This is a genomic window from Methylophaga thiooxydans DMS010 (genome assembly GCF_000156355.1).
Lineage (GTDB): Bacteria > Pseudomonadota > Gammaproteobacteria > Nitrosococcales > Methylophagaceae > Methylophaga > Methylophaga thiooxydans.
Genome location: NZ_GG657898.1, coordinates 1 through 53714, shown reverse-complemented (window position 1 = coordinate 53714; position 53714 = coordinate 1). Strand labels below are relative to the sequence as shown.

The window sequence follows — 53714 nt, the reverse complement described above, 5'->3', positions numbered from 1 at the left end:
TTTTCCCCACTTGTCGACACTATAGGAGTGCAAATGCATGAAGTCAAGCATCTAAATCAACAAATTCCTCTTTTTATGACAATGACTTAGCGCCATTTCATGAAAGTGGGAGAAAAGTATTAGAGGGCTTTTACAAGGACTACTTTTTTATCAAAAAAGTGGCATCGGAAGTTAAAGTAAATTCTAGATCAGATGACACTGATAAATTTTCTCATCGTGTCATTGTTCAAAAGTTCACCAATGTCCGTTGCTGGTTTCCGTGCGTATTGATTGGATGTTGTTCGATAGGCGGATATAACACTTACTGACTGACGTTCAGACATTATATCTATAGCGCCGTATCACTGTCTCGAAACTGAGCACAATAAAGGTCTTATGGCGCAAGTGTTTTTGCCTGAATTGCAACCCTCGGAAAAATAGGCATATACTGCACGCAACGAGCAAGATAATTTTTGCTAAGTACAGCCAATGATGGACGTACTAGTGATGCAAGGAGTAGTTTTATGCGCCAACTACTACAGCTCATCTGTTCAGCTCTTGTCCTATCCCCGGGCACTTCCGTTGCCTTGGAATTCAATATGCCTGCGGGCGTCACCCAAACCAGTCAGTCCATATACGGCTTACACATGACGATTTTTTATATCTGTCTTGTGATTGCCATCGTGGTATTTGGCGTGATGTTCTGGTCCATTTTCCATCATCGTAAATCCAAAGGTGCCAAAGCCTCACAATTTCATGGCAGCGTCTTGGTAGAGATCATCTGGACCATCATTCCGATTGTGATTCTTGTCGCGATGGCCGTTCCAGCCACAAAGACTCTCGTCGACATGTATGACACCAGCGAATCCGATATTGATATCCAAGTCACTGGGCATCAGTGGAAGTGGCATTACAAATACATCGGCGAAGATCTTGGATTTTTCAGTATTTTAGCCACATCAAAAGAAGAAATTGAGAATAGAAAAAAGAAAAATCCCAATTATTTACTCGAAGTAGATAATCCTCTGGTCGTACCGATCAATAAGAAAATACGCTTCTTATTCACCTCCAACGATGTGATTCATGCATGGTGGGTACCCGATCTGGCAATTAAGAAAGATGCTGTTCCGGGCTTTATCAATGAATCCTGGACTCGCATCGATAAACCCGGCACCTATCGCGGGCAATGTGCTGAGCTCTGTGGAATGCACCATGCCTTTATGCCTATTGAGGTCAAAGCCGTCAGTGAGGATGATTATGCGCTGTGGCTGGATGAACAAAAAGCCCTCAAACAAGCTGAAGCGGCTTCGACTGAGTTGGAGTGGTCGCAAGAACAGCTAATGACAGCGGGTGCCAAGATTTACGAAAAAAATTGTGCCGTCTGTCATCAGGCTGATGGTTCAGGCATTCCACAAGCATTCCCTGCATTGAATGGGAGCCCTATTGCGCTCGGGCCTAAAGCGGATCATATGGCCATTGTTATTCAGGGTCGTCTAGAAAAAGGCATGCCCGCATTCGGCGAGCAATTATCCGCCGTGGACATTGCCGCCGTTATCACCTACGAACGCAATAGCTGGGATAACAAAACTGGCGATAAGGTGACGCCTGCGGAAGTGCAAGCAGTCATGGAAAAGCAGTGAGGTCTTTATGAGCGAACATATGGATACTGCACATCACGGACCAGCCAAAGGATGGACGCGCTGGATTTTAACCACTAATCACAAAGACATTGGCACACTATATCTGGTCTTTAGCCTGATCATGCTGTTTGTTGGTGGCAGTATGGCGTTTGTGATTCGTGCTGAGTTATTCCAGCCGGGCTTGCAACTAGTCGTGCCGGAGTTTTTCAACCAAATGACGACCATGCACGGTCTTATCATGGTGTTTGGGGCGGTGATGCCAGCTTTTGTCGGGCTTGCCAACTGGCAAGTTCCGTTGATGATAGGTGCTCCGGACATGGCGTTGCCACGGCTTAATAACTGGAGCTTCTGGATCTTGCCGTTTGCGTTTGCCATGCTGTTATCAACCTTGTTCATGGCGGGTGGTGCCCCTGACTTTGGCTGGACATTTTATGCACCGCTCTCAACTACCTATGCACCGCCGAGTGTGACCTTCTTTATTTTTGCCATTCATATGATGGGAATTTCATCCATCATGGGGGCGATTAATATTATCGTCACCATATTCAATATGCGGGCGCCGGGTATGAAGATGATGGATCTTCCCTTGTTTGTCTGGACATGGCTCATTACCGCCTTCTTGTTAATCGCTGTGATGCCGGTATTGGCCGCCGTTGTCACCATGATGTTAATGGACGTGCATTTTGGCACCAGTTTCTTCAATGCCGCCGGTGGTGGTGATCCAGTTTTGTTCCAGCATGTGTTCTGGTTCTTTGCCCATCCCGAGGTGTACATCATGGTACTACCCGCCTTTGGGGTGGTGTCTCAAATTGTGCCGACCTTTTCCCGTAAACCGTTATTCGGTTATCACTCAATGGTCTATGCCACCGCTGCCATTGCGGTGATGTCATTCATTGTTTGGGCACATCATATGTTTACGGTTGGCATGCCACTGACCGGTGAGCTGTTTTTCATGTATACAACAATGTTGATCGCTGTACCGACCGGGGTGAAGGTATTTAACTGGGTCAGTACCATGTTTAAAGGCTCAATGACCTTTGAGACGCCGATGTTATTCGCTATCGCCTTTATCGTGTTATTTACTATTGGCGGTTTGTCAGGATTAATGCTGGCAATAGCGCCTGCTGACTTTCAGTACCACGATACCTATTTTGTGGTGGCACATTTCCATTACGTATTAGTCCCCGGGTCGGTATTTGGCATTATCGCTGGTGTCTACTATTGGCTGCCGAAATGGTGCGGCAAAATGTACAACGAAAAGCTAGGGCAGCTACATTTCTGGCTGTCATTTATTGGTGTCAACCTGACATTCTTTCCAATGCATTTTGTTGGCCTCGCCGGAATGCCCAGACGGATCCCCGATTACGCTTTGCAATTTGCCGATTTTAATATGATAACCAGTCTCGGTGCTTTCTTGTTCGGCACCACACAACTGCTGTTTGTCTACATCATCATAAAAACTGTTCGTAGCGGTAAAGCGGCTGAGCAATTGCCTTGGGATGGCGCTAAAGGGTTGGAGTGGAGCGTTCCCACCCCGGCGCCTTACCACACATTCAGCACACCACCAGTGGTAGGTGAAAAATGAAACGCTGGTTTAACCTCACCACACCTAGCGGTCTTATCTGTGCGGTGTGTGTGATGTTTGCATTCGGTTTTATGCTGGTGCCGTTGTACGACGTCTTTTGTGAGGTAACTGGCCTAAATGGAAAAACCAAAGGGCAATATCAAGGCGACGTTATCTCTTCAAACAGTGAGCGCATGATAACCATACAGTTTGTGGCAAACCGTAATGCCAATTTACCTTGGGACTTTTCACCACAACAAGAAGAAATAGCGCTGAAATTAGGTGAAAGAAAACAAACCAGTTTTGAGATAAAAAACACCTACGACCGAGCGGTCATTGCTCAGGCAATTCCGAGTGTTTCTCCGGCTGTCGCGGCCGATTATTTAAACAAAGTGGAATGTTTTTGTTTTCAAAAGCAACCACTTGAAGCCAGTGAATCTAAACAATTTCCACTGGTCTTTTTCCTCGATCCAGCCTTGCCCGAACACATTACAAAACTGACGCTGTCGTACACATTATTTGATATAAGCGAAACAGCCACTGCTAGCGCGAGATAGCATTTCGCCCATTTAGGGAGGGAGCACGCCATGGTACAGTCACCCCAAGCCTATTACGTTCCGGCACAAAGCTACTGGCCGATTATTGGTGCTATCGGATTATTTGGTACCTTAGGCGGCACAGCGCTATTGCTTTATAGCTTGCAGCAAGAGCAAGCCAGTCTGCTGGCTCAGATCATGCTCTTTTCAGGAATTTTAATTTTAGCCGGCATGCTGATTGGCTGGTTTGCGGCGGTGATAGCCGAAAGTCGCAAGGGACTCTACTCACCGCAATTGGATCTGTCCTTTCGCTACAGCATGTCATGGTTTATTTTTTCCGAGGTCATGTTCTTTTTCGCTTTCTTCGGCGCACTCTTTTATATCCGTGTTTTTGCCGTGCCCTGGCTTGGGGGAGAAGGTGATAAAGGCTTAGCCAATATGCTCTGGCCAGATTTCACCGCTGTCTGGCCATTGCTTGAAGCACCGAATACAGACCAATTCCGCCCGATTAAAGCCATCATCGACCCATGGCATATTCCTTTACTGAATACCATCTTATTGGTAGCGTCCAGCTTCACTTTACTGGCAGCTCATAAATTTCTGAAAAAAGGCAATCGCCCAAAAGTTAAACTCTGGCTGGGTATCACTATCGCCTTGGGTTTGAGCTTTTTGACACTGCAAATTTTTGAGTATTTTGAAGCCTACAATGAGCTGAATCTAACATTAGAGTCAGGCATTTACGGCGCAACATTCTTTTTACTAACCGGATTTCATGGCGCTCACGTCACTATCGGTAGCATTATTCTTATGGTGTTATTGCTGCGTGTGTATCAGGGTCACTTCACGGGTGAAAAGCATTTCGCCTTTGAGGCAGGGGCTTGGTATTGGCACTTTGTCGATGTGGTCTGGATACTGCTTTTTACCACGGTTTATATACTTTAACGAAGAGGAATTAAGTCAGCGCGTCACACGTATTGGAGGCTTTCGTTGAATACAAAGCAGGTTGAATGCAAAGCGTTAAATTGGCACTTTTCAGTGCACCCTGCCTATTTAATCTTTGTTTGTAGTGCCGTCATCGTGTGTCTTTTTTTAGCACACTGGCAATGGCAGCGTGCACAGACAGCACAGCAGCGATATGCATTTTTCCTTAAGCAATCTTCACTACCACCAACACAACTTTCTCCACAGTTGACGGAGTTTCGAGCTGTTCGTTTAAGTGGCGATCTAAAACGGCTATTCTTTTTAGATAATCAAATCCATCACGGCATCGTGGGTTGGCAGGTTATTGCCCAGATTAATACGCACACCTACCCTGTGTTGGTAAATTTAGGTTGGCAGTCGAAACAGGATAAGCCCATCACCCTCGTTGAGTTACCCGATGTACTTGCGGTGAGCGGTTTAACGAAAAAACCCGAGCCGGGTTTCATGTTGGCAAAGGCCGAAGCTGACCCCGAATGGCCCTACATCATGCAGCAGATACAACTGCCTTTATTGAATGCACATTTTCAGTATCAGTTGTTTCCCTATGTTGTTTATGCAAACGATGCGATTGCTAACTTAACGCCAGCTCCCGTCCAGATTGAAAATAAGTTCGCCATGCATCTTGGCTACGCTATTCAATGGTGCTTAATTGCCATCGTTTGCATCGTGGGATTTATTGTCTTCAGCCGAAGGACAACACCTTATGAATAAAAAACAGGCCGTTTTCACCAGTCTCTGGCTGGTTGCTTTGATACCCGTCATCATTGCCTGGTCGATGGCGTTTTTTGGCAAACAATTGCAACTGGACACGAAAAATAATGGTGAATTATTATCCGAAACTCTGGCTGTACCAGCAGCATTAGCGAATCAACTTGATGGCAAATGGGGACTGGTTGTCATGAGTGAGCAATGTCCTCAAAACTGTGAACAACAGCTCTACAGAATGCAACAGTTGCATACATCTCTAGGTCAGGACTATCAACGTCTACAAGCTTTCTGGCTAAGCTCAAAAAACCTTCCCGTTGAACATGCCGATATTGATTTTAATCAGATAAACACGATCGCCAATCCACAACTGCTTGACTGGTTCAACGAACAGCAACTCGACTGGCAGGATCACAGCATCTGGTTAATCGATCCAAACGGCAGATTGGTCATCCGCTTTCCGCCAGCACTTTCAGGTAAAGCCATGCGGGCAGATATCGACTGGTTATTAAAAGTATCTCGGATAGGCTGATGTCATGTTAAGACGGCTTACCTTTATCGCACTCATGATGGCCTTAGTCGTTGTGACGCTGGGCGCTTTAACCCGGTTGCTAGATGCCGGGCTAGGCTGCCCGGACTGGCCGGGATGTTATGGGCAGCTGATTCCACCACAACTTCATCCCGAGACCACTACGGCAATTGATAGCCACAAGGCCTGGATGGAAATGACCCATCGTTACATTGCCGGGTTACTGGGTTTGCTCATTCTTGTCTTAACCTTCTGCGTAGAAAAATCCAATAGCGTAGCAACACACACCCGCTGGCTCTGCCGTGGCGTACTGATGTTAGTTATCGCTCAGGCCTTATTTGGTATGTGGACAGTGACCATGCAGTTACTACCGCAAATCGTCACCTTACACTTACTCGGTGGTATGGCCTTATTGAGCTTATTGTTGTTGTTATTCCTTCAATTAAGCAAAACCACACCGGTTACGGTTGCACCACAAGGACGTAAGTTTTCCATCATCGTTTTACTTTTTTTAATCACGCAAATTACGTTGGGGGGATGGACTAGTAGTCACTATGCCGGACTCGCCTGTCCCGACTTCCCCACCTGTCATGGAAAGTGGCTACCAGCGCTTGATTTACAACAAGCATTTAACCTTTCAGATATACAAACAACTAATTACGAAGGCGGCATCTTATCATCAGATGCACGCGTCACTATTCATGTTGTGCATCGACTATTCGCTTTATTAGTGGTGTTCAGCATAATGCTGTTAGCCGTTCGTTTATGGGGCTACACGCTACTGCGGAAACAGCTGTTAGTCATTCTGAGCTTAACCTTGATACAAGTCAGTCTGGGAATCAGTAATGTGCTGTTATTACTCCCTTTATCACTGGCATTACTGCACAACACAGGCGCAGCCCTTTTATTGCTGAGTCTGATTCATCTTATTTTCCGCCTGCAACCAAAGCCACAATCTCTGTGGCAGCAGCCCCATCACAATCTGGAAATGGACAGGGTGATCTGATGCAAACAACATTGACCTCAATCAATACGCTTAGAGCCAATTGGAAAGATTATCTGGCATTGTGTAAACCCAAAGTCGTGCTCTTAATGTTAATCACGGCCTTGGTAGGCGCCTTTATAGCGACACCGGGCTGGCCAAATATAGGTCAATTATTGATTGCTGTTATAGGCATTGGCGCTTGCGCTGCAAGTGGCGCCACTATTAACAATATGATTGATCACCAACTAGATGCCAAGATGGCGCGAACGCGTCATCGTGCCACCGCTTCCGGCATCGTATCACCCGTTCAGGCATTAGCTTTTGCGCTGGCATTAGCCGTCTCAGGAATGCTGTTGCTGTGGTTTTTGGTTAACCCGTTAACCGCATGGCTAACCTTATTTGCATTGATTGGTTATGCCGTGATTTATACCTTGTTTTTGAAGCGTGCCACACCACAAAACATTACCATTGGTGGACTGGCAGGGGCGATGCCACCGCTGTTGGGATGGACAGCCGTCACCGGCCAAGTTGACCCTAATGCCTTGTTGTTGGTGTTAATTATTTTTGCCTGGACACCACCCCACTTCTGGGCACTGGCACTACATAAAAAAGACGAGTACGCCAAAGCCGACGTACCGATGCTACCCGTCACCCATGGTGACGCTTTCACTCGCATTCAAATAGCGTTATACAGCCTGTTATTGCTTGGTTGTACTTTATTGCCTTTTGTTACTGGAATGAGTGGCTTGATCTACCTTACCGGCATTTTGATACTCAACAGCCGTCAGTTTTATTTGCTGTGGCAATTATTTGATAAAAAAAATACACAGGCACCGTATCGTCTCTTTAAATTTTCTATTTTGTATCTACTTTGGCTATTTTTGCTGATTTTAGTCGATCATGCCGTGTTTAGCTAAGTCCATAAAAGCCATGAAAAATAATGATTTAACTCACTTGTACATCACCCAAAAAGGGCATACAGTGAAATTGAAGCGGTTTTATCCTTTTTGTTAACAACCCATTAACAACGACAGGAGTCTGCCATGTATCATCATCACCATCATCACTTCTGGGGTCTATTCTCTGTTCCTCATGCTGAGTGGGAATCGATTAGCGAAGAAAAAGAAGATCTTGTTCTATTTGGGCTAGCACGTCTGGCGGTTCTCGCAGCAATACCTGCCATTGCATTTCTCATAGGCATCACGCTGATTGGCTGGAGCTTATCCGGTAGTGAATTCCATCAAATACCCGTTGCCAAGGCTGTGCCGATGGCACTTGCTTTTTATGTGCTCATCACCGTTTTTACCTTAATGATGGCCTATTTCACCTTTTCAATGGAAAGAGCATTTGGCACTGAGACAAGCTTCGGCCGCTGCTTAGTATTTGTCAGCTACACAGCAACACCGATGTATATGGCTGGCCTAGTGGGGTTCGTGCCGATTGTTTGGTTAGCGATGCTAGTGTTGATGGCCGCCGTGGGGTACAGCCTGTACCTGCTCTATATCGGCATTCCAATCTATATGAAAATTCCTGACGGAAAAGGTTACGTTGTCTCAACCTCAATTATTTCTGCAGGATTGTGTTTATTGGTGGTGTTCAATGTAGGCACAGTCATTATTTGGAGCGTGGTTTACGCCTAGATAATGCCATTATCCACTCGGCGAAGGGATTCCCGAGTGGAGAGTTGAGTAATGTTGAAAAAAAGAGACGGCAGATAAGCCTAGGACTGGTGCGGTCAATCATTCGTCCGGAACTGTCGTTTAAAGCAAGCAGCTCTCAAAGCGTGTGTAACGTTCTGACGTTCTCTTCGTGCTTGCAGGCAAAAAACTTATGCTAGTATGACCGCCAGTATGAGAAATACAGTAGGCTATCGGTCACTGGCTATTTTATGTTGAAAACAAACCAAGCGTATCGCGACGAAAACGCAGTAAATTTACACGAAAACTACAAACTGCTAAGCGGTTCAGTACAGATATCCTTATTCATCAGTACCTGTCTAGCGGTCATCATGACAGTCATTCTGTACGATCAGATAAATACCCGTAGTCTGTTGCTATGGCTTATCATTCTCTGCTCCGTTAATGTCATCCGACTTATTGTTCATCACTGGTTTAAACGTCATCCTAGCTTCAACCCCGAAGTTATCGTGATACACCTGCGATTCTTTCGATTTGGTGCAGTCATGTCAGGACTAGCCTGGGGCTGGGCTGGGTTTTATTTTGCTCAACAGGTAGAACTGGTTTATCAGCTGTTCATCACTTTCACGCTGGGTGGGTTGGCTACAGGCGCAACCTCCTCCTTGGCTGTTGACAAGTTTGCTGTTGTGGCCTTTATTTTTGCCACGATACTACCCAATGCCTTACATTACTTTCTTTCAAGTGGTGATATACCCATTGCAATGGCTATCATGCTGTTGATTTTTACTGCTTTCATGCTCAATTCAGCAAAAGATCAAGGGAAAAGCCTGCATGAAAATCTCAAGCTCAGAATCCAAGCCAAACGTGATGAAGCTCAGTTCAAAGAAATTCTGAATTTTAGCCCTTCAGCTGCCAGTATTACTAACCTATCTACACTCGATACTTTATTTACCAACAAACGCCACTTAGAGCTTTTTGGTACTGATGCGACGCCTTTTAGTGAAAATAATAATGCTATTTTTTTAGTAGACAAAAGTGAACTTGATGGCATCAGACAGAACTTAGAAACGCAACACAGTATCAGCGACAAACTTCTCAAATTCCAATCGCAAGAATCAGCAAAGAACCTATGGTGTATCGGCTCGTTTGTCCGGGTAAACTATCTCGACAGCCCTGCTGTGCTCTCCTGGTTCTTTGATATCACCGATAGAATCAGGATGGAAGAACAAATAAAGCTATTGGCTTATCATGACTCCTTAACGAACCTCCCCAACCGTCACTTATTCGAAGACCGTCTAAAACTCGCTCTGAAGCACGCTGAAAGGGATAAAGAATTACTAGGAGTCATGTTCATTGATTTGGATGGGTTTAAATCTATTAACGATTCGCACGGTCACGGTGTAGGTGATCAGCTTCTTAAAGCAGTTGCCGACAGAGTCACATCCATCCTGAGACAATCCGATACTTTGTCTCGTATCGGCGGCGATGAGTTCATCGTTTTACTGCCGAAAATCAATGCGGTTGACGATGCGATGAAAGTAGCTGAAAAACTCCTGCTCGCCCTGAGTAAACCGTTTGGTATAAACAGTCACCAACTTCAGATGTCAGCCAGTATCGGCCTTGCGATTTACCCTCAACACGGAGACACTGCCCAGACATTACTGAAAAATGCCGATATCGCGATGTATCAAGTAAAAGATAGTGGTAAAAATAACGTCCGACTTTACAATGGATAGAAAACAGTCAACACACTGACGACAGTAGAAAGTTACGGAGTCATGTGCGCTGAGATGTTCTTTCAAACATTGCTTTTGTAATATCAATTCACTTCCGGCTCTTCAACCAAATTGGAGTTTGAATACATTCCTTTTGGCCAGACCAGATACTGTGTTTGTGCCAGCTCACATACCATAAGCAACTGCCTACATCGCGAAGGCAGCCCTATTGATACATGAACAGAAAATTAGTTAGAGACGACCGATAAGCCGGGTTCTGTCGTGGACAATCATTCATCTGGGACAGACGTCACCATCTGCCTCAAGCAACCTACCCAGGAACAGTACGGGTCGCACATGTCTGTCGAAACAAACGTTCCTCTATTTGGTCTTGCTCCAGGTGGGGTTTACCATGCCACTTCTGTTACCAGAAGCGCGGTGCGCTCTTACCGCACCCTTTCACCCTTACCGTATTCCGAAGAACATGGCGGTATACTCTCTGTTGCACTGGCCGTGGGCTTTCACCCCCCAGGGGTTACCTGGCACCTTACCCTTTGGAGCCCGGACTTTCCTCATCAACGAATAGCTGACGCGATTGTCTGGTCGTCTCTGAGCGCTATTTTACCTAAGCATGATTATTTCTGCTGAAGTTTTAGTGCCAATTGATACGCTTGGTTTTTACTACCGCCAGATATTGCTGCTGCAATAGTCGCCGCTTTTTTCACTGGAAGCTCAGGCAGCAGTAACGCCAGTAGCCGTGACATTTCCTGTTCGTCGACGGACGCTGAGTCTGCTGCGCCTTCTATCAACAACACGCACTCACCTCGTTGCTGATTGTCATCTTGTTTCACCCAATCCAATAACTCGACAAGTGGACGGGTCTCGATGGTTTCGTGCATTTTTGTAAGCTCGCGAGCCAAACACGCTTGTCTAGCTTCACCGAAAGCGGCAACACAATCTGTTAGGGCATCAACTAAACGACGAGGACTTTCGTAAAAAATCAAAGTGTGCGAATCGTCTTTGAGTGTTTCTAGAATTTGACGTCGTGCCGATGCTTTAGCCGGTAAGAAACCTTCGAAGGCAAAGCGATCCGAGGCAAGGCCAGATGCCGACATCGCGGCGATTAAGGCGCAACTGCCGGGTATTGGTACAACTTGAATACCCTGTTGTTTAACCAGCGATACCAAGCGATAGCCCGGATCACTAATTAGCGGCGTTCCGGCGTCACTGATAAGCGCGATGGAGTCGCCATCAAGGAGACGCTGCAATAACATTTCACTACGTTGTTGTTCATTGTGTTCATGTAGCGAAATCGTTTTGGTACTGATTGCGTAATGTTGAAGCAGGTATTTACTATGGCGGGTATCTTCCGCAGCAATCAAAGCGACTTGCTGCAGAGTTTCTACCGCACGAGGAGATAAATCGGATAGATTGCCAATCGGTGTTGCCACAATAAACAATTGTCCTGGTTGTGAAACAGTCACCATTTCTCCTTAATATTTTGTTGCAATTGTGGTCGTAATATACGCGAACAGGTAAGATGATGCTTCCTATGTTTAATACACAGACACCCTATATGAGCTTCAAACGGATCTTGCTGTTACCGGCCATTATTCTTTTTTTTATAACGGCTTGTCAGCCGGTACAGGGACCACATACCCGTCCTCAACCCGCTCAAATTGACACCTTAGCCGCGGAGCAGGAGGGTGACTTTGCTAGAGCGGCAACAGAATATCTGGCGCTTGCCAACACAGCAGAAGGCGAAAAACAGGCCCTGTTATTACTGCGAGCTGCCCGTCTGTTTTGGCAGGTTGAGCAAACCGAAAACAGTCAGCAAGCATTGGTACAACTCAACGATGCGCTACTTTCGCCTCAACATCAATTCGATGCATCCATTTTACGTGCAGAATTAGCCCTCAATGACAATCAGGGAGAAGCGGCGCTGAAAGCGGTCGCTAACATTGATGAAGAAACGCTATCGGCGGGTGACAGCGAACAACTCTATCAGATCAAAATTGATGCCTATGCACTGACCGAAAACTGGTTAGAAAAAGCCAATACGCATCTCAAACTAGATACGTTACTGGCAGAGCAAACTGCACTGGAAACAAATCGTGCCGCATTATGGCAAACACTGTTAAAACTCACACCTCAAGCATTAGATTTATTCAATCCTGGAATCCCGCCGGCAGATGATAGTGGCTGGTTTGCCTTGGCTTACGCTATTAAAGCCTACAAAACTAATCCAGAAGCGCTGGAAGTGGCTTTAGAAGACTGGCGTCGGAGTTACCCCAATCACCCTGCTGATCCTGACTTATATGAAAATGTGGTTACCGCAGGCACACGTTTACCTGAACAGATTGGTGATATCGCAGTTTTACTGCCGGCGTCCGGTCCTTACGCCGATGTCGCACAAGCTATCAAAGAAGGCATTATTTCAGCCCATTACGCCAGTGGTTCTGATGTACGACTACATTTTTTAGACATAACCACTGATGAATTCAGTCGTCAAAGCAATGTCATCGATCGTTACAACGAAGCGGTTTCACGTGGCGCCAGCATTGTTATTGGTCCGCTACAAAAAGCATCGGTGGATGCCTTGAGTACACAGACTGATTTACCGATCCCCGTACTGGCATTAAACAGAATTGATATTCGCCTCAGTCGTCCGAACTTGTTCCAGTTTGGTCTAGCACCAGAAGATGATGCCGTTGCGTCCGCTCATTTTGCTCGCCAGCAGGGTTATCAACGGGCCGTGATTCTATCACCGCAAGGTGATTGGGGTGATCGTGTCTCGACGGCCTTTATGAATGCATGGCGCGAGGTGGGCGGAAGCGTACTGTACCGTGCCTCATATAACGAATCTGATAACGATTTCAGAGATACCTTAATCCCGCTAATGGGACTTGATGCCAGTGAACAACGCTACGCGTCGCTAAAGAGCACCTTGGGGCGCTCCTTGGATTTTGAGCCTCGACGCCGTCAAGATATCGACTTTGTGTTCATGGTCGCCAAACCATTAAAAGCACGTCAGCTGGTGCCACAACTAAAATTTCATCGCTCAGGACAGTTACCTTTAATCGCGACTTCACATACCTACACAGGTCAATCAGACCCACAGCAGGATATTGATCTGAATAACTTATATATTCCTGATATTCCGTGGATGTTTACCCAACACGCAGAGCAAGATCCTGCTTATCAGGCGATACAAGCACAATTTGATGGAAACTTCGGTGGCCTTCTCAGGCTCTATGCAATGGGCGCTGACGCTTACCGACTGATACCGGAACTCAACCGACTGAGTCGCGATCCTGAAAGCATTTATCAGGGAGCGACCGGGTCTTTATCAATTAATGAACAGGGTCAGATTGAACGTGACATGCCATGGGCCCAGTTCAAACAAGGAGAGCTAGAGCTCATTCAATAATCGATGTTTGCCAGGGAGAAAGGCCAACAAATAGAAAAACAGGTGGCGAAACACCTGCAGAAACAGGGAATGCGTCTCATCACACGGAATTATCAGTGCCGAGGTGGTGAAATAGACCTGATTATGCAGGATCGAGAAACACTCGTTTTTATCGAAGTGAGATACCGACAATCTGCTCGTTTCGGTTCAGCTTTAGAAAGCGTGAATAAAACCAAACAGTCACGTATTATTCACACCGCTGAACATTACTTACAGCAAAGTCGTGATGGCTATCAAGCCTGTCGGTTTGATGTCGTCGCAGTAAGTCCAGCTAAAACAGGCTATCAATTTGACTGGGTAAAAAATGCTTTCCAGTCTGCTTACTAAACGACTCACAACGCTGTATCAACATGCTATTACGCTTTAGAATTTGAAGGATTCTACCATGTCTAAAATAAACAAAATTGCCTGCTTATTATTACCTGTATTGCTGCTGCAGGGCTGCGCCACAGCAGTTGTGACAGGTGCCGCTACCGGTGCATCTGTTGCTTATGATCGCCGCACGACGGGCACCGTCATTGACGATCAGGGTATTGAGTTTAAAGCCTCTTACGCTCTCTACAATAATAAAGAAATTTATGATCAGAGCCACATTAATGTCACCAGTTACAACGGCGTGGTATTGCTGACAGGTGAAACCCCAAGTGAATCGCTAAAACAACAAGTGACGGCAGAAGTCAAAAAAATTACCAAAGTTCGTCGTATTCATAACGAGCTAGCCATTGCTGCTCCGAGTGCTTTACCATCACGCAGCAGTGATGCGTGGATCACCTCTAAAATCAAAGCTAAATTGACGACTGATGAACAGGCAGATCCATTCCACGTCAAAGTGGTCACCGAACGTGGCGTGGTTTACTTGATGGGACTTCTCAGCAGAGCTGAAGCTGATCACGCGGTAAGTATTGTGAAAAACTCAGCGGGTGTTCAACGCGTAGTGAAAATTTTTGAATACAACGACTAAGTTAATTCATTACAGCTAAAAAAAGGGCTCCATGCGGAGCCCTTTTTCGTTAAAACGGTTTCACTACGACCAAAATAATCACAGCAATCAAGACTAAAACCGGCAACTCATTAAACCAGCGATAAAAAGTATGGTTACGCTGATTATTGTCCGCCGCGAACTGTTTCAATATGCGTCCACACACACCATGATAGGCAAACAGCAGTATTACCAACGTTAATTTGGCGTGCAACCAATGCATCGTGGCAATTTGATCTAAGGAATAAAAACTCAATAACCAGCCACCAAAGATAAGTGTGAGAATAGCACTGGGCGTCATAATGCCACGATACAGTTTCCGCTCCATCACCTTAAAACGAGCGTTACCTGCTTCGTCCTCACATATCGCGTGGTACACAAACAGCCGCGGCAAGTAAAACATCGCCGAAAACCATGTCACAATAAAAATCAGATGGAACGCTTTAACCCACAGCATTGTCTATTCCTGCCTATCAAAACAGTGATAGTATCAAAGCATGCTACAAAGGAGTGGTAGAAATGACTGAAGAAAGACGTCGATTCAGCCGAATACCGTTTGATGCCATGGCACATATCAACACAGAAGATGGTGATTTATATGTAAATTGTCAGGTTTTAGATGTGTCTTTGAAAGGACTATTAATAGAAAAACCAGGCCAGTGGCAGGCAGAGATGTATCAGCCCTGCCACATCGACTTATTATTACAGCAGGGCGAAATAGTCATCGAAATGAACACGCATGTAGCCCACATTGATGCCGCTACGATTGGTTTTGAATGTGAACATATCGACCTGGATAGCATTACCCACTTAAAACGCTTGGTAGAGCTTAATTTAGGTGATGTCGGCCTTTTACATCGCGAATTGGCGACCTTATTAGAGTCACATTAAATCGCAGCTTCTCGCAACGCTGAAATGACCTCTGATAAATGTTTCACTGCGGTCACTTTCATGCCTTTCAATGGCTTTCTAGGTGCATTAGCCGCCGGCACAATGGCGTGACTAAAGCCATGTTTACTGGCATCACGAATACGTTCTTCGCCTGCCTGCACAGGTCTGATTTCACCGGTTAACCCTACCTCACCAAATAACACCCAGTCACGCGGTAACGCTTTATTTCTCAAACTCGAAATAATCGCCGCCAAAACGGCTAGATCCGCTGTAGGCCGCCACATGAATTGCGATCTCTCGCCACATGAATTGCGATCTGTAGTTTAATCGTCAGTTGGCGAAACTACTCCTCGCTTAACCAAACGTCTCAGCAAAATCCTAGCGACTTGGTCTGGCTTCATACCTCCAAGAGTGGTGAACTCGACCTCTGGCTTATGAGGGTCACCTAGATCACCATAAACCCGAACCACACCACCAACTTCATGGTACTCAGACTCATAGAGCTTCCCTTCGACCTCAACAGAAACAAAACCAGACATAACAAACTCCAAACTAACTATAGGTAATTAATGATCTATTTAAGCTGCTTTATATAAGAAGTAAATGCAGAAGATTCATCATAACTGCCACCTAAACGATCAAGTGGTTTTAAGTTCTCTCTAGTGAGAAACACTCTGGCAAAGAGAATGATTTGTGTGGCTTTACTGACTAAAGAGTCAACCTCTCTAACCCACTTCGCCCATTTCTCTAAATCTTGATAACTGAGCTGATTTATATCGGCATCTCTCAATTGATTGAGATTGCTTTCAAGCTGAATAACCACCAACTCTCTGATGTCGTTCTCATCATACAAAGCCTCTAAGCCAGCAATTTCAGCAACAGGACGTTCAACATAATGAGGCCTTTCAAGGGTTACATTTTGAGCAGCCTCAATAGCTTCAACCTCTTGCACAGTAGCTTTCACGGTAATTATAAGTTGATTACTCCGTGTCTTGATCATGCTAGACAAGGCTTTAGATATGGTAGGAAATTTATTCTGTTTAAACGGGCTAAGTTTAGAATTAGCCCAATTGGCACCTTTTTCCTGAGCCTTTAGTTCCGAAACCTGTTGTTGAACAGAATCAATATCAAACTCTCTTAATGTGGCACGGTTTTCAGATTCAGTAACAAAACGGTCGAAGCGTTTCGATAGAGTGTTGAATTCAACACCGAAGTAACTGGCACCACATAACTGGCCGATGTTAGTGGTATAGCCATCTTCAGTTGAGACAATATAGCCTTTGTTATGAGGCGAATGACAAGTTGATAAACCACAACGAATTTTTTCAGTAAAAGTATAATTACCTAGAATCTCCTTTAATTTATGGTCTGATGGATCGAGGTTTTCCTCAAAACCAGCTAAGTCTTGAATATCTCCCCATGAATCAACACGGATTAAGCCTTTCTCGGTATTTAGTGTAATCATCGCTTAAGAATGTGACTCCATTTGTTAATTATCACCAATTCCATATTAGCAGCTCACGGGATGCTTTTTTATTGTGATTTCCACCTACCGTGTAATTGATATTTAAAGGCTTATTTGAGAGGCCTTTAAAGACCTTTTTAATAGTGTCGTGGTCGTTGATGCTGATGAGCATTTTGCCTTGGATAGTTTGGGCCAGTTCTGCCATGGTTTCGTATTGTTCTAAACCAAAGTCTTGACCGTAACCTGCGGTTTCATAGTACGGTGGATCCAGATAGAACAGTGTGCCTGGTCGATCATATTTCTGAATGCAGCGCTGCCAGTCTAGGTTCTCGACGTTGGTTCTGGCCAGGCGAAGGTGAGCGGCGCTCAGATCCTCCTCGATGCGGAGTAGATTGAGCCGTGGCGGACTGGTAGTGGCGGTGCCATAGCTCTGGCCGTCGACCTTGCCACCGAAGGCAAGCTTTTGCAGATAGTAGAACCTGGCTGCACGCTGGATATCGGTGAGCGTTTCGGGTGTTTTGGCTTTTTCCCATTCAAACAGTTGTCTGCTGGATAAGGCCCACTTGAACTGCCGGACGAATTCTTCAAGGTGGTGCTGAACAACCCGGTAAAGGTTGGTCAGCTCACCATTGATGTCATTAAGCACTTCGACTTTGGATGGTTCCTTTTTGTAAAAGAGCGCTGCGCCACCAGCAAAGACTTCGACGTAGCATTGATGTTCCGGAAACAGGGGCAGGATGTCTTTTGCGAGTCGGGTTTTACCGCCCATCCACGGGATAATTGGTTTGGCCATGTTTTTCCTCTATTGGTCTGGCACTCGCTGGTGCTGGATTAAGAGGCTCAATGGCCTTCAGGTTGTTGAGTGTCTTACATCGCGGACACTTGATTTCGATTTGTACGTATTCAGCTTTAGCCAGTAACCGGCTGCAGCCACCACATCTAACTTCTTTCATGTGAGCCTCTATCTGTTTGTGCTAGGCTGGCCCGGCTGCGTCGACGCGGCGGGATGGCCTTGGTTGGCTCACAGGGTATGTGCCTGTGGGTTGACGGCTCGGCAGTGTTGGCGCACTGCCGAGTCGCTGTCTCTTCCTTTACTTCAGTATTTGGTCTAGCGATTTGTATTGGCCATCTTCAAAATGAAAACGGCCAAAGAAGCGAACCAGACCATAGAACCCAACAGCTTCTATAGCTGCTGGCAATTGTAATGACCAATGCAGCCGCTTGACATCTCGCAGCATGGCTTTAAAAAAGCCTCGGTCAGCTGAGAGACGATCCTTATCACCACCACCACGTTGGTAGTTAAAATCGTGATGACGGCAACTCGCCTCGAAGAACCAGCCAAATAACAGCTTAGCAACTGGTTCGGGTAGCCAGTCAGGGCCACAGCCATTTCCAAAACTGATTTTTTGTTCCGGTGTCAGGTCTGACCAGGATATTTTTGATTGCTTAGGCATTAGCTGTAATCCACAACAATCGCGTCAATATCAGCTTGAATCACATCCGGCTGCTGCTCATCTTCGTGCTGTGTTTGAAGTGCATAGAGCAAGTCTTCATAGTCCTGCTTTTTTCCAATAGCTGGGCCAGCCACACTTTTATAATTGGACGCATTGCTAATGATTCGTCCGACTAGGGTTGCTTTATCAACGCTGGCTCTCTCTGCAACAATGAAGTCAATCAGTGGCGTCGGCGCGGCATTGTCCGACTGCCAAGCTATTGCTTCTGGCTCTTGCGTTGGGAAGCTAGCAATTTCTTCAGCCGTATAAAGACTCGTGACTGGAGCCATGGCTAGTTTGAATTTCTGAACAATCTCAGAATGCTTATTAGCAAGCCGATCATCGATTATTAGTTTTGAATCTATGACAGATTGAATTTCTGACTCATCAATTTCAGTCATGCCAGACTTAATTAAATGATCTTGTGAGCCATCGGATTCAAATGCAAAGACATTATTATTTTCGTCTTTAAAATATTTCATTATCTAAGCTCCCACCAAACATCAAATCCCGAAAGAACTCCAGCTCCGGCTTGATATGTGCTACCGTTCGGAATAATCAAATTAACGTATTGTTCATCAGAATCACCTGCGATAGTGCAGATAACTTCACCGTCAACAAGGAAATTACGAGGCCCACTGCCAGCGCTTAGAACTATCGCCAGTTGAATAGATCTACCAGTAGTGTTTGTATAAGTAACACCCTCTGAACGACTGACAAAAACGTCTTGCCAGACCTGCCCCTCGCCAATAGCCATCGTTTTGATTTTGGCATCAAGCTTGTCGGGGCTGATAATACTCTCAGTCGTATCGGTTCCCGTATTCCATGTCGTCTGATCCTGAATAGGCGTACCGGCAATCGGGTCAATATCAACAAACATCACGGTGGCTGATTTAGCCAGACCGACGACCACCTTTTCGGATGGCGCAGTTGCAGTAATTTCCCCCTCCGTACTGCCAGACAGATAATACTTGTCACCCACCGTCAGGCCGGAGAACAGCGCCGAACGACCAAACGCTTCGACCAGGCTGTTGGTGACATCCGCAAAGCCGACCATCTTCTGTTTGTCGGTACCGTCGGCAATGGCACGGTCATAGCGGCTGTTGGCAGTGTCCCAGTACACGGCATCGCCATCGGCTACTGATGGACCAAAGGTGACATCTTCCAGCCGTACAACGTGGTTGGTGGCTGAGACCAGCTTGACGATGGCTTTCTGCAGCAGGTTTAAATCACCATCATCAGGTGTGAGGCCTGCATTAGTGATGACGTTGCGTAGTGACTCGCCCATTTTGTAGAACCAATGCGCGCCGGGCCATGTCGCTGGTGTACCGGATGTAGGATCACCATTTGTTGGATAACCAACTGACGGTACTGCTGGGGCATCAGGAGGTGATGCTGAAGCATCCGCTTCATAATTACGTGGTTCCATTATTATCCTCCGTAGGAAAAAATGAGTGTGGTGTGATCGGGTTTTAATCTATGGAGTGTGCATTCGAGGCGCTTATTGCCCCATGATGCTAATGGCTCATCGACGCGGCCATTCACTCTCCAATAGCTAATCGTTTCTTCAGGCGCATTGACCTGCCATGCAAACTGCCAAGACTGCCCATAAAGCGGTTTATTGACTCGGTCTGCGACTGTCCAGCGCGAAAACTCGGTGATAGTGACTTGATAGCCAATCGATTCTGCAATGGCTATAAAATACGGGATGCTTTGCCCCCCTTTATTGGTCACTTTGGCGTATAGGCTAGCCAGTCGCTGCTGAAGGGTTTGCACGTCATCTACGCACGGATCGGGCAGCGCGTAAGCGGCTTCCCACTCATTAAGCATTTCATAGGTGGTACGCGGGTCTGCTTCGTCTAACAGGTCATCTTCACGGGCGTGAAGGATGGCAAGCTCTTCAGCGGTTGATTCGAACAAGCCGATAAAGTCAGGATCGTGTTGCAGATCGTCCCAAAGCAGGCCGCGAGGCATTAAGGCCATCAGCATAGTGAGGTATTGCTGGGTTTTTATTGCCATGTGATATCACCTGGCACGAGAATTTGGCCTAGCGTTAGCGTGACGTCTTCTGTCGGGCTAACTAAAACATGATCGGTCTCACCAGCAGCGATACTAATCGCTTCTCGGATATGGCTGACTTTGATAGTGCCTTTGCCATTACCATCTTCTGGAATCGCTTCTCGCGAAAGTAAGTCGGCTATTTCGGATTCAACGGCTGCTTTGACAACCGTGGTATTCGGTGTCAACGCGATAGTTAAATCTAAAGCGACAGGGATGGGGGCAACAACATAGATCCCGGCTGTAACAGGGTGCTGTTCAAAAATATAGTCATACACCGCTTCCACTTCAGTCGCATCAGGGATGATGCTGTCATCGTTATCTCTCACGAAACGAACGGTGACAGTGCCTTCACCCATCTCACCCGGATATTGCCATGCACGGGTAACACCTGGCACTTGTTTTGACCATCTAATGTAGTCATGTGCCGCGCCACCTTGAGCCGGTTGCTGGATGTTTTCGATATGACGTTGACGCCAACTTTCAAGCTGCTCGATGTCGGTACCATTGTTAATACCGTCTGCGTCAACGATGGCTTGGCCATTAATACCGGCAAGGGTATCGACAAAGGTTAAGGCAACGCCAGCGATGGCATTGGCTTCAGCGCCTGGCAAAACGGCTGTGACTGAAATAACGGCTTCACCACCGACAATAGTGACTTCATCATCGACTGTGTATTCAACCGCATCAGCACGTTTTAGAGTTTTACCGGCTTCGATAACAGCGCCATTGGTGCCGGTGACTTCACATTGGCCGATCGCGTATTCGAATGGGTTTCGCTCGGTGCCTTCAATTGATGCGAGACGACCAAAGTGCGCTTCATCGGCGCTATCAGGCAATAACTGCTTCGCTTTATAGGCTTGATAGCCATACATCTCATGCATGCCACCCGCCATGACCGTGGCAAAGATATTAAACGGTGAACGGCGCAGACGTGGCTGACCATCGGTTCTGCTATCAATATTCGCCGTTAAACGGGCATGTAATTCTGCCAATGAAGGACGTTTAAACGCCATTGAAAGCCTCCCAGGCATAATTGAAATTTAAAAGCTGGCCGTCTGCTGTTTCGATGTCGATATCTAAGGCTAACCATTCAGCGCGTGGGTAACTGGCTGTGACTTGCACGGAATCAACCACTTCATCATCAATGAGATGCTGCAAGGCTTCATCGGCATAGTCTTCAGCGGCTTTTCGCACAGGCTCGGTTTGCTTTTCACGTTGTAACAACCAAAGCCGTGAGCCGATCAAGTCACCAGAAACAGACGCCAAGGCATCGCCCCACCAGCCACGTTTATCATTGGTGCCATCGGGGATGACGTCATCTGAGTCGGCTTGTCTGTCAGTGAAAAGCGCCACGATGACGGCTGTTTCCAGTATCGCGACGTAGGTAATTTTTAATGGATCGGTTTCCAGCACAAAGCGTGGACGACCATTTTTATTCACCATTTTGATAACAAAATCCATCATGGTGTCATACTCTGATTAGGGTTACTGGTGGTGCCGCCACTATCGCCATTATGATTGTGGCCGTTATAAGTAGAACGCATGCTCGCCATGGTCAGACCATCGCTATCGACGTGATCGATAATGTCGCCGGTGACGTTCAGTTGGCCTTCGATACGAAAAACCGGCACTTTGGCCGTGATTTGTGTGTTGGCAATCAACTCCATCAGGCCACCCTGCTTGAGGTGAACGAGTTGTCCTTGACTATCGTAGAGTGCAACTTCGCCCGGCTTGAGACTGACTTGACGATAGCGCTTATCATCCATCTTGATGCAAACATAGCCATTGGTTTTACCGCCAATAGCCGCGACGACACCTTTTGCTCCGGGTAGTGGCACGGATGTTATGCCGTAATCTTGAATGCGAGGCACCTCAATCACCTCACCAGATAAGGTTTCGATCTGCACCATTTGAATCGGTGGTGCGTCATTGACTTTAAGCAAGGCACCGACACGTAGCATTTGTTGCAGGCCACGTTTTAATGGTGACAGTAATTTCTGTAAGCGACGCATTACCAGACACCGCCTTCATCGTTTGGCTCTGGCAGGGCTTGTAGTTCAAACGCTTCAGGCAAACCAAGGATCAGCTCAGCGCGCAGCCCTTTATCATCAACTATATAGGTGATGCCTACGATCAATAGGTCACGATTGACATTCAGGTAGTGGTCTTTCACTGCGATAAGGCAATTGGGTTCGATCAATTCATCGTCTAAATACCAGCTCAGCATCGTGTAATTAAATGTCTGAGCTTTCGCTGCAGAAATATTTCTATGCCATGTGGCTCTGGCTTTGCAGCCAGCGGCATCTAAGGCATCTTCAGCTAGAATAATTTTAGGTCGATGACGAGTAACGGCTTTATCTGCCACGGTAGCTGACACCGATACCGTATCTATCCAGGCACTGCTGGTTTGGCCTTTAACCGTGTAGTGACTAAAGCGTTCGCGTGATGAGCGTTTACGACTACCGGCTTTAATGTTGACACCGGTTTCTAAACTGCCTTTCAGGCGTCGGGTTCCGGAACGTGTGATTTTTAGGCCACCCAAACCATCAGACACTAGCAGTACTGCTCTGATTTTAGCGACGGTATCGAGCACTTCAAAGGTGCTTTCACCTTCATCTGATTTCATTGTGGCAAACGGTTTGCTGGTATCAACCGTTGAGGACACCGGAATACCGTATGGCTCACAGAGTACTGACGCACCCTCTAATTGGTTACGACCAGCCCACTGAAACGATGGCGCGCTACAATCAACCAGGTCACCGGTTGCATCACGCCCTGCTACTTGAATGCCATTAGTGCTGTCATCATAGCTATGATCAACTTCATCAATATAGCCAGTGATGACCGTGTGATCATCAATCGTCACCTTGCAGGAATCGCCATCGTTAATAGGGCGTGGCGCGCTGTTTTCAGACCATTTATCAGTCAGCTTGAGATTAAACTCATTCGCAATTTGAACAATTGAACGATTGATCCGAACCTCTTCCCAGCCATACCAGTCCAGACCATTCACTTTCAAGGCGACATCATGCATCCAACACCTCCAAAGTCTGACCACCGGGTACAAATCCGGGGTGACCGATGTTATTGCGAGAGACGATATCGGTTGCACGATCAGCGTCTTGGTAGAGCTGATGCGCAATCACTAATGAGGGCAATGTCGCTTGTGGTGTATAGCGACGAACTTGCTTGAGGTTGGCGGCACGTTCTGTCAGGTCTTGAACCATGGAAGCCCGTAAATCTTGCAGTGCGATATAGGTCTCATCGTCTGCCGCTTGCATTTGCTCATCTAATACCTCAGACAGTTCATCACGTGCGGCAATCGCATCTTGAGCCGAGTCATAATCACGGGTACTAGCCACTCTGGCCGCTTCAATTTGTGATGATTGTTGTACCAGGTTAATGATTGCCTGCTGATTTGAGGCTTGCTGAACACGACTTGGCGTGGTGGTTGGCACGGCGGCTGATTCGCTACCAAAGCTGAACAGTTTACGAAACTGAGTCATGGCAGAAAGACTGCCGACACTGCCAATCACCTGCCCCGCTAAGGCATCGGGCAAACCAACAAAATCGGCAATGGTGGCATCGATAACACCTAATCCGGAAAAGCGTGACTCGATATCGGATAAGACGGTTTTCGCCTGTTCTTTCACCCAACCTGGAAAGCCGGTAACGCTGTATGCCGATGTAAATTGTTGCTTCACTACAGCTTGTGCGTTTTTGGCCGCTGCATTGACGCGTTGTTGCGTGTCAACTTTTGATGTTGGCTTGGCGCGTGACTCAGCTTTGTAAAAAGTCAGAGTAAATCGGGCAATACCACCTTCTTTATTGGTTTCACGCAAACTGCTGGGGCCAGCCTGCACACGGACACGTCCGAGGTAACGATGAACTAAGGTGCCAGAGCCTTTTTTGTTTAAAGCCTCAATCAGTTTGTCACGCTGCTGCCTGTAATCTTCACCCACTACAAAAGCAGGAAAGGAGTACACAGCATCTTTGCCGCCTAAGTCTTCGGCATAGGCATCATCTTTAAAGGGATAATCATGCAACTGGACACGGCGACCAAATTCGAGCGTATGGTCATCAACATAAAACTCAACGCCACGGAATGAGGATTGTTGAAGTTGCTCGCGCCATGTCAATACTTGTTCGGCCATTACAGATTCCCCACTGTAGGGCCAGTATCGACATTAATATCCATGTCATCGCTTTGGATATTTTTGACCTGGACACGCTTATCGGTGACTTCAATTTGCAGTTGGCTGCGTTTTTCCGCACTTAATGCGGCCTGAGCATTATCATTACCAAACAAAGCCAAGGCTTTAGCAATCGAACGGCCTAATGCGTCAGCAAACTCAGTGCCTTCTAATGCATTATCATAAATAACCTTACCGGCTCCGTAACCTGCCAAACCAGCAGCGCCAACTGCTAAACCAGCAGTACCCATCGCTCCGGCACCCATCGCTGCTATTGTTTTCATATTTGGCGCTGCTCTAAGCATTTGCCTACGATTAGGTTTTTTTACTTTTGGTTTCTTTTTTGGATCCATACCCGTTGGATCCATGCCGCCGCGCATATTGACAACATAAACAGGCGTTACCCCATCCATCCCGCCTAGTGCACCACCCATGGCGGATTTAGCTTTGCTGCCTTTAACAAAGTCGGAGATACCCTTGCCACCTTTATAGAGTTTCCTCGCTAGGATAGCTGTGCCACCGACTGCAACCAGACCTGCTGCACCTTTGATGAGCATATCCAGTGTTTCTTTATCAATGTCATTGATCGTGTCCGCCAATGATTGAATGTAGGTAGTCAGGTTTGAGTCAGCAAATTGTTGCCAGGCAGTGTAGAGGTTTCGCATAGCGCCTGCGGCATCATTTGCTGCTCTGGTCGAGTCTTCTAATGTGGTGGTGCCATCAGCGTGGACATTCATGAATTTATCTAAGCTTTCCAGCCCACCAGTGCGCTGGAACTCGGCAGTGGAAGAATTGAATGCACGCATGGCTTCTGCATCAAACACGGTGCTTAACAGTGTTTTTTTGCCTTGTGTTTTTTTGATAATGTCGACCATGATTTCATTGATTGGTCGCAACACTTCTTCGCCACGACTTAAAGCTTCAGCATCAAATATTTTGATGCCGCCGCTTTTGAGCATGTCTATTTTCTTAGCATCACTCAGTGTCCGCATTAAGGCTTCAAAAGCCGTCGCTGCCATCTCTGATGAGCCGGTACCCTGACGGATAACCTGCAATGCCGCACCCATCTCACGAATAGCAGGAATACCTTGCCGCCCCATCGAGGTGTAAGCGGTGACAACACGAGGGCCTAATGCCGCAATATTTTGCAAGGTGAACGCGCCTTCTTTACCTTGCACATTGAGTGTGTCGAGTGCCGTAAGCACGTCTTTTTCCAAGACGATGCCCATTTTCTGGAACTCACCTAGCACTTCACCAATCGATGTGCCTTCTGCACCGGTTGCCTGGATGGCTAAACCAATGTTGCGGATATTGGCTTCAGCAAAGTCCAGGTCACCGGTTTTCTCGACAATAGATTCAATCGCGCTGGTGATTTGACTTGGGTCAACTCTGATGTCGGGTGATTGTGCCGTTTCATAGATTTTCTTTTTCAGTTCATCGATTGCTTCAGCACCGATATTGGCTTGAATGCCTAGCCGAGTGAAGCGACGCTCAAGCGAGACTAAAAACTTGGCTGTTCCGGCACCAGCGGCACCGGTCAATAGTGCGGTGTAACGATTGCCTAACTTATCAAGCCCGTTACCAAAGCTGCTGACACTTCTACGCAACACGCCCATTTGACGTTGGCCTGTTTTGCTAAAGCGTTTCCAACGGTCTTCATTAACACGCATCTGGCGGCCGAAGTTACCTCCGGCGTTGATGTTGATGCTGGTTGTTAAGTCGTTTTGGCTCATCGTTTCATTAGCTGCGTATAAAAGAGTCTTAAAGGTCTATTTAATGTGTAGTTAAGAGGCGTCTGGCTGTACTGGCTGAACTTAATCGTCTGCCAGTTCAGGTTCTCCGCCAGACGCATCATGCTTCCCCCGCTGCATGACAGACTCCAGCACTGCCTGGTCTAATCGTTCTGCATGAAACTGAAGCAGCTCAAAATCTTCACGGTGAAATTTACGCAGGTCATCAATATCAACAATGCCGTCATAATCACCAATAGATTCAATCTGCTTCGCCAAGGTATGAAGCCCCATCAATGTCGGACTGACAGCAAACACATAGCCATCATCTGATGCCGTGACACGTTCAGACGCTAGCCCCGCATCAATGATGTCTCCAGGGGTTAACTCTCGCAGCAAGACTGTAGTGTGGGTTTTATCGCCCATTTTGACGCCGTGTTCGAGTGAAATTGTTATCGTGGCCATGCGTTTATACCTTCTCCGCCATATCGCCTGACATCTCGACATCCGCACTGGTCATGCCATGCTCAATCACATTCACAGTGAAGGCGTTACGCATTAAATAACGTTGGCCGGTATCAGTGATAAACGTGACGGTTTTGTTTTTCCACTTATTCACCTCTGTCACGTCAACCGTTGACGTGAGCAGGATTTTAAACTTCAGGTTCGGTGGTGAATCTGATTCGGTGAAATAGGTTTTGCCACCATGGCTCGACGGTTCTCTTGAAACACCACCCGGATCTAACGTGGCTTCGTTTTCTGACTCAATAACACCGCCGTCAATTCTGACTTTTACTTTTCCTGTGACTTGTTCGCTCATTGCTTACTCCTAAATTTAACGACGATATTCAGTGTGCACAGCCGTGACACGTAGGTTATTGATGAGTTTTGGTGAGTCATACATATCCAGACGGTCTGGATCGTCATCATGAATTTCAGCGATGATTGTGGCTTTATAACCTTCATAATCCTGGCACCAGCCGCGATCCATAAAGACGGTATACAAGGCTAAAAACTCATCTTCCATGGCATTAGGCGTCACCACCGCCTGACCGGCTGGAATATCAAAATCATCATCCGCCAGCTTGTGACGCGGGAATTTTTGAGACACCATTGCCCGTTGCTCAAAGCGGATGCGTTCTAATGTTTCTGCCGTGTTGATGTTGAGATAACTGTCATCAGCAAAGCCGGACGCATTGGTTTGATACATACTGATTTGACGTTCAATTCGTACCAATCCACCACGATCAACACTGTAAGTAGCAATACCATCGAACAGCAGCTGATTACGCTCGGTACCATCCCAACGCAGTTCTTTTTTCGGTGGCTTAATACCAGGCAATGCCAGCGTTCTTAGCTGACGTGCCGGGTCAATTTGCAAGGAAGCGGCAGCGACAACACAATTGACGCCAGCCCATAGATAAGGCGGAGTCGGTGAGTCATTGGTACCCATGCAGGTGACGTGTGGGCCATTTCGTCCACTGCCAAAAGTCCCGGTTTCTGAGTGGGTGCCTTTAAACGCAGTAAATGCCCGAAAGCCGATGGCACGCATTGGCCCCCAGCGACTTTCTGCTTCGGCTTCTAGCACCACTAAGTTGGCTGTATCGGTATAAGGCACTGCAAGCCAGTTGTACCATTCATCACCAATAGCAGTGAACACATCAGTAAGATCAGGATTACCGGTACCGCCAGACATGGCCACAAAGGTGAGGCCGACACCATCAGGCAAGGCTTCATCGTAGAAATTGAGTCGCATATCAATATCGTTGCCGGTTTCACCTTTCCACTTACAAGTGATATCGACCTCAGTCGACTCTGCACCATTAACTTCGGCTGTTACCGGTAAGGTCGTCTCTGCCGTAATGGCTGCAACGATAGCGCTGGCAATATCTTCATCCGTGTCAGCAGCGTCAACACCAATGAGTAAGCGATAGCCTGCGATGTAAAGAAAGACTGTGCCTCCTCGCGTGGCCGGGCCAGTAACGGTGATTGACCCGGTTGCTTGTTCACCGCCTGATGCATCATCTAAAGCCAAGAACCACTTTTCAGTAAACTGATCGGCATTGATTTGTGCCTTGCCCATTTCAGCCAACATAGAGCCTCGACCAAAATACGCTTCCAATTCTTCAGGGCTATTGGCACGAACTGCTTGCCCCGCTGGAATCGTGCCGGTTGACAGTCGCTGACCGATAACCAGCATTTTAAAATCAATATTGGCATTACCTGCCAACCGATTACTGAACTCAATGGCTGTAAACGGTAGACGTAATTTTTCAGGAATCGTATCAAAAGAAATAGCCATGCTTATGCATCCTTATCAGTTGAATCTGTGGGTTTGGCAGCAACGGCTTTTTTGGCATCCGTTTTAGCCTTGGCCAACGCTTTTTTAATGTCGGCGTCACTGGTTAGCTCAATCGCATCACCGTCTTTTATCCGCTTCAGGTAATACACTTCACGTGGCACGTATTCACCGTGCTGATTTAACAGACCGCCGCGTAGCTTTCGCACATTGACAGCCTGCTTGGCGGGTTTGATAAAAATTCGGTCTGGCATGGTTTATTGCTCCAATGTTATGTGGTCAATAGCGTCGGGTTCGTCGTCGCCGTCGACCAATGAATGTTCAGCATGAAAGGTGACAAAATCAGCCAACGTTGATGGGTCAAAGTCATTAGGAAATGGCATATTTGGCAACTCAAAAGTGACGGCATACATCGTGGCTTTGAAGCTTTGCTCCAGCTGCATTGAAAACAGATTCCTGACATTCTTCAGCGCCAGTGAACCGACCCCTGCAATCGTCGATTCATGCAGCTTAGGAATCAGTGCCGCTAAAATGTCATAAGCACCAATGGTGGTTGTGTCACCTCGACGCCGGGCGCTGTGGTTACCAACGTGACGGGTGATGACATACACATCAAAACGGCCATTGAGGCTACCGCGTGAGTTGCCTTGACCACCGAGAAACGTGGTGTAAACGCCCGGCGTTCTGTTTGAGGCAACCAACTGTTTCAGTACTGCCAAGTTCAACGCGCTGGGTAACACTTCAGCAGCGCTTAATGTATTGCCAAATAACGCCTGTGCTTTTTCAATGATGTGATCTTCAACGGTGCTAATGCTGTTCATATAAAGCTCTTATCTTTACGGTTAAAGACATTGCCACCGGTGTTGATTTTCACTGTGTTTTGGCTGAGAGGTTTGGCACCTTCTGTACTGATACCAATGCTCAATTCGCCACGGGCGATGCTTTTGAGTGACTTGACTGCTTCGTTGTACCGGTCTTTTACTTCATCGGGCGCTAGATTTTCGTACAAGTAATAGCGTGTAATTTCGCAAGCAATACGCACCAATGACCTTGGCAGCGGGTCAATCGGCAGGCTGTAACGGCCACCCAGATAACCATCAATCATGCTGTCTGAGTCGGCAATGGCTAAATTAATGACGTCCGTGTCCAGCTGACCCGTGTTTTGCTTATCCGTAAGCTGGATCAGTTCATCCTCTCCATATCGGGTGACCAGGTCTTGTTGTGTGCAGTAAGGCATCGTTGAGATATCCGCTTATAGCTCGACAACGCTGAACATCGGATCGGCTTCCAGGATGGCGACCTCTTCTTCGCTCAGCTCGACATCATCACTGCCTGACCAGGCACGACCTAAACGACGAAACCCATCCCGCATCACGGTCACACGGTAGTGTGGTAAAGCGTTCTGTTTGGTGCTTGGTTTAGAATCAGGGTCACTGTCGGTTGTAGTGGTTGTTGTGGTTGTGCTGTTTTTGTCTGAGTCACCGCCACCCCCATTATCATCAGCTTCTGAATTCGTTTTAGACTGAGCCTGCTTTTCGTCCTGAATGACTTTCCAGGCTTCATCACGCTCTTTGGCTGTAATGCTGTCCAGACCATCAAACTTTTTCAGTTCTTCGACGGTAGGCTTTTTGTCGAATGCCTTCTCACGTAGCAGTTGTAGTAAGTTTTCCATCATGCGTTCCTTATCTTGGTTATCAGGGCGGAAAACCGCCCTGATAAAGTTGTCTTAAAGGCTGATTAACTACGCGCCGCCGGTGGAACCGACAGACAGTTGCCAGAAGCCATACACGCCAGTCGCTCGCGCTTCGGCACCAAACTTGTATTCACGCTTATTGAATACATCATCGTTTTCCATATCCGTCTGGCTGACGAAGACAGGCTTCTTACGCATCTGGATAATGAAAGGCTTCACAGCGTTGCGGGTGTGGTGGAGGAACCAGACAGTATCAGACGTTAACCCCGGATTGACTTCAATTTTGGCTGTGCCTTTGTAGGGGTTCGGGCTGTCATCGTCGAGCTTGTCGGCTTCGACCAATTTACGTGCGACAGCTTCCAAAGCCGGTGGCACTTCGAGCAAGTCGGGTACCAGACGCAATGGCATGCCTTCGTCATCGGTGAACTTCATCATTGCAGTACGTGCCGCACCGTAAGACGCCGCTGCAGCCGCTGATGTTGCCGCGCTCAATGCCACTGTCAGTTTGTTCGATACCGAATCTTCATTCACTTCATGATCGGTGTCATAGAAGTACTGACCATCAAGACCTTCATTAATAAAGGCGTTGTTTTTCAGATCGTCCAAGATGATGTCGTGCAGTTCACCCGCTGAGTCACCCGCCATATTGGCTTGGGTGTTGTAGATACCCAAGGTGTCATCTTCGATATCGTTACGATCAACCGCGATGGTCGTTTCCCAATCTTCATTGGTGGCAGTGTATTTACCGGCTTTCAAGGCTTTGACATGCTTTTCACCCACCCATTTACGCATTTTCGGGAAACGTTCTAACCAGGCGTAGTCTTCGGTCTTGGTGCTAGACATGACCTCCATCGCAGTCAGTTGCCAGTTACTGGTTCGGGCTTTGAGTGCGTTATGGAAGACGGTTTTCAGGCCAATAAAAATATCTTGAATAGCCTGTTTGTTAATGATGATGCCGCCAAACGCCAGCATTGGCATTGCATCACCCATCATGGCCGTATTCAATGAGGCAGGGCCGGTCATTAGGCTGGCTGGCAATGACCAGTCAGCCGCCATCGCGGAGGTCATCATTACGAGAGCGCCGACGATGGCCATCGGCAAGAGAATCAGTTTTTTCATGGTGTCATCCTTATTAATTAGCTAAACCAGTGAAGTCTTAGTCGAATTTGACCCAGACGCCGTCAACATCAACGTCGACAATCTTGCCTGCAGCACTACGGGAGCCGGTGTCGTCAGTGTTAGCCACTGTCTGGTCATCGACGATGTAAGCGGTGGCTTCGATATCGGTGCGGTCAATCGAGCCATCGTTTGCAAACAAGAACGTGCCTTTGCGTACATCAATGGCTTTATCACCGGCAGAGCCAGCACCGTTATCAACGTGCTGGTCTGCACGGCCTACGGCTTTCAAACCGGTTGCCGTTGAACCAGCCTCAGCATTGCCAGATGAATCAAGCACAACAATAGAGCCAGCAAAGATGACACTTGATGCCGCCACTGGATGGTTGTGAACTTCACCTAACCGTTGCGGGGTATTACGGTCTTTGGTTAATGCGGCCATTACTTATCTCCTTTGAGTGATTTGGCGTATTCGGCTGGCTCGACACCCAATTGCGTACAAACCGCCAACTGCGCATCAGACAGAACGGGGTTGCCGTCGTCATCGACTTGCTGTGTGGTGGTTTGTTTACCTGTCAGGGCGGCAATGGGGGCGGCTGATTTAAGGTAGGACTTCAGCACATCAACCGGCTGGTCTTTAGCCCACAGCTCCATGGCGGGAGTGAGCTTGCCATCTGCTTTGGCTGCGGCAATCATGGCGTCCTTGTCATTGCCATCCAGGCGCGCTGTCAGAGCAGCAATTTCTTCGCCTTGCTCTTTAATAACAGCCATAGCGGTGTCGGGGGTAGCCGCAGTGGCAGCAGCAACAGCTTCATCAGCGCTATCGGCTTTTTTCTTTAGCTCACCGAGAGCATTGCTAACCGCTGTCAGCGCAGCAAGCCCTGAAGTGTCTTTCAGCTCCAATGTGGTTGCCATGTTGGTAACCTGCTTATTCATAGCAGTCAGAGCTGCAGTCACCGCTGATTCATCGGCATCAGCTGCAAGGCCAAATAATTGGCGTAACAGCTTTAAAGTCTCCTCGTTCATAGAAGCGTCCTCTTGTTTTGGTTGCGGGAGAAGGGAAGCCGCTGCCAATACATCATCCATTCCATCAATGGCTGGGTTATTGGTTAACGCGACATGAAGTAAATCCAAGACATGACCTGTTTTGGGGTCATAGGTGAAAACGGGTGAAATATATTTATATTCTTTGTTGGTGATGAAGCCGTTGGCTTTTGGTGTCCATTCAGGACTAGACAACATGAGACCTTTATCAGGCACCCAACTCAACGCGGCAGGCTTACCCCAACCGGCAGCGGGTGCAGGCTGACCATTTTTAGCAGCCAACAAAGTTTGGTGTTCGTAATCGAAAACGATGTCGTTCTTGCGTGATTGAACGCGATTAATAAGTGCAGCTGCAGAAACATCATCAAGATACCAAGGGCCACTCCCTGCCATCGCACCGCGAGGGGCATCGAACTTGCCAGCAGGAAATAACTGGACGGCACCATCAGTGCCGACCAGTAGTGAGCAGATTGCAAGCGCTACGTTATGCATAGCGACCTTGAGGGAATGATGTCATGGCGAGTCTCCTGTTCGTCGTTTATTTCAAGAACAGGTGCCACTCTACGAATGCGGGGCAAAAAAAATGCCCTGAAACAGTTCAGGGCATTAAATATTTGTTGTTATTGAAGATACCGTCTACGCATAAAAACGGCAACAATCAGAAGTTAAGATGCAACCGCTTGACCTATGCAATTAGCTTCAGCATCCAGCATTGTCCATTTACTACGTACACTTTTTGACGTGACAGCATTATCAATCTTGCGATTTTTTAGAATTAGGAGCAATGCCGTCATATATAGTACCGCCCTTAAAAAGAGTGAACCTCTGACAATGTGATAAAAGACAGTAAGGTGCATTTCTTTTTGGGCTTTTAATATCAGTTTCTTTTGATGCTCTGACTCTGTTTTTAAGAAAGCATCCTCCCAACGCTCTTGATAACGTTTTAACTGAGGACTATTTTTAATATCATTCCGGCCCAAAAATAACGTCAGGATAAAATGCATCGCACTTAACTGATGGGTGTATCTAATCACCCCATTCAAAGTCGTGCGTGTAATGCAATACAATTCATTATCAAAATCAATTTCTCCCGCTTCAGCGGCATTGAATAATTGATCACGTATATCAAAAAGGCGCTGACGAGTAGAGTCGTTCAAATAGCTTCTATACTCAACAAACCAGGCGTACCAAATCCCAATAAATAACGCGATCAGTAATATTGAATCATTCAATTGTGAATCCATCACACATCCTCCGGTCTTGTTTCGCCTCTTGGCGTTAAGTCACTAGATGTTCTCTTACTGTCCACTTCTTTTTCATACATCTCTTTATATGGTTGATAGCGTTCAACCACATTTTTTCTATGTCTTGACTGACCTCTACCATATAAAATCCCGAACACACCAAAGAGACCACCGAGCAAGCCAACTAGATAACTACTCTCTTCAGCTGACTTTTCATCCTTGTTAATTTCAGCGTGGATTTTCGCGTTAATGCCAATATCAGCTTTTGTTGTTTTACCAGCCCATGAAATTGCAACTGGCGATAAAAGATATAGCCCTAAAACCAATGCTGACCCAGCAATAAACCACCTTATAGTTTTTGACCACTCAGCAGCTCGCATTGTTGCGATACTTCCCCGAAGCGATGCATTTTCAACGAGTAAGTCTGTTCTTGATTGATATTTGTCTGCCATCAGGCACAAAAAAACCCGACACCAATCAAACCATCAGCATCAGGGTTACTCCCTATTAGTAGTTATCCATAATAAGGCATATTGTCACAGTTTTACATATCCAAGCAATAGCAACACTATTAAAGACCGCTTAACCCCGTTTAAATTCCCGCACAATCGTTTAATACTTTTATATTCCAATACTGACCGCACATCAACAGTTAAAACAGCTTAGAACGGCACACAGAGATTCAACGTAGTGCATCTTGAAAGTGTTCGTAAAGGGTATCAATTATCATTTGTTCATCGTCTTCTGACACACCCAAGTAGGGCCTGGCGGGAATACCTCGGTCTTCATCACCGAACTGATGGGTCGCGCCCTGGATAAGGTTGGTACCCATTTCCATACTCTGGCTGCTGGTGTTATAGGCTAGCGTGTCACGCATGAATCCTTCTAGCACCAGCACCTTGTCGGCGTTTTTCTTTTTACGTGCCTGATATTTCGGATCGAGTGGCTCCCATGGGTTACTTTCAGGATCGACTTGCTGATCCCATCGATCATGGGTGCTGTTAAGTAAACCTTCACCGATATCGATAAAGGCGGGTTCCAAGTCTTCACCGGCATCGACCAGGGCGCGTAGCCGGGCGGCGATGGCTTTATCCGGGAAGCTATAGTCGATACTGATTGATGCGCCTGCCATTATTCACCTATACTATGTTTATCGGTTGCGATGCTGGCGCGTACGCCCATAGCATCAAAAACCCGCCAACCTGGTGCGTCAGGAAAAGTGGCCCCATCATTCTTCATCCCCATACACCAGATACCCCTTACGCTGACTGTTCAGGTAATTACGGCGTGATGTCGGGATAAACGTCCAGCTTTCCAGTAACCCCTTTCTCACATTGGCCACCGCGACCAGGTACCGGCCTTTACCGATATCGTAGGCTTTGACAATGCGAGAGCGCAGCACCACTTTGCCAGTGCCGTTGTGTTGCTGGAACGATAACCAGACTTCATAAGGATTGGTCAGCAAGTCGTCCAGTAACGGCAGGAACTCAGCACGGGCGGGATCAATATGTTCTGATAATGCCTTGCTGTTGAGCAGAAACGGTAAGCCTCCGGGGGTGTAGAGTTTCTCTTCACCCACTTGTTTTTGCAGCTGCTCATATACTTCTGCTTTTTTATTTAAGCGTGATCCCAACTTCACCGGCGACTTGGTGAAAGGTATCTGTTGTTCTCTGCCAGCTTCAGCCCAGCCTTGTGGTGTGAGCGTTGTCCACTGAGTGCGTGTTTTTGTGTATTGCGCCATCACATCATCAGCCAGCTGCTCACCAAAAGCGGCTCTGCCTGGATTATAGGCGAAGCCCGGATCAACACCTTTGGGTACGCTTACGGTACGAGGCGACGGGCCTCGGACACCGACCACTTTATCTTCCAGTTCTACTGCAGGAGCGTTATCCGGGCCAGTTTTACCGAGCTTATCCATATCGCGTTTGCTGAGTGTTCTGACCCGACACTTGCAACCCCAGCCGTTCTGGGGGTAATGGGTCTGCCAGAATGGGTCGTCGGCATCAAGGATTAATCCGTCCCAGGCTACATGCTCTGGCCGTGGATGCTCGACAGCATCATTGTGTATGTACTGCCAGAATGGTCGAGTGTGTTTGACTTGCTGCATCTGGGCATATCGACCAGCGTTATGGCTTTGATACAGATTGGTCTCGTAGATAACCCGGCTGCGCCAGTTGCGACCACCGTTATAGCCCCAGCCGTGCTTGCTGACTATCTGATCAAAGTCTTTGCGAAAGTCCTTCAGGCTCATGCCTTCAGTAATCACTTTGTCCATTGATGAACGAAAATCGTTAAGCAGGTCTTCTTTCATCGCCCCGGCAATGACAAAGGCACGGGCATGCTGGCCCTCATAGATATCTGTCCAGGATGCCGTCGGCAGGTTCAGCTTGTCACGAAACGCATCAACCGCTTTATTGAAAGGCATGGAGCCGTAATTGATGTTCATTTAGCCAGCTTCATGCAATTTTTGCTTCAGCAGATAACCTTCCAGTTGCCAGATTTTATTTTTGGCATTCTCATAGGCTATCTTCTCACCTATTTCAGCGTCGAAGTTTTCTGGACTAGCGCAAGCTGATTCACCTGTTACAGTAAAGCCATTTTGTAAAGTTAAGCAGCAGACAGTTAATTGGCTTCCTTCAAATACGTGATACTGCTCTGACTTGATTACAGCCTGAAGCATATCTGGAGTTAACCTTGGAGCGTTAAGTTCTTTCTTTTGAATTTCATTTTCTATTTCAGTCATTTTCAGACACCTCATAACGCCCAGCCAGCTCAGCGGTGGCCAGCGCCATTTGAATCACGTCAGCAAGTTCTTCCGGGTCAAGAAAACCGAATGCTTCGACCAGGCGATCCTGAAAGTCTTCTAGCGTGCCACCGTTATCATCCACTTCCTCTAATAAGGATTTAATACGGTTATAAAGGTCGTCTAACGGTGACTGTGCTTGTGTTGCCAGTTGATTCACAACACCATCTAACTCTGTTTCATTATCACCGGCTTTGGCTGCAGCGGTAGCGGCGGCATTCGGGCGTGCAGCATCATTTTGTTCAGGGGTGTTAGTTGGAACCGGTTCATAGCCTTCACCATAGATCTCCGTCAGTTTTTCTTGGTTAAGCCGGTAGCCCATATCGAACAAAAGCTTATCGCGTTCGGCGCGTTCGTTAAGTTCTTCACCTTCCTCAGAGATGAACTTGATACGTGGGCCACGGCGTGGATCGGCACCGGGAATATTGAGTGCAACCATTGGCCAAAGTAGGTCACGGTTTAAGGTGCCAGCAATTTGCCGCACGTCACTGACCAGCAGATCATGACGCACTTCATTATGGATATCACCCAGGTTAGAACCCAGACCGGTATTTTGTGCCGTACTGGTTAAGGTGCCACCGAGAATCGCTTTAGACTGAACCGACTCGCACCAGTTGATCATAAACTGGTATGGGTCGCTGGCTCCCTTGGCGGCCTCTTTAAAATCGACATCCATACCATCGGGCATGATGCCTGCAGCACTGTGGCCGATACCAATGACGGCGCGAAGCAAGGTATTTTTTTCTTCATCACTGGCACCGCTGGGGTAAGTGCCGAGTCGCATTGGTATGCCATAGACTTCCAGAAACTCGGCCAGATCCCGAATGCTGTAGTTTTTAAACAGGTATGGCCATGCGAGGATACGATGCAAACCGCCACGGGCAATGCTGCCAGACTTGGCTTTATGAACATGCGTTACCCAGCCAAACGGCCACAATTCATCACCTCTGCCACCACTGTTACGCAGCAGAATCTTTTTGCGATCATTTTCATCGATGGTAAATAGGCGTGCTGATTGATGCTCTAGCGTTGGTAACAGCGTTTTACCCAGCTTATGCCAACCGAGTTCCAGCATCGAATAGCCTTTGCCAATCGCATCACCGATATCGAAAAGGTGATCTTCGAAGTCTTCCATGTCAAGCAGCCACTCTTTGACCTCTTCGGCAAGCGCTTCTTCTTTTTTATCGGCATTACGCGGTGCGACCACATCCCAATCGACACCCATCAACGCCCGTTTTCGCTTACTCATTTCCGCAAAGACATGGGCATCTTTTTCTTCCATATCTTCAAACAGGTCGGCCTGTTCGACCAGATTGCCTTGTTCAGCTGCTTGCAGAATGCTGGCTAACTTGCGTGGTGTTAAACCACCTGAAGGATGGTTCTCAAACTCTTTACTGATAAAGCCGAGCTTGGATGTTTGCTCTTCACTCAGTGCTTCTCGCACCTGTACTGGCTTACCAGCGGCATCTACGATTTGACTTGTTCTTACTTGTTCCATTGTTACCATCCACCGCCTTTTTGCATCAGGCTGCTGTAGTCGTTGTCGGGGTTGTCGCGTTCGGTTTTGCTGGGGGCTGCTGTCCACTCAATCGGTGAAGCCAAATCAAAGCTGGCAGCATGCGCCATGACCAAACTAATCGCTGCGTCACCGTGTCGGCTTTTGGCAGCATCGGTTTTACCATCGGGCAATTTCGGTACACCTTTAATCACTTGCAGCGCACCGATATCGTCTGCGACATCGGCATCACGCGGGATAAGAATGGTGTCGTCCTCAAACGCAGCTTTGAACTTGGGCATATTATCCAGGTACCAGCTTTGGCTAAGCATCACTTCTTCGACCACATTGACGCCATAGCGGTACTTGGCTTGCTCTGCCAGATACTGACCATTACCACGGGCATCCAGCTTGGCCGCACTGAATCGAGGCAAACGATCACAGATATAAAACAGCACCTGCTCTTGCTGCTTGAACGGCACGTTGTGCAGTTCAACCATAAATGGCACTACGCGCCTGAGCTGCTGACTGATGGTCATCGGTGTCAGCACGGTTAAGTCACCGGAGCGACCAAAATCTTCGCCTAAAACGTGGCGTAAATTGGGATTTAACTGGTCTAAAAGCGGCTTTAAATTAACCTCACACCAGGCCAGCATTTCTGCCTGGCGAAGATGCTCTGGCCACAGGTTGAACTCGGCGGTACCGGAATAGCGCAGCACCGGCACATCATGCATGCGGGACTCACGTAGGGCGCGGCTGATATAGGTGCCACCGCCTTGTTTGGGGACGCAGTCATATTCTTCTTCGGCATCTTCGGTACTGGCAGTATTTTTACGAAGCCCAGCTTTCCATTCGTCTTCGCCTTCTTGTGTCCATTGAATTTTCTGAATTTGGCAGATGCGTTTATAGAGACCCATTTCACACGCATCATCCAGTGTGATTCGATGAACGCTGTAATCTTTTTTTCCAGATCGACTGTCTTCGATGAGTTCATTGAACAGGTTTTCTACGCCATTATGCGTAGAGATGATTCGAATTTTGCTGCCCCACATCGTCAGAGCTAACGCAGCTTTTAAAAGCTCATCAAGTGCATCATGGAATGCCGCCTCATCAATGCAGACATTACCCTGACGACCACGCATATTGCTGGGTCGTGAGCTGAGTGCCTGAATCTTAAAGCCGCTGGCAAAGCGAATAGTGAAGGTGAGAATATCTTTGTCTTCATCTTCAAAGATTTCCTCTTCAATGGCTGAGGCAGCCTTATTGAATGACTTAGCCCACATCGAACAAGCATCAATAAACTCTACGGCCATCTCTTTATTAGAACCAACGTAGTAGCAGTTGGTACCGCCCGCAGCCTTTGACGATGAGGCGGCTAATACTTGATCGGCTGCTTCAGCCCAAGTTAAACCTGTACGTCGTGACTTTTCAGCAAGCTTAAGAATACTGTCATCTGCCATCCAGTTCTTTTGATATGGCAGCAGGACATCATTCGGATCGTAATCTTTGTATATGGCTAAAGCAGCGCCCATCGCTTAACCCAGCCCCAGTATTTCTGTCTTGATTGAATCAATTGCTTTTTGGCTCATGCCTTGGCTGACCATAGACTTTTCAGCTGTCGCTGCAGCTTCGTTAGCGGCTTCGGCTCTGATGGCTTTCTCTCGCTCTTCATTCATATTGGCCGCTGACTCCAGTCGCTGAACAGCGAGTGCCAATTGAGCCAGCATTTTTGGCTCTACAGGGGTATCACCTTCAGCCATATGCATTGCTGAATCAAACGCCATCGTGCGGATGATTTCATTGACTAACTTACCAACCTGGCCTTGCGGTGCAGCGCCCAGCTTGCCGATCCACATGCTGGCCAGTTCGCGTGATTGCTGTAGTTTGGCTCCGACATCTTTCATCTTGACGGCATATCGATTGACCGCAGACTTGCTGACGCGATCATCAGTGCCGAGCTGTTCAAGGATGGCATTGATTTGTGCTGTGGCATCCAGTTGTGAGACTCGCGGATCTCGCAACAGGGTTTGCAGCTGCTCCAGAATATCGGCTGGCAATTGCTCAATGGATGAGGCGCGAGCCATTATTCAGTCGTCTCTACGCTGATGGTGATGGGTGAATAAGAATGTGACATCCCAACACCAAAGAAATAACCAGCGGCAATGATGTAGCAAAAAATAACCACACTCTTTAACACTTCTTTGCCGAAGCTCTTTATATCTTGCTGTAACAGCCAGTTCTTTAATTTTCTAATCATGGTCGCGCTCTCCCAATACCATCAATTCGGCTCCGCCCCAGCGCAACATCGACGCCACGCTGAGTCACCTTGGCAATCAACAATTCACCAACCGTTGTAATCGCCAGCAGACCTTGCTCTTCCAGCCAGCGCAATTCGGTACGAACACGATCAGCAGACACATCATGACCAACACTGGCCAAAATCATTTGCAAGATGTTTTCGTTATGCGAGTAGCCAGGGTCTTGCTCCAATGCCTGCAATAAGGCAAGACGAATAGATTCTGTGAGTATTTGATTAAAGCTCACCGCTTATCTCCTCGTAACAGATAGTCATTGATTAGCGTTAGCTGGGTTGTCATGGCTTTCAAAGAGCCAGTCATTTCGCTGATGTTTTCACTCATTCCATTCATGCGATTGTAGATATTGCTAAGGTCGGTATGCGTTGGTGCACCATTCATTCGCTCTTCAACGATATCCATTCGGCTAACTACTTTAACTATCTGCTGGCTCACTTCTTTAATCTCTGTTTTATTCACGCGATGGCGATTGATTAGCCAGGTGTAAACCCAATTACCTGCAAACAAAAAAGCCAGAAACACATCAAACCAAAACCTGTATGCGGTGTAATCTAATTCCATTTATCGCTCCCGCTTAGCCTTAATGTTTTGACAGTCCACACAGCGCACCGCGTCTGGTCTTGCTTCCAGTCTTTTATTTGGAATCGGCTCACCACAATCCAAGCAATAGCGAATACCGTTTTCTTCATCAGGTTGTTCTGTTTCTCTGCTACTTCGAAGCACCGTCTGAATCGCGATATCCCTGTCTTTTTGTTCGCGCTCCTGGGCGCGGTCGAACACGTCCACCATGCTTATTTACTTTCCTTGTTACGGCTTAAAAGAGTAGATAGATTCTGAAATACGCCCGGAGGTGGCGTTTGTCCGGCTGACACTTGTTTATCATCAGAACGCTTTTTCACTGAGACACCCAGCACAGCAAGCGCGATTGCCCACATACCAGATAGGTTGACCATGGCATTGATAACAGCAGGAGCGTCATTCGGTGAAATAACGATCACAATGCCCAAAGCAGACATTTGTACAAACCATGTCACGGCAATGGTGTAACCGAAGAAAGGTCTCCAGCGACGGACGAATGAATCGCCAGAGGTGTACTCGGTTCGCATGGTGGCGTTGATGGTGGCCAACTGCTTGTTCTCGGCTTCTAGTTCGGCGAGAACGATAACGTTCATTTCTTTTTGCAGTTTTAGTTGAAGCTCTGGATCATGCTTTATTTTGGCTAAGGCTTCATCAGCGTTACCTGCGCCCGTTACTGCATTGGCTGCTTTAACAACCTTATCAGCGACGTTACCAGCCCTATCCCCCATTAAAAGCCGGGTTAGCCCCGGCACGAATTGCGCTAATCCTAAAGCAATGCTAATCGGCTCCATGAGTCACCTCTGTATTGATAAATTGCTGCAACACAAACAGACGGCGCATCCAGCCCATAATGAAGCGTTCTTGTGATGGGTTTTCAACGGCGAGGTCATGATAGAAGTCAGCCCGATAGGCAAGGCTGAGAGTGAGCTTGTTAGTAAGGTAGTCTTCGTTATTAGCGAAACGTCTGATAGCGCCAAGCGTTTCATCACCGATCACACCATCTACTTCCACGCGATAAGCGCATTGAAGGAATTTGATTGCTGTTTTGGGCCGGTGGTTTACTACCGAGTCAAACAAGAAACAACCAATGACTGGTGGCAAATCGCCACAGCCATAGGCTTGCCAGTAGTCACGGAAATAGAGTGCAATGGCATCATCTAATGTCAGCAGTCTGATATTAAGATGGGGGTATTGACGCTTGCTGATGCCGTAGTTGGTTTCGCCACCGGCATCGTTTGGATCATCCACATAGCCGCCTTCAATCTTCAAGACATGATTGACTGCTTTGAGGAAAAGTTCTGGGTAGGTTTTGTTTGTGTCCATGGGTTGCATGATGCTTTCTGGCACAAACAAAAACGCCCTGAATGAGTTCAGGGCGCTGGGGTGTTACTACAATTTAGTTAAGCAGGTTTTAGAAGTCTGGGCAATCTTGAGTTATTTTTTTCAGACTGGCTGGAAGTTATAACCAAGCTGGAAATTTACCTATAAGATTCATTGGACTTGGTCTTTCAGCTGACACCGTTGAACCCAACCGTTTGACATTGCATCCATATCTACTTTTTCAAAACTCTGCCCGGAACGGGCTGCAAATCTCTCAGCTGCCATTCGGTAGCTATTATTTACCCAGTTACTACGCGACTCATACTGCTCATCATTCAATGTACTGGGGCTGCCATAAATGCGATTCGCTGCCAAACTCACCATACCCTGAGCAGTGAAAGCATCACACCATGGCTGGAAGAGTGAGTCATCGGCTGCAAAAACTGATGAAGAAAGTAGTAGCGCATAGATACAAAAAGCGAGTTTTTTCATTTTTAAGTTCCTTTTATCAACAACCGATACAACCGCTACAACTTAGCAGATAGGTTGTTCGCGTTGTAGTGGTTGTTAAACCAAACTATAGGTGTAAGCACCTTTTATTTTCTCAGATTGCCAGTGAATACGGTCAAAGCGATCTAGTCTATCACGGGCGGTTTTATCATCTTTTTTGTGACCGCAGGCGTCCAGTAGCTTGGTTTTATTCAAACTACCTTGCTCCTTCAGCACGGTTTTTACCTTGTCGATAAACGCTCTTTCTTCATCGTTGAGTGTGACTTCGTCGAGATCCAGTTCGGTTAAAAACAGATCTGCCACTTCTATTCTTAGTGCGATATTGGCAATGGCAGCACGTTCTTTTTTAACTTCGAGCAGCCAGCGAATTTCACCTTCGGGCGAGTCCGCTTTGATAAGACGGTACATATTATCGACGCTGTTACGTAGGTTGTTTGATCCTTGATAGTTGCTGCCGTTCTTGGTGGAGTGATGCAACACAATAATGGTGGCACCGGCGTCACGTATCTTTTTCAGCTTGTTGCCGATCCGCATGGCTGTCAGGTCATTATTGATATCACCAAAGTCTCTGAGACTGTCCAGCATCAGCAGCATGTTTTTAAACGCGTTGCCATAGGCTCTGTTTTCAAGCTCATCCAGCAGTTCGAGTGGCTCACCATTGAACTTACTGCGGTGCGAGTAGGTTAGATTCGGGCAGGCTTCGATCAGTTTATGTTCGATGCCACGCTCTTTCAGCACACTGATGGGGTTATCGACATCGATGTACAGCACATTCATCGCGCCTTGCTCACTACCACTGTTGTGTTCAGTGGCATATTTTGCCAGCCCGAAAAGCAACCAGCTTTTACCCATGCCGCCATCGGCATAGATCATAGTGATTTGTTTTTTAGGCAAAAAATTAGGGTATAAAAACTCAACACTATCGTTGAAGTCATCAGTTGTGAGTGGATTGATAAAATCGAACATTAAAAGAGATCCTGTTGTTTGTCATTTTCAAGTTGACGCTGTTTAGCCTGGCGTTTGTAGACAGCGCGTTCAGTAATTTTTTGTGTCCGGGCGACTTCTGCTTTGGTAAAGCCTTGATCAAGCAGACGGCTTGTCTCTGCCAGATCCACTTGGTATAGCCTTGCTTGAAGCTTGGGGATGGCGATTTTCTCATTACGGAAGGTATGCACGAACTGTTTGTATTGATCTGGACTAAGCACTTGCTTTAGGTCACCTTGCCCCGGCACTCGAATAGTGACACCACCGAACTGTTTCACCAGACGCAACAGTCCATCAAGACCGATCACATCGGCTATCTCTCTGGCTACAGGTGGTAAATAATCAGGTAAATTCACTGGCTCGGTACCTTGCTTATGGCAGCGCTACTTGAGTGGCACGTTCAAACGCGACTTTGTCATTAAGGTGATCGACGATGGCATTGAGTAGCGGCACATTACGACGCCACTTGCTGGCATTCGCACGGCCTGCTACCAGCTTCTCGACATAGCTTTCGCTCAGGTTCATGGCATCCAGTAGGTACTCAACGGTTTGCAGCAGGCTGCGTTTTTTCTGTTCCTGATATAACGCGGCAATGATCGCTTCAAACTGCTGACGCTTGTGCACCCACTCCAGACGTTCAATACCAGGACGGCCTGTTGTTGCATGGCCTTTACCACCGGTGACGTGCCAGGCTATGGTTTCAGCGTATTCCCAACTGAGTTGCATATCGGTCAGTAAGGCTTCAATTTTTGCCATATACGGGCTGCGATTGAATGGCTTTCTGCCTGCGCGTTTAGGTGGTTTAATCGCTTTGGCATCACGTAGCAAATTGACTAAATGTTTCAATTCTTTGTCCGTCATCTTGCTGCACGAACGTTCACCGGTATGGTCTCCTTGCCATGTGCGACGAGCTTCTTCGTCCTTAAACAAGCGGCTAGCGCCGATATGAACAAGCTGGATTAGCTTTTGTCTTGAACTCATAGCTGCCCCACGATTTGTAGATAACGGCCAACAAACATTAAAAACGCTGTGCTGGGAGACACTGGTTCAATGGCTTTTTTTAATGGCTCAATATCTTTAATTAACGGCCATTCATCATCGTGTGGTGCCATCAAGTCACGCTGCTCTGTGGCTAACAAGACCAAGTCTGCGTGCTTCACTTCTGCAGGCATCTCAGCGTCTAACCCAAAACGGCCTAACACGGCTTTTTCAACACGCTTCTCTATTTCACGATAATCGGGCAAGAGGTTTTTCAGTGGTCTGGCCACATCACCAACAAACGCCTCTGCGGCATCATGCAGCAGTCCGTGCAAAGCCATTTCAGGCGGTACAATTTCAGACACATAAACCGAATGTTGGGCTACGCTGTAGAACTTATTAGTGTGGCCAGCGAAGCGGCAAATGTTTGATAGGCCATGAGCGGCAACGTAAATGTCGAACTCAGACTCTTCAGGACACATAAAGTTAAAGTATTCACCACTGATAGTGAGTATGTCTGGTCGCATCTCGCTTGCTTCTTTCATGTTCATTATTTGGATTCCTCTAACGATCCCCAGCTCCATGCAATGGAGTTATGGCCACAATGTTTACAGCGGAGGATATGAATGTTTTCCGGTGTAACCTCTTTTGCTGTTTTGTACTTGTGACCAGATATATACCGACCACGACTAAGCGACCGCCAGATGCAACGTGCAAAACAGATTGGGTTCCTTAATTCATCCATATCATCTCCCGGATTTTTCACTGCCTTAACCCCAACGAAGGGGCTAAGTAATCCGTCTCGTGGATCAGTCGGCGTTGCCCGGCGGGGAGAAAGGTTATAAAACCCACCGTCTCAGCTGCAGTCTGTTAGTTTTTTGCTGGCACCACCTGTCTGCTGACGCGCCGTTGGTTAAGCGGATTTAGGCTGAATATCGATGACGCGATACTTCAACTGTCGTTGAACCCCATCACGGGGACTGGTGACGGTTGGTCGCTCACCAACTTTTATGTCTGATACAAACGTGCCACTCCAGATACCAGCCTGAAATGGTCTTGAATCAACAACGACGCCATCTTCATCGATGTCCCACTCCAGAAAGTCCTGGCCCCTGTCTTCGAATACAATCATTTCCATAGAAGACCTCACAGAGCAGCCATATCGAGAGCCAGATTCTGAAACTTGCTCTCGGTGGTCGGGCGGTAATAGAAACGCACATAGGCGCTGGAGCCAGTGATTTGCATCGAATCTTTCAGCGCCTCCATGGCTTGCTTCCATTTGTGATCGTCAATCTCCAGCCGCAGCAGTCCGAGGATTCGGGCAGCACTAAGCTGGCCTTCAGTGTTGGTTTTGAAGGCGTGATCGACCAGGGCTTTGATATTGTCGTTGCTGCCTTCTGACCATTCTTGAATGCATTCATCAATCAGGGATTTAGCTGCTTCAGCACGCTCATCGAAGTGCAACAGCTCGGCCATTTGAATGCGAATCTGGCGTTTACCGTCATAGCTGGTGAGGCTGATATTGCCTTTTTTGCCACCGAGCTTGGCATCGTATTTTTCTGCAACAAGCTCGACGAAGGCATAAACGTCATTCATCGCCTGAGCTTTGAAGGCGACCATCTGCTCTCGCAGCAACTCGGCCTTACCAAACAGTTCTTCGATAAGATCATCACGATCCAGATCGATTTGTTTGATTTTGCTAATGGGTACAAGGTGACCTTGTGCGTTCACCTTGTGTTGCTCTGTATTGATAGCTGTATTCATGGGTTACTCCTGTTTAAGCCACAACTTTCCACTGCACCTGGCAGCCGCTGACTTCTGTGGCGTAGGTTTCGAGACGACGTAGGCCGGTTTTAATGCGGGTTTTTGTGCCGCCCTTAAGTCCACCTGGACTGTCGTTGTAGCCGACGATGGTGATGGTCGGCTTTCTGGCTTCACCGATGTTGATATCGGTAATGGTGAGGCCACGTCGTGCTAGTTCTGCTAAGCAGTGGCGAACGTCTTCTACTTTTTTGCTGATGATGTCGTTACCCAAATTCTTGTTCATGATTAGGCTCCAATTTTGCTGTGTTCACAGCCGCCACGGCAGGCTCTATAAAGTTGAATGCGTGTCGGGTTTGTTGCTGCATACGGGCGGCTTTGGTATTCAATGCATTGGTCGCTGGGGATAGCACCAACCACCGGGCATTGCACACTGCCGGACATAAACTTGCCTTCAATGAGTGCTTGCAGTCGGTCAGTTCTGCCGGGGTATTTACTCTTGATGACCTGGTTAATCACGGTTGGTGAAGGAAAGCCATCATTCTGTCTGAGAACAGCGGCCACCTTGGCTTGTGATGTTTTCTCACATTCGGTTTTGAGTACTTGTTTCCAGTCGCTCATTTGTTGTCATCCTTTTCTTTCTGAATGCGGTTATAAATTTCTTCACGATGAACAGAGACATCTTTTGGGGCTTCAACCCCGATCCGGACTTGATTACCTTTGGTACCAAGCACATTCACGACAACGTCATCACCGATAATCAGGGCTTCGCCCACACGTCTTGTTAAAATCAGCATTACTCACCTTCCTTTAATGAAATGGGTAACTTGCCAAGCAGTGACAAACTAATCTTCACGCCTAAATGAACGCCTTTGAGCACCTCCGGATCGGTTATTTCAATCTCTTCACCGATTTTGATAGAGGCACCTTTTTGATCCACTATCAGCTGCAATTCATCAACTCGTTTCTGGTGCCATGCCATTAATTGTTGAATTACGTCTACTGTCGCTTCATCCATTACTCACCATCCTTTGGCCATACGACCTTGTTTAAATTGGGATCAAAGACTTGTTTAATGCGTTGAATCATCGGCGGCTTTGGACCGGTATTCATCGCGGGTAATAGTTTGTATCGCGCCAGACCACCACCATGGTTGGCTGGGATTATCTCTTTGAGATAATTCGCCTTAGCCAGAAAGGTGATGTAATCCTTGGCAGTGTTCGGTTCGATAGGTGTTTCTTCCGTAGAGGCTGATGCCACCAAATCACGCCAACTGAAATCACTCAGAATTCGCATGGTTCGCCACATCTGTTCACGGCTCTCGCCACCAGTGACGTGGTCACCTTTGCGGTTGACGCGAGGTGCATTCACACCGACATCACGAGTCAGCCTCCAGACAATGGCACCGCCCATGCGCTTGGTGGTGCGTTCCAGATAGCCAGCACCTTCCAGCCCTATCACGTAGGTTCTGGCTGTTCGGCGATTCACTTCATTCAGCTGTTTGTGATCACTGGTGTGTGCTTCCAGGTCAAGTAAAGAAAACACTTTCAATTCACGTATGGCTTGCCAGCAGGCATCTCTACCTGACAGCTTGCCGTTTGCTCTTGTGATATGAACAGGCTGTGTCATTTAACCTTCCTCCTGGGTGCGTCGCCGGTATAGAGGGGACGGTTACCCCAGAGTTTGACGTCGATTTGGTCGGTACCAGCTGAGTAGGCGGCTTGCTGAACTTGGTTGAGATTGACGCAGATTCGACGGGCGACGCCCATGCTTTCACGCTGGATGCGTTCGAGCAGGTCATCAGCAATGGTGATGTCCGGGCAGTAAAGTTGGGACAGTTGTCGTGTGTCTTCCAGATCGGCAGGTTGAGCGCCTTGCCAAGCCAGCATTCGATTGTGGAACCGTTCCCACTTGAGCAGCTTGGTCGGGAGCTTCTCTTCACCGATCAGCAGGATGGCAGCGTTTGATCCTTCATAAATGTCACGCACTACTTCGACGGCTTTCTTTTCGACGATGTGATCCATCTCATCGATGATGAGCGGCAGACCACTCAGCGCCAGCTGCTGACTGATTTGCTCGACCATGTCATAGTTGGTCTTATCTGGCTGGATGCCCATTTCTTTGAGAATGGAAAGGAGCAGCGCTTTTTTTGTCCAGGTGCTTTTGCATTCAACGTAGTAAGCGCGGTATTTATTCGCTGCATAAGCTGCAGCAAACGATTTACCCCAGCCACTCGGGCCAAAGAAAGTGACCATACCTGGTAGATGTGCTGGGCGATTCATCGCTTGTTCCAGCAATCGTGTACAGAGCATGACGTTTTTCAGTGGTGCCGTGGTGACAGAGGCTTCGACTCTGTCTCCCAAGTTGACCACGTTTTGATTTGTTGTCATTATTTACCTCATCACGTTTTACTTACCCGCCTGCCAGCGGGTTTGTTTTTTTATGCCTCGACAGTTTCGTCGAAGCTCTCAAAGTCAGCGCTGAACTCGCTCATAAAGCGGAACTCATCGCCTTTCTGGTACATCGCCCAGAATTTCTGATCAGCTGCTGAGAGTTGACTCCCTTCTCGCAACCGACGGTCTAAATTGACCCAACGCTTGTAGCGCGCTCTGGGGTCATCATTTCTTATGATTTGTGCTGCAGGCTCTTGTGGCTGTTGGAACTCGGCTTGGAATGTAGCCAGATCCTGTTTTTGTTCGTCAGTTAGTTGTGGCTGCGGTATGTGTCGGCCTAGTTCTGGCGCTGGGCGAAGTGGTCTGACCACTTTCGGGTTGGCGACTTCAGGCTGTGGCTGCAAAGGCAGGCGACTTGCCACTTCCATTGCATCCATCGCGACTTCGGCTTTCGCTGCCAGCTTGGTGGCCTTGATAAAGCGAGTGCGATGCTTGTTGAAGCTTCGAGCCGCTTCAGTATCACCAAACCCAGTAGCTTCAATACATTGCGCCTCACCGATATAGCGATTATCTAAGGTGTAGGCATAGACGATTTCATGCAGCGCTTGAGGGTCAAAACGAACGGTAATCTTCTGGCCTGCAAAGTCGAGCAACGCTGGCGCGTGGTAGCGGTTTTTGCCTTGTCCTGTGGCTGATCCGGCATCAAGATTAAATGATCCATCTTTCTGCACTTTGATGGCTTCAGCCATCAGCAGCCACATGCGACGTTGTTCTTGGTTAGCTGTTTTGATAACGGCGGTTTGATAGCTTTCGGTGAAAGCTTGATCAAAACTTTTTGTGCCGTTGCAGATTTCAGTGCGTCGAGCCGGTTTGGCATTCCAAGCAATGATTTCTTGTTCCAGTACTGCTAGGAACGTTTCAATGGGTACCGCTTTTTTGGCGTAGTTTTCTGGCTTGGCCATTGGGTTTGGGCCGGTATAGGCACCTTCAAACTTAGGATGCTTGTCCAGATATTCACCAAGACCACCAACACCAAAGGCACGTTCGACAGGTTTAGCCTGACCGTGTCCTTTGCCGCCAATCACTGATGTCCAGTGCACTTTGATACCGAGCGTAGGGAATAGGCCGAGTGGATCATCTTCTTTTACGGTGAAGCGATAGCGGTTTTTAACGCCACCGGTCATCCATTTATTGGCTGCAGCGCGGGTGTTATCAATAGTGACGTGTTCGGGTATGCCGAACTGATCCACAACATCGCCAAAACTGGCTCGGATTGAGTCGGTGTTTTCTGATTCATCGACGCGGTAAGCCAGTATTTTGCGGCTGTAGACGTCCTGCCAGAACCACGTTTTCATGCGCGTTACATCGCCATTTGGCAATAGAACAAACACGTTGTGTTGGTAGCCATCACCATTGATCCACTCAAGCGCATGTAGCTCTTGGACTGTTCGCTGTTGGGCAGGAAACAGTTTGATCAAACCGGCTTCACCTTCACGTAGATAAACGCGGGTTGCCAGCGGTATGGCTTTGATGCGACGTTCCAGTGTTTTTTTGCTGGGGATTTTCCAGCCTTGTTCGGCTGCAGTACGTTGTAGTCGGTAGTAACAGGCTTCGAACTCTGGCTGCTCCAGGCGAAGGTAATCGGCTTTGTAAAATTCCCAAGCCTCAGTATCCATATCTGCTGTGACCGTTCGGCCAACAAAGCCGGGTACCAGCGCGGCTAACCAGTCTTGACGAGCATAGAATTTCACCCCTTTCTTGCTCTTGGTACCGTGATACCAGCCTTGCATGGTGCGTTCACTAATGTCGTTTTGATCAGCCACCAGTAAGAAGGCATTCTTAAGTGTGGCGCCACCGTTTTCTGTCAGAGCCATGACCTGCAAAAGCAGGTTGAGTTTGTTCTGAGCTGCGTCCTTTTGTTTTTGTGGCTTGTTGTCATAGTGCTGCCATAATGCTTGAGGATCGTAGCTAAATTCAGTGCTTTCCGAGCTGCTCTTAACTGGGGTCGGCAGGTGTTGTTTTATCAACGCGGCCTGAGTTTCTACTGGCAGGCTGGAAAGGTGGTATTCATTTGCTGATCCACCTCTTACTTTTACTTGCCTTGTATTCCAGCCTTGTTTTGAGGCCTGCTGATTAACGCCACGCTTGTACTTTGGAAGACCTGGTTTGTTTGCTAATTCAGTTGCTGTGAACCATTCCCTGTTTTGTTCAGTCATCTTCACCGCCCTCAAAATCTAGACCTGGCTGACTCTGAGAGATAACATTTTCTCTGTGGTATGCCACGCCAGCTAACAGTCGAGTGAGCGCTGAAGTAAGGATATCTACCGACTCACCCTCACGATAAAACTTGATTAGCAAACTCATTGCATCTGCAGAAAGCTGCTGTAGTTCGGCTAAACCTAGTTCATCCACTTTTTTCCCTGTGGGGATTTGAATCATCAGCTTGTTACTTCGGTAACCCAGATATTGGGTGACATAATCCATCTCACAGATATGCTCATATGCCGGGATAAAACTGACTGGCATATCACCAGTAGAGAGCCATTTGTATAAGCGGTCTTCACTGACAGCCATCAGTTCAGCGATAGCTGGAACAGTTAGCCTTTTGAACTGTCTGGCGTACTCTTTATTAAGCCGCAGCGCGTCTTTTATATTGTTCGGCTGGATGCGTTTCCAAGCCACCTTACTTTTTGGAATTCTCATCACAACACCACTTCCAAATTTATTGATTGTTGCGGCAGTACTGCACGGGATAGGCTGGTTCTGCGTTTTAACCAAACAGGAGATAACAAAGTGAAAACAACCAGACCAGCACCCGTCAGTGCCGCGTATTTACACGGGCAGAATGATGGATTCATCATCATTTCATCGACCATGCTTTTATCCGAGCTATCAGCTTTTTTAAAAGCATTGAAAGTTGACAAATCGGACATACGTGAACCGGACAATTCAGAGGAACTTCCACAACTCGCTGAGACTGTTGCTTGGCAAGTTGTTGAAAACGTATTGCCGCCTTCATCCGCGACGCTTTGTAAGCAGATTGGCGATCTGGATCACCAAACCCAGGAGAAACTGGCATTCCGTCTTTATCAACTAAAAAGTTTGATTGCGACGTTGAAGCGCACTCATCCAGCCGATACTTACCTTGTGCCGCCGAACTGGAATCGCCGTTGGTTTGAACTGCTTTGTGGGCGCGTGCTTTTTGCGGATGTAAGTGCTCTTGATGCGGATAGTTATCAACCATGATTAGGCGCTCTCAGCAAGACCGGCTTCTGCCAGACGCGCTTTTGCTTGATCAATTTTGGCTTGGCGATCAGTTTTTACATCAGACTGATAGCGGGGAATATCCGGAAAAACTGCTGCAATATCTTTCTCGATTAGCACGGATATTGATCGTGCAACTCTTAAACTTTCCGCTCGTCTTGCACAAACATTCATTACATGCTGATGAGTGCAACCAATTACTTCACCAGCGACTAACCAAGAAAGACCTTTGGCTTTCAATGCTTGATGTATTTGCTTGTAGTTCATTGTTACAATCCGTAATTAAATATATAAGCGTTTACATAAATGCAAACAAAACATAACACCTGCAAAAATTATGTACACATAAAATAACATTGTCAAGGGCTTGTAATGGAATCATTAGTTTACATTGGCGGCAGAATACTAGAGGAGCGTAAGCGTCTACGCTTAACCCAGCAGGATGTTGCTGACTTTGTTGGAATCACAAGGCAGTCACAAGCCAAATATGAAAAAGGTGAACGTAGCCCTGATGCTATTTATTTAGAAAAAATATTAGGGCTTGGGTTTAATTCGTATTACGTGCTGACGGGGAACGAAACCTTTCCAACTCGATCCCACTTAGATGTTGATGATAATTCATCATCAACACATAGAAATTCAAACGAATCAGAAACTTATGAAAAGCGGGATCGAAAATCTAAAGTGGGGCAAGTCGATCCCACTTCCAACGAAGAAGTGGGATCGAGCATCAAAGACTATTCAGCAGGAACTGGTAGCATTATGGAAACATTCGCCCACATCCCACTGTTTGATGTAAAAGCATCAGCTGGCAACGGTTATGTCATTCACGAGGAAGAGGAAACTGATGCACTTATATTCAAAAAAGAATGGATATATAACGAGCTACACAGCAGCCCAGCTAATTTATATCTGATTTATGTAGAAGGTGAGAGCATGGAGCCTGCATTGCGTCCAGGCGACGTTATACTCGTTGATCACACTGACAACGTTGCTAAACGTGACGGCATCTATGTAATCAGAATGGGTGAGTCATTACTAGTTAAACGGCTACAGCGCCTACCAAGTCAGCGGTTAAAGGTTACCAGTGATAATCCAGCTTATGAGCCTTTTGAGATATCACTGGATTTTGATTTGCAGAACGAGCTTTCGATTATTGGGCGAGTTGTTTGGAGTGGTCGTCGTCACTAATGAGCTTGATCGCAATTCATGTGTCTAAATGTTTACTATATTTAAAATGATCGCGATCCATAATTAATTATTAAATAAGCTTTAAATGTTACTCAAACCCTCATTATTAAAAGCTTCTTCCCATTTAAAACCATTAAATCCCGTTATATCCCGTCTTACTTAATCCATCTGTC

General features: G+C 47.2%; 73 protein-coding genes and 1 other RNA gene. 16 read left to right on the top strand and 58 right to left on the bottom strand.

Annotation, left to right across the window (positions count from 1 at the left end; translation table 11 throughout):
* The first annotated feature begins 503 nt into the window (after positions 1-503).
* The 10 genes from coxB (at position 504) to MDMS009_RS08715 (ending at position 10292) form a co-directional block, all read left to right on the top strand.
* Entirely contained in the window at positions 504-1619 is a 1116-nt protein-coding gene (gene coxB, locus MDMS009_RS08760) for a cytochrome c oxidase subunit II (protein ID WP_043888108.1), read from the top strand.
* Positions 1620-1626: 7 nt separating this feature from the next.
* Complete coding sequence (ctaD, locus tag MDMS009_RS08755; RefSeq protein ID WP_008291185.1) at positions 1627-3204, top strand: cytochrome c oxidase subunit I; 1578 nt, start codon at positions 1627-1629, stop codon at positions 3202-3204.
* Positions 3201-3740, top strand: a complete 540-nt coding sequence (locus tag MDMS009_RS08750; RefSeq protein ID WP_008291199.1) for a cytochrome c oxidase assembly protein — start codon at positions 3201-3203, stop codon at positions 3738-3740. The genes ctaD and MDMS009_RS08750 overlap by 4 nt, the downstream gene beginning before the upstream one ends.
* A gap of 30 nt (positions 3741-3770) precedes the next feature.
* Positions 3771-4661 (top strand): cytochrome c oxidase subunit 3, encoded by an 891-nt coding sequence (locus MDMS009_RS08745; RefSeq protein WP_008291200.1) that lies wholly within the window; start codon positions 3771-3773, stop codon positions 4659-4661.
* A 45-nt stretch (positions 4662-4706) separates the two neighbouring features.
* On the top strand, positions 4707-5411 hold the full coding sequence (locus MDMS009_RS08740; RefSeq protein ID WP_008291188.1) for an SURF1 family protein: 705 nt from the start codon (positions 4707-4709) through the stop codon (positions 5409-5411).
* Positions 5404-5937, top strand: a complete 534-nt coding sequence (locus tag MDMS009_RS08735; RefSeq protein WP_008291177.1) for a hypothetical protein — start codon at positions 5404-5406, stop codon at positions 5935-5937. The genes MDMS009_RS08740 and MDMS009_RS08735 overlap by 8 nt, the downstream gene beginning before the upstream one ends.
* Before the next feature lie 4 nt (positions 5938-5941).
* Positions 5942-6940 (top strand): COX15/CtaA family protein, encoded by a 999-nt coding sequence (locus MDMS009_RS08730; RefSeq protein WP_043888107.1) that lies wholly within the window; start codon positions 5942-5944, stop codon positions 6938-6940.
* Complete coding sequence (cyoE, locus tag MDMS009_RS08725) at positions 6940-7836, top strand: heme o synthase (RefSeq protein WP_008291193.1); 897 nt, start codon at positions 6940-6942, stop codon at positions 7834-7836. The genes MDMS009_RS08730 and cyoE overlap by 1 nt, the downstream gene beginning before the upstream one ends.
* A gap of 126 nt (positions 7837-7962) precedes the next feature.
* Positions 7963-8559 (top strand): Yip1 family protein, encoded by a 597-nt coding sequence (locus MDMS009_RS08720; RefSeq protein ID WP_008291207.1) that lies wholly within the window; start codon positions 7963-7965, stop codon positions 8557-8559.
* Between the two features lie 248 nt (positions 8560-8807).
* Positions 8808-10292, top strand: a complete 1485-nt coding sequence (locus tag MDMS009_RS08715) for a GGDEF domain-containing protein (protein WP_008291191.1) — start codon at positions 8808-8810, stop codon at positions 10290-10292.
* Between the two features lie 229 nt (positions 10293-10521).
* On the opposite strand, the gene rnpB is transcribed toward MDMS009_RS08715, so the two are convergent.
* Positions 10522-10882, bottom strand: an RNA gene (rnpB, locus tag MDMS009_RS15845) — RNase P RNA component class A.
* Positions 10883-10906: 24 nt separating this feature from the next.
* Complete coding sequence (gene rsmI, locus MDMS009_RS08710; protein ID WP_008291190.1) at positions 10907-11758, bottom strand: 16S rRNA (cytidine(1402)-2'-O)-methyltransferase; 852 nt, start codon at positions 11756-11758, stop codon at positions 10907-10909.
* A gap of 65 nt (positions 11759-11823) precedes the next feature.
* Between rsmI and MDMS009_RS08705 the strand changes: the two genes are divergently transcribed.
* From MDMS009_RS08705 to MDMS009_RS08695, 3 genes are read left to right on the top strand one after another with little or no spacing between them, the layout of a single operon-like run.
* Complete coding sequence (locus tag MDMS009_RS08705; RefSeq protein WP_237700501.1) at positions 11824-13701, top strand: penicillin-binding protein activator; 1878 nt, start codon at positions 11824-11826, stop codon at positions 13699-13701.
* A gap of 3 nt (positions 13702-13704) precedes the next feature.
* A complete protein-coding gene (locus tag MDMS009_RS16265; protein WP_008291202.1) occupies positions 13705-14067 on the top strand; it encodes a YraN family protein in 363 nt (120 codons plus the stop codon).
* A gap of 58 nt (positions 14068-14125) precedes the next feature.
* The gene (locus MDMS009_RS08695) at positions 14126-14701 is read left to right on the top strand and encodes a BON domain-containing protein (protein WP_008291186.1); all 576 of its coding nucleotides are present in this window, start codon (positions 14126-14128) and stop codon (positions 14699-14701) included.
* A gap of 49 nt (positions 14702-14750) precedes the next feature.
* On the opposite strand, the gene hemJ is transcribed toward MDMS009_RS08695, so the two are convergent.
* Positions 14751-15176, bottom strand: coding sequence for a protoporphyrinogen oxidase HemJ (hemJ, locus tag MDMS009_RS08690; RefSeq protein WP_008291178.1), 426 nt, complete (start codon positions 15174-15176; stop codon positions 14751-14753).
* Between the two features lie 62 nt (positions 15177-15238).
* On the opposite strand from hemJ, the gene MDMS009_RS08685 reads away from it, so the two are divergent.
* Positions 15239-15610, top strand: coding sequence for a PilZ domain-containing protein (locus tag MDMS009_RS08685; RefSeq protein ID WP_008291201.1), 372 nt, complete (start codon positions 15239-15241; stop codon positions 15608-15610).
* On the opposite strand, the gene MDMS009_RS08680 is transcribed toward MDMS009_RS08685, so the two are convergent.
* The 54 genes from MDMS009_RS08680 to MDMS009_RS08425 form a co-directional block, all read right to left on the bottom strand.
* Complete coding sequence (locus MDMS009_RS08680; protein WP_008291184.1) at positions 15607-15894, bottom strand: magnesium chelatase domain-containing protein; 288 nt, start codon at positions 15892-15894, stop codon at positions 15607-15609. The two genes, MDMS009_RS08685 and MDMS009_RS08680, sit on opposite strands and share 4 nt — an antisense overlap.
* Before the next feature lie 39 nt (positions 15895-15933).
* On the bottom strand, positions 15934-16149 hold the full coding sequence (locus MDMS009_RS08675; protein WP_008290137.1) for a hypothetical protein: 216 nt from the start codon (positions 16147-16149) through the stop codon (positions 15934-15936).
* Positions 16150-16184: 35 nt separating this feature from the next.
* Positions 16185-17075, bottom strand: a complete 891-nt coding sequence (locus tag MDMS009_RS08670; RefSeq protein ID WP_008290170.1) for a hypothetical protein — start codon at positions 17073-17075, stop codon at positions 16185-16187.
* 31 nt (positions 17076-17106) lie between these two features.
* A complete protein-coding gene (locus MDMS009_RS08665; RefSeq protein ID WP_008290345.1) occupies positions 17107-17868 on the bottom strand; it encodes a DNA adenine methylase in 762 nt (253 codons plus the stop codon).
* Entirely contained in the window at positions 17834-18028 is a 195-nt protein-coding gene (locus tag MDMS009_RS16730) for a Com family DNA-binding transcriptional regulator (protein WP_081443579.1), read from the bottom strand. The genes MDMS009_RS08665 and MDMS009_RS16730 overlap by 35 nt, the downstream gene beginning before the upstream one ends.
* A gap of 138 nt (positions 18029-18166) precedes the next feature.
* Positions 18167-18529: a hypothetical protein gene (locus tag MDMS009_RS08660; RefSeq protein ID WP_008290144.1), complete on the bottom strand. Its 363-nt coding sequence runs from the start codon at positions 18527-18529 to the stop codon at positions 18167-18169.
* A complete protein-coding gene (locus tag MDMS009_RS08655; RefSeq protein WP_008290664.1) occupies positions 18529-19050 on the bottom strand; it encodes a hypothetical protein in 522 nt (173 codons plus the stop codon). The genes MDMS009_RS08660 and MDMS009_RS08655 overlap by 1 nt, the downstream gene beginning before the upstream one ends.
* Positions 19050-19997 (bottom strand): hypothetical protein, encoded by a 948-nt coding sequence (locus tag MDMS009_RS15840; RefSeq protein ID WP_008290149.1) that lies wholly within the window; start codon positions 19995-19997, stop codon positions 19050-19052. Before MDMS009_RS15840 ends, MDMS009_RS08655 begins: the two co-directional genes overlap by 1 nt.
* A gap of 2 nt (positions 19998-19999) precedes the next feature.
* The gene (locus MDMS009_RS08645) at positions 20000-20587 is read right to left on the bottom strand and encodes a YmfQ family protein (RefSeq protein ID WP_008290129.1); all 588 of its coding nucleotides are present in this window, start codon (positions 20585-20587) and stop codon (positions 20000-20002) included.
* Positions 20578-21642: a baseplate J/gp47 family protein gene (locus MDMS009_RS08640; RefSeq protein ID WP_008290140.1), complete on the bottom strand. Its 1065-nt coding sequence runs from the start codon at positions 21640-21642 to the stop codon at positions 20578-20580. Before MDMS009_RS08640 ends, MDMS009_RS08645 begins: the two co-directional genes overlap by 10 nt.
* A complete protein-coding gene (locus MDMS009_RS08635; RefSeq protein ID WP_008290120.1) occupies positions 21632-22093 on the bottom strand; it encodes a phage GP46 family protein in 462 nt (153 codons plus the stop codon). The genes MDMS009_RS08640 and MDMS009_RS08635 overlap by 11 nt, the downstream gene beginning before the upstream one ends.
* Positions 22090-22641 carry a phage baseplate assembly protein V gene (locus tag MDMS009_RS08630; RefSeq protein WP_008290167.1) on the bottom strand — a complete coding sequence of 184 codons (552 nt, stop codon included), beginning with the start codon at positions 22639-22641 and terminating at the stop codon, positions 22090-22092. Before MDMS009_RS08630 ends, MDMS009_RS08635 begins: the two co-directional genes overlap by 4 nt.
* A complete protein-coding gene (locus MDMS009_RS08625; RefSeq protein WP_008290121.1) occupies positions 22641-23663 on the bottom strand; it encodes a phage baseplate assembly protein in 1023 nt (340 codons plus the stop codon). Before MDMS009_RS08625 ends, MDMS009_RS08630 begins: the two co-directional genes overlap by 1 nt.
* Positions 23656-24783 carry a DNA circularization protein gene (locus tag MDMS009_RS08620; RefSeq protein WP_008290153.1) on the bottom strand — a complete coding sequence of 376 codons (1128 nt, stop codon included), beginning with the start codon at positions 24781-24783 and terminating at the stop codon, positions 23656-23658. The genes MDMS009_RS08625 and MDMS009_RS08620 overlap by 8 nt, the downstream gene beginning before the upstream one ends.
* On the bottom strand, positions 24783-26555 hold the full coding sequence (locus MDMS009_RS08615; RefSeq protein ID WP_008290161.1) for a phage tail tape measure protein: 1773 nt from the start codon (positions 26553-26555) through the stop codon (positions 24783-24785). The genes MDMS009_RS08620 and MDMS009_RS08615 overlap by 1 nt, the downstream gene beginning before the upstream one ends.
* Positions 26556-26636: 81 nt before the next feature.
* Positions 26637-27017 carry a phage tail assembly protein gene (locus MDMS009_RS08610; protein WP_043887794.1) on the bottom strand — a complete coding sequence of 127 codons (381 nt, stop codon included), beginning with the start codon at positions 27015-27017 and terminating at the stop codon, positions 26637-26639.
* Between the two features lie 4 nt (positions 27018-27021).
* Positions 27022-27372: a phage tail tube protein gene (locus tag MDMS009_RS08605; RefSeq protein ID WP_008290154.1), complete on the bottom strand. Its 351-nt coding sequence runs from the start codon at positions 27370-27372 to the stop codon at positions 27022-27024.
* Between the two features lie 15 nt (positions 27373-27387).
* Complete coding sequence (locus MDMS009_RS08600) at positions 27388-28854, bottom strand: phage tail sheath subtilisin-like domain-containing protein (protein ID WP_008290164.1); 1467 nt, start codon at positions 28852-28854, stop codon at positions 27388-27390.
* Between the two features lie 2 nt (positions 28855-28856).
* Positions 28857-29105 carry a DUF2635 domain-containing protein gene (locus tag MDMS009_RS08595; RefSeq protein WP_008290139.1) on the bottom strand — a complete coding sequence of 83 codons (249 nt, stop codon included), beginning with the start codon at positions 29103-29105 and terminating at the stop codon, positions 28857-28859.
* Positions 29106-29108: 3 nt separating this feature from the next.
* Positions 29109-29672: a phage protein Gp37 gene (locus tag MDMS009_RS08590; RefSeq protein WP_008290165.1), complete on the bottom strand. Its 564-nt coding sequence runs from the start codon at positions 29670-29672 to the stop codon at positions 29109-29111.
* On the bottom strand, positions 29669-30088 hold the full coding sequence (locus MDMS009_RS08585) for a gp436 family protein (protein WP_008290132.1): 420 nt from the start codon (positions 30086-30088) through the stop codon (positions 29669-29671). The genes MDMS009_RS08590 and MDMS009_RS08585 overlap by 4 nt, the downstream gene beginning before the upstream one ends.
* Before the next feature lie 15 nt (positions 30089-30103).
* Complete coding sequence (locus MDMS009_RS08580; RefSeq protein WP_008290141.1) at positions 30104-30526, bottom strand: hypothetical protein; 423 nt, start codon at positions 30524-30526, stop codon at positions 30104-30106.
* Between the two features lie 66 nt (positions 30527-30592).
* On the bottom strand, positions 30593-31663 hold the full coding sequence (locus tag MDMS009_RS08575) for a Mu-like prophage major head subunit gpT family protein (RefSeq protein WP_008290173.1): 1071 nt from the start codon (positions 31661-31663) through the stop codon (positions 30593-30595).
* Positions 31664-31700: 37 nt separating this feature from the next.
* Positions 31701-32102 (bottom strand): hypothetical protein, encoded by a 402-nt coding sequence (locus tag MDMS009_RS08570; protein WP_008290156.1) that lies wholly within the window; start codon positions 32100-32102, stop codon positions 31701-31703.
* A complete protein-coding gene (locus MDMS009_RS08565) occupies positions 32102-33196 on the bottom strand; it encodes a phage protease (RefSeq protein ID WP_008290138.1) in 1095 nt (364 codons plus the stop codon). The genes MDMS009_RS08570 and MDMS009_RS08565 overlap by 1 nt, the downstream gene beginning before the upstream one ends.
* 173 nt (positions 33197-33369) lie before the next feature.
* Positions 33370-33948 (bottom strand): hypothetical protein, encoded by a 579-nt coding sequence (locus MDMS009_RS08560; RefSeq protein WP_008290118.1) that lies wholly within the window; start codon positions 33946-33948, stop codon positions 33370-33372.
* Entirely contained in the window at positions 33948-34400 is a 453-nt protein-coding gene (locus tag MDMS009_RS08555; protein ID WP_154646946.1) for a hypothetical protein, read from the bottom strand. The genes MDMS009_RS08560 and MDMS009_RS08555 overlap by 1 nt, the downstream gene beginning before the upstream one ends.
* 230 nt (positions 34401-34630) lie before the next feature.
* Complete coding sequence (locus MDMS009_RS08550; RefSeq protein ID WP_008290150.1) at positions 34631-35080, bottom strand: phage virion morphogenesis protein; 450 nt, start codon at positions 35078-35080, stop codon at positions 34631-34633.
* Positions 35081-35176: 96 nt separating this feature from the next.
* Positions 35177-36394, bottom strand: a complete 1218-nt coding sequence (locus tag MDMS009_RS08545; protein WP_008290145.1) for a PBECR2 nuclease fold domain-containing protein — start codon at positions 36392-36394, stop codon at positions 35177-35179.
* On the bottom strand, positions 36395-36691 hold the full coding sequence (locus MDMS009_RS08540; RefSeq protein ID WP_008290712.1) for a Gp49 family protein: 297 nt from the start codon (positions 36689-36691) through the stop codon (positions 36395-36397).
* Positions 36684-38249, bottom strand: a complete 1566-nt coding sequence (locus tag MDMS009_RS08535) for a DUF935 domain-containing protein (protein WP_008290130.1) — start codon at positions 38247-38249, stop codon at positions 36684-36686. The genes MDMS009_RS08540 and MDMS009_RS08535 overlap by 8 nt, the downstream gene beginning before the upstream one ends.
* A gap of 2 nt (positions 38250-38251) precedes the next feature.
* Positions 38252-39778, bottom strand: a complete 1527-nt coding sequence (locus MDMS009_RS08530) for a terminase large subunit domain-containing protein (RefSeq protein WP_008290169.1) — start codon at positions 39776-39778, stop codon at positions 38252-38254.
* Positions 39779-39781: 3 nt separating this feature from the next.
* Positions 39782-40330 carry a DUF3486 family protein gene (locus MDMS009_RS08525; RefSeq protein ID WP_008290117.1) on the bottom strand — a complete coding sequence of 183 codons (549 nt, stop codon included), beginning with the start codon at positions 40328-40330 and terminating at the stop codon, positions 39782-39784.
* The gene (locus MDMS009_RS16260) at positions 40330-40503 is read right to left on the bottom strand and encodes a hypothetical protein (RefSeq protein WP_008290347.1); all 174 of its coding nucleotides are present in this window, start codon (positions 40501-40503) and stop codon (positions 40330-40332) included. Before MDMS009_RS16260 ends, MDMS009_RS08525 begins: the two co-directional genes overlap by 1 nt.
* Complete coding sequence (locus MDMS009_RS08520; protein WP_008290323.1) at positions 40500-40790, bottom strand: VpaChn25_0724 family phage protein; 291 nt, start codon at positions 40788-40790, stop codon at positions 40500-40502. The genes MDMS009_RS16260 and MDMS009_RS08520 overlap by 4 nt, the downstream gene beginning before the upstream one ends.
* On the bottom strand, positions 40787-41122 hold the full coding sequence (locus MDMS009_RS08515; RefSeq protein WP_008290353.1) for a DUF2730 family protein: 336 nt from the start codon (positions 41120-41122) through the stop codon (positions 40787-40789). The genes MDMS009_RS08520 and MDMS009_RS08515 overlap by 4 nt, the downstream gene beginning before the upstream one ends.
* On the bottom strand, positions 41123-41350 hold the full coding sequence (locus MDMS009_RS08510; protein ID WP_081443580.1) for a TraR/DksA family transcriptional regulator: 228 nt from the start codon (positions 41348-41350) through the stop codon (positions 41123-41125).
* A gap of 2 nt (positions 41351-41352) precedes the next feature.
* The gene (locus tag MDMS009_RS08505) at positions 41353-41931 is read right to left on the bottom strand and encodes a 3TM-type holin (protein ID WP_008290135.1); all 579 of its coding nucleotides are present in this window, start codon (positions 41929-41931) and stop codon (positions 41353-41355) included.
* Complete coding sequence (locus MDMS009_RS08500; RefSeq protein ID WP_008290134.1) at positions 41918-42463, bottom strand: glycoside hydrolase family 108 protein; 546 nt, start codon at positions 42461-42463, stop codon at positions 41918-41920. The genes MDMS009_RS08505 and MDMS009_RS08500 overlap by 14 nt, the downstream gene beginning before the upstream one ends.
* A 168-nt stretch (positions 42464-42631) precedes the next feature.
* On the bottom strand, positions 42632-42952 hold the full coding sequence (locus MDMS009_RS08495; RefSeq protein WP_043887798.1) for a hypothetical protein: 321 nt from the start codon (positions 42950-42952) through the stop codon (positions 42632-42634).
* A 75-nt stretch (positions 42953-43027) separates the two neighbouring features.
* A complete protein-coding gene (locus MDMS009_RS08490; RefSeq protein WP_008290124.1) occupies positions 43028-43936 on the bottom strand; it encodes an AAA family ATPase in 909 nt (302 codons plus the stop codon).
* Entirely contained in the window at positions 43936-44310 is a 375-nt protein-coding gene (locus tag MDMS009_RS08485; protein WP_008290342.1) for a hypothetical protein, read from the bottom strand. The genes MDMS009_RS08490 and MDMS009_RS08485 overlap by 1 nt, the downstream gene beginning before the upstream one ends.
* Before the next feature lie 16 nt (positions 44311-44326).
* On the bottom strand, positions 44327-44935 hold the full coding sequence (locus MDMS009_RS08480) for a regulatory protein GemA (protein ID WP_008290338.1): 609 nt from the start codon (positions 44933-44935) through the stop codon (positions 44327-44329).
* Positions 44932-45483 carry an HD domain-containing protein gene (locus MDMS009_RS08475; protein WP_237700449.1) on the bottom strand — a complete coding sequence of 184 codons (552 nt, stop codon included), beginning with the start codon at positions 45481-45483 and terminating at the stop codon, positions 44932-44934. Before MDMS009_RS08475 ends, MDMS009_RS08480 begins: the two co-directional genes overlap by 4 nt.
* Positions 45484-45845: 362 nt before the next feature.
* Complete coding sequence (locus MDMS009_RS08470; protein ID WP_008290122.1) at positions 45846-46070, bottom strand: hypothetical protein; 225 nt, start codon at positions 46068-46070, stop codon at positions 45846-45848.
* An 8-nt stretch (positions 46071-46078) separates the two neighbouring features.
* Complete coding sequence (locus tag MDMS009_RS08465; RefSeq protein ID WP_008290166.1) at positions 46079-46696, bottom strand: DUF3164 family protein; 618 nt, start codon at positions 46694-46696, stop codon at positions 46079-46081.
* Between the two features lie 13 nt (positions 46697-46709).
* Positions 46710-46979 carry a hypothetical protein gene (locus MDMS009_RS08460; protein ID WP_008290127.1) on the bottom strand — a complete coding sequence of 90 codons (270 nt, stop codon included), beginning with the start codon at positions 46977-46979 and terminating at the stop codon, positions 46710-46712.
* Positions 46980-46981: 2 nt separating this feature from the next.
* A complete protein-coding gene (locus MDMS009_RS08455) occupies positions 46982-47314 on the bottom strand; it encodes a hypothetical protein (protein ID WP_043887799.1) in 333 nt (110 codons plus the stop codon).
* A complete protein-coding gene (gene csrA / locus MDMS009_RS08450) occupies positions 47311-47490 on the bottom strand; it encodes a carbon storage regulator CsrA (RefSeq protein ID WP_043887800.1) in 180 nt (59 codons plus the stop codon). The genes MDMS009_RS08455 and csrA overlap by 4 nt, the downstream gene beginning before the upstream one ends.
* Complete coding sequence (locus MDMS009_RS08445; protein WP_008290147.1) at positions 47490-47711, bottom strand: hypothetical protein; 222 nt, start codon at positions 47709-47711, stop codon at positions 47490-47492. The genes csrA and MDMS009_RS08445 overlap by 1 nt, the downstream gene beginning before the upstream one ends.
* Positions 47711-48322: a hypothetical protein gene (locus MDMS009_RS08440; protein ID WP_008290358.1), complete on the bottom strand. Its 612-nt coding sequence runs from the start codon at positions 48320-48322 to the stop codon at positions 47711-47713. The genes MDMS009_RS08445 and MDMS009_RS08440 overlap by 1 nt, the downstream gene beginning before the upstream one ends.
* Positions 48319-49083, bottom strand: a complete 765-nt coding sequence (locus tag MDMS009_RS08435; protein WP_008290142.1) for an AAA family ATPase — start codon at positions 49081-49083, stop codon at positions 48319-48321. Before MDMS009_RS08435 ends, MDMS009_RS08440 begins: the two co-directional genes overlap by 4 nt.
* Positions 49084-49133: 50 nt before the next feature.
* Complete coding sequence (locus tag MDMS009_RS08430) at positions 49134-51302, bottom strand: transposase domain-containing protein (protein WP_008290354.1); 2169 nt, start codon at positions 51300-51302, stop codon at positions 49134-49136.
* On the bottom strand, positions 51295-51864 hold the full coding sequence (locus tag MDMS009_RS08425; protein WP_008290339.1) for a hypothetical protein: 570 nt from the start codon (positions 51862-51864) through the stop codon (positions 51295-51297). Before MDMS009_RS08425 ends, MDMS009_RS08430 begins: the two co-directional genes overlap by 8 nt.
* A gap of 15 nt (positions 51865-51879) precedes the next feature.
* Between MDMS009_RS08425 and MDMS009_RS08420 the strand changes: the two genes are divergently transcribed.
* A complete protein-coding gene (locus tag MDMS009_RS08420; protein WP_008290335.1) occupies positions 51880-52332 on the top strand; it encodes a hypothetical protein in 453 nt (150 codons plus the stop codon).
* On the opposite strand, the gene MDMS009_RS08415 is transcribed toward MDMS009_RS08420, so the two are convergent.
* Positions 52333-52617 (bottom strand): hypothetical protein, encoded by a 285-nt coding sequence (locus MDMS009_RS08415; protein WP_043887910.1) that lies wholly within the window; start codon positions 52615-52617, stop codon positions 52333-52335.
* Between the two features lie 105 nt (positions 52618-52722).
* Here MDMS009_RS08415 and MDMS009_RS15835 point away from each other — a divergent pair, with 105 nt between their 5' ends.
* The gene (locus MDMS009_RS15835; protein WP_008290350.1) at positions 52723-53541 is read left to right on the top strand and encodes an XRE family transcriptional regulator; all 819 of its coding nucleotides are present in this window, start codon (positions 52723-52725) and stop codon (positions 53539-53541) included.
* The last annotated feature ends 173 nt before the right edge of the window (positions 53542-53714 follow it).

Excerpts from the sequence above, each read along its gene's own strand:
- coxB (WP_043888108.1), top strand. The coding sequence starts at position 504 with ATGCGCCAACTACTACAGCTCATCTGTTCAGCTCTTGTCCTATCCCCG.
- ctaD (WP_008291185.1), top strand. The coding sequence starts at position 1,627 with ATGAGCGAACATATGGATACTGCACATCACGGACCAGCCAAAGGATGG.
- MDMS009_RS08750 (WP_008291199.1), top strand. The coding sequence starts at position 3,201 with ATGAAACGCTGGTTTAACCTCACCACACCTAGCGGTCTTATCTGTGCG.
- MDMS009_RS08745 (WP_008291200.1), top strand. The coding sequence starts at position 3,771 with ATGGTACAGTCACCCCAAGCCTATTACGTTCCGGCACAAAGCTACTGG.
- MDMS009_RS08735 (WP_008291177.1), top strand. The coding sequence starts at position 5,404 with ATGAATAAAAAACAGGCCGTTTTCACCAGTCTCTGGCTGGTTGCTTTG.
- MDMS009_RS08730 (WP_043888107.1), top strand. The coding sequence starts at position 5,942 with ATGTTAAGACGGCTTACCTTTATCGCACTCATGATGGCCTTAGTCGTT.
- cyoE (WP_008291193.1), top strand. The coding sequence starts at position 6,940 with ATGCAAACAACATTGACCTCAATCAATACGCTTAGAGCCAATTGGAAA.
- MDMS009_RS08720 (WP_008291207.1), top strand. The coding sequence starts at position 7,963 with ATGTATCATCATCACCATCATCACTTCTGGGGTCTATTCTCTGTTCCT.
- MDMS009_RS08715 (WP_008291191.1), top strand. The coding sequence starts at position 8,808 with ATGTTGAAAACAAACCAAGCGTATCGCGACGAAAACGCAGTAAATTTA.
- rsmI (WP_008291190.1), bottom strand. The coding sequence starts at position 11,758 with ATGGTGACTGTTTCACAACCAGGACAATTGTTTATTGTGGCAACACCG.
- MDMS009_RS08705 (WP_237700501.1), top strand. The coding sequence starts at position 11,824 with ATGTTTAATACACAGACACCCTATATGAGCTTCAAACGGATCTTGCTG.
- MDMS009_RS16265 (WP_008291202.1), top strand. The coding sequence starts at position 13,705 with ATGTTTGCCAGGGAGAAAGGCCAACAAATAGAAAAACAGGTGGCGAAA.
- MDMS009_RS08695 (WP_008291186.1), top strand. The coding sequence starts at position 14,126 with ATGTCTAAAATAAACAAAATTGCCTGCTTATTATTACCTGTATTGCTG.
- hemJ (WP_008291178.1), bottom strand. The coding sequence starts at position 15,176 with ATGCTGTGGGTTAAAGCGTTCCATCTGATTTTTATTGTGACATGGTTT.
- MDMS009_RS08685 (WP_008291201.1), top strand. The coding sequence starts at position 15,239 with ATGACTGAAGAAAGACGTCGATTCAGCCGAATACCGTTTGATGCCATG.
- MDMS009_RS08680 (WP_008291184.1), bottom strand. The coding sequence starts at position 15,894 with ATGTGGCGGCCTACAGCGGATCTAGCCGTTTTGGCGGCGATTATTTCG.
- MDMS009_RS08675 (WP_008290137.1), bottom strand. The coding sequence starts at position 16,149 with ATGTCTGGTTTTGTTTCTGTTGAGGTCGAAGGGAAGCTCTATGAGTCT.
- MDMS009_RS08670 (WP_008290170.1), bottom strand. The coding sequence starts at position 17,075 with ATGATTACACTAAATACCGAGAAAGGCTTAATCCGTGTTGATTCATGG.
- MDMS009_RS08665 (WP_008290345.1), bottom strand. The coding sequence starts at position 17,868 with ATGGCCAAACCAATTATCCCGTGGATGGGCGGTAAAACCCGACTCGCA.
- MDMS009_RS16730 (WP_081443579.1), bottom strand. The coding sequence starts at position 18,028 with ATGAAAGAAGTTAGATGTGGTGGCTGCAGCCGGTTACTGGCTAAAGCT.
- MDMS009_RS08660 (WP_008290144.1), bottom strand. The coding sequence starts at position 18,529 with ATGCCTAAGCAATCAAAAATATCCTGGTCAGACCTGACACCGGAACAA.
- MDMS009_RS08655 (WP_008290664.1), bottom strand. The coding sequence starts at position 19,050 with ATGAAATATTTTAAAGACGAAAATAATAATGTCTTTGCATTTGAATCC.
- MDMS009_RS15840 (WP_008290149.1), bottom strand. The coding sequence starts at position 19,997 with ATGGAACCACGTAATTATGAAGCGGATGCTTCAGCATCACCTCCTGAT.
- MDMS009_RS08645 (WP_008290129.1), bottom strand. The coding sequence starts at position 20,587 with ATGGCAATAAAAACCCAGCAATACCTCACTATGCTGATGGCCTTAATG.
- MDMS009_RS08640 (WP_008290140.1), bottom strand. The coding sequence starts at position 21,642 with ATGGCGTTTAAACGTCCTTCATTGGCAGAATTACATGCCCGTTTAACG.
- MDMS009_RS08635 (WP_008290120.1), bottom strand. The coding sequence starts at position 22,093 with ATGATGGATTTTGTTATCAAAATGGTGAATAAAAATGGTCGTCCACGC.
- MDMS009_RS08630 (WP_008290167.1), bottom strand. The coding sequence starts at position 22,641 with ATGCGTCGCTTACAGAAATTACTGTCACCATTAAAACGTGGCCTGCAA.
- MDMS009_RS08625 (WP_008290121.1), bottom strand. The coding sequence starts at position 23,663 with ATGCATGATGTCGCCTTGAAAGTGAATGGTCTGGACTGGTATGGCTGG.
- MDMS009_RS08620 (WP_008290153.1), bottom strand. The coding sequence starts at position 24,783 with ATGGCCGAACAAGTATTGACATGGCGCGAGCAACTTCAACAATCCTCA.
- MDMS009_RS08615 (WP_008290161.1), bottom strand. The coding sequence starts at position 26,555 with ATGAGCCAAAACGACTTAACAACCAGCATCAACATCAACGCCGGAGGT.
- MDMS009_RS08610 (WP_043887794.1), bottom strand. The coding sequence starts at position 27,017 with ATGGCCACGATAACAATTTCACTCGAACACGGCGTCAAAATGGGCGAT.
- MDMS009_RS08605 (WP_008290154.1), bottom strand. The coding sequence starts at position 27,372 with ATGAGCGAACAAGTCACAGGAAAAGTAAAAGTCAGAATTGACGGCGGT.
- MDMS009_RS08600 (WP_008290164.1), bottom strand. The coding sequence starts at position 28,854 with ATGGCTATTTCTTTTGATACGATTCCTGAAAAATTACGTCTACCGTTT.
- MDMS009_RS08595 (WP_008290139.1), bottom strand. The coding sequence starts at position 29,105 with ATGCCAGACCGAATTTTTATCAAACCCGCCAAGCAGGCTGTCAATGTG.
- MDMS009_RS08590 (WP_008290165.1), bottom strand. The coding sequence starts at position 29,672 with ATGAACAGCATTAGCACCGTTGAAGATCACATCATTGAAAAAGCACAG.
- MDMS009_RS08585 (WP_008290132.1), bottom strand. The coding sequence starts at position 30,088 with ATGCCTTACTGCACACAACAAGACCTGGTCACCCGATATGGAGAGGAT.
- MDMS009_RS08580 (WP_008290141.1), bottom strand. The coding sequence starts at position 30,526 with ATGATGGAAAACTTACTACAACTGCTACGTGAGAAGGCATTCGACAAA.
- MDMS009_RS08575 (WP_008290173.1), bottom strand. The coding sequence starts at position 31,663 with ATGAAAAAACTGATTCTCTTGCCGATGGCCATCGTCGGCGCTCTCGTA.
- MDMS009_RS08570 (WP_008290156.1), bottom strand. The coding sequence starts at position 32,102 with ATGGCCGCATTAACCAAAGACCGTAATACCCCGCAACGGTTAGGTGAA.
- MDMS009_RS08565 (WP_008290138.1), bottom strand. The coding sequence starts at position 33,196 with ATGCATAACGTAGCGCTTGCAATCTGCTCACTACTGGTCGGCACTGAT.
- MDMS009_RS08560 (WP_008290118.1), bottom strand. The coding sequence starts at position 33,948 with ATGGATTCACAATTGAATGATTCAATATTACTGATCGCGTTATTTATT.
- MDMS009_RS08555 (WP_154646946.1), bottom strand. The coding sequence starts at position 34,400 with ATGGCAGACAAATATCAATCAAGAACAGACTTACTCGTTGAAAATGCA.
- MDMS009_RS08550 (WP_008290150.1), bottom strand. The coding sequence starts at position 35,080 with ATGGCAGGCGCATCAATCAGTATCGACTATAGCTTCCCGGATAAAGCC.
- MDMS009_RS08545 (WP_008290145.1), bottom strand. The coding sequence starts at position 36,394 with ATGAACATCAATTACGGCTCCATGCCTTTCAATAAAGCGGTTGATGCG.
- MDMS009_RS08540 (WP_008290712.1), bottom strand. The coding sequence starts at position 36,691 with ATGACTGAAATAGAAAATGAAATTCAAAAGAAAGAACTTAACGCTCCA.
- MDMS009_RS08535 (WP_008290130.1), bottom strand. The coding sequence starts at position 38,249 with ATGGAACAAGTAAGAACAAGTCAAATCGTAGATGCCGCTGGTAAGCCA.
- MDMS009_RS08530 (WP_008290169.1), bottom strand. The coding sequence starts at position 39,778 with ATGGGCGCTGCTTTAGCCATATACAAAGATTACGATCCGAATGATGTC.
- MDMS009_RS08525 (WP_008290117.1), bottom strand. The coding sequence starts at position 40,330 with ATGGCTCGCGCCTCATCCATTGAGCAATTGCCAGCCGATATTCTGGAG.
- MDMS009_RS16260 (WP_008290347.1), bottom strand. The coding sequence starts at position 40,503 with ATGATTAGAAAATTAAAGAACTGGCTGTTACAGCAAGATATAAAGAGC.
- MDMS009_RS08515 (WP_008290353.1), bottom strand. The coding sequence starts at position 41,122 with ATGGAATTAGATTACACCGCATACAGGTTTTGGTTTGATGTGTTTCTG.
- MDMS009_RS08510 (WP_081443580.1), bottom strand. The coding sequence starts at position 41,350 with ATGGTGGACGTGTTCGACCGCGCCCAGGAGCGCGAACAAAAAGACAGG.
- MDMS009_RS08505 (WP_008290135.1), bottom strand. The coding sequence starts at position 41,931 with ATGGAGCCGATTAGCATTGCTTTAGGATTAGCGCAATTCGTGCCGGGG.
- MDMS009_RS08500 (WP_008290134.1), bottom strand. The coding sequence starts at position 42,463 with ATGGACACAAACAAAACCTACCCAGAACTTTTCCTCAAAGCAGTCAAT.
- MDMS009_RS08495 (WP_043887798.1), bottom strand. The coding sequence starts at position 42,952 with ATGAAAAAACTCGCTTTTTGTATCTATGCGCTACTACTTTCTTCATCA.
- MDMS009_RS08490 (WP_008290124.1), bottom strand. The coding sequence starts at position 43,936 with ATGTTCGATTTTATCAATCCACTCACAACTGATGACTTCAACGATAGT.
- MDMS009_RS08480 (WP_008290338.1), bottom strand. The coding sequence starts at position 44,935 with ATGAGTTCAAGACAAAAGCTAATCCAGCTTGTTCATATCGGCGCTAGC.
- MDMS009_RS08475 (WP_237700449.1), bottom strand. The coding sequence starts at position 45,483 with ATGAACATGAAAGAAGCAAGCGAGATGCGACCAGACATACTCACTATC.
- MDMS009_RS08470 (WP_008290122.1), bottom strand. The coding sequence starts at position 46,070 with ATGGAAATGATTGTATTCGAAGACAGGGGCCAGGACTTTCTGGAGTGG.
- MDMS009_RS08465 (WP_008290166.1), bottom strand. The coding sequence starts at position 46,696 with ATGAATACAGCTATCAATACAGAGCAACACAAGGTGAACGCACAAGGT.
- MDMS009_RS08460 (WP_008290127.1), bottom strand. The coding sequence starts at position 46,979 with ATGAACAAGAATTTGGGTAACGACATCATCAGCAAAAAAGTAGAAGAC.
- MDMS009_RS08455 (WP_043887799.1), bottom strand. The coding sequence starts at position 47,314 with ATGAGCGACTGGAAACAAGTACTCAAAACCGAATGTGAGAAAACATCA.
- csrA (WP_043887800.1), bottom strand. The coding sequence starts at position 47,490 with ATGCTGATTTTAACAAGACGTGTGGGCGAAGCCCTGATTATCGGTGAT.
- MDMS009_RS08445 (WP_008290147.1), bottom strand. The coding sequence starts at position 47,711 with ATGGATGAAGCGACAGTAGACGTAATTCAACAATTAATGGCATGGCAC.
- MDMS009_RS08440 (WP_008290358.1), bottom strand. The coding sequence starts at position 48,322 with ATGACACAGCCTGTTCATATCACAAGAGCAAACGGCAAGCTGTCAGGT.
- MDMS009_RS08435 (WP_008290142.1), bottom strand. The coding sequence starts at position 49,083 with ATGACAACAAATCAAAACGTGGTCAACTTGGGAGACAGAGTCGAAGCC.
- MDMS009_RS08430 (WP_008290354.1), bottom strand. The coding sequence starts at position 51,302 with ATGACTGAACAAAACAGGGAATGGTTCACAGCAACTGAATTAGCAAAC.
- MDMS009_RS08415 (WP_043887910.1), bottom strand. The coding sequence starts at position 52,617 with ATGAACTACAAGCAAATACATCAAGCATTGAAAGCCAAAGGTCTTTCT.
- MDMS009_RS15835 (WP_008290350.1), top strand. The coding sequence starts at position 52,723 with ATGGAATCATTAGTTTACATTGGCGGCAGAATACTAGAGGAGCGTAAG.